62 protein-coding genes, 1 pseudogene and 2 riboswitches (1 of these 65 running past the window's edge) are annotated in these 56,902 nt (G+C 40.5%); of the genes and pseudogenes, 10 read left to right on the top strand and 53 right to left on the bottom strand.

What is annotated here, in order from left to right:
- Positions 1-244, bottom strand: the beginning of a protein-coding gene (folE, locus tag AC0KTX_RS08255; protein WP_474251737.1) for a GTP cyclohydrolase I FolE. 326 nt of this gene lie to the left of the window's left edge; the window shows 244 of its 570 coding nt (coding positions 1-244); it begins with the start codon at positions 242-244; its stop codon lies off the left edge, out of view.
- A gap of 235 nt (positions 245-479) precedes the next feature.
- Positions 480-854, bottom strand: a pseudogene (locus AC0KTX_RS08250) (ISLre2 family transposase); the annotation flags it as partial.
- Positions 855-1,155: 301 nt separating this feature from the next.
- Between AC0KTX_RS08250 and AC0KTX_RS08245 the strand changes: the two are divergent.
- Positions 1,156-1,422, top strand: coding sequence for a transposase (locus tag AC0KTX_RS08245; RefSeq protein ID WP_474251762.1), 267 nt, complete (start codon positions 1,156-1,158; stop codon positions 1,420-1,422).
- 172 nt (positions 1,423-1,594) lie between these two features.
- On the opposite strand, the gene AC0KTX_RS08240 is transcribed toward AC0KTX_RS08245, so the two are convergent.
- Together AC0KTX_RS08240 and AC0KTX_RS08235 are read right to left on the bottom strand one after the other, a co-directional pair.
- Positions 1,595-1,873, bottom strand: a complete 279-nt coding sequence (locus tag AC0KTX_RS08240) for an HU family DNA-binding protein (protein ID WP_474251736.1) — start codon at positions 1,871-1,873, stop codon at positions 1,595-1,597.
- Between the two features lie 306 nt (positions 1,874-2,179).
- The gene (locus AC0KTX_RS08235) at positions 2,180-2,743 is read right to left on the bottom strand and encodes a hypothetical protein (RefSeq protein WP_474251735.1); all 564 of its coding nucleotides are present in this window, start codon (positions 2,741-2,743) and stop codon (positions 2,180-2,182) included.
- Positions 2,744-3,033: 290 nt separating this feature from the next.
- Here AC0KTX_RS08235 and AC0KTX_RS08230 point away from each other — a divergent pair, with 290 nt between their 5' ends.
- From AC0KTX_RS08230 to AC0KTX_RS08220, 3 genes are all read left to right on the top strand, one after another.
- Positions 3,034-4,128, top strand: a complete 1,095-nt coding sequence (locus AC0KTX_RS08230) for a CotH kinase family protein (RefSeq protein ID WP_474251734.1) — start codon at positions 3,034-3,036, stop codon at positions 4,126-4,128.
- A 120-nt stretch (positions 4,129-4,248) separates the two neighbouring features.
- Positions 4,249-5,220, top strand: a complete 972-nt coding sequence (locus AC0KTX_RS08225; protein ID WP_474251733.1) for a hypothetical protein — start codon at positions 4,249-4,251, stop codon at positions 5,218-5,220.
- A 46-nt stretch (positions 5,221-5,266) separates the two neighbouring features.
- Positions 5,267-5,932 carry a DUF2642 domain-containing protein gene (locus tag AC0KTX_RS08220; protein WP_474251732.1) on the top strand — a complete coding sequence of 222 codons (666 nt, stop codon included), beginning with the start codon at positions 5,267-5,269 and terminating at the stop codon, positions 5,930-5,932.
- A gap of 36 nt (positions 5,933-5,968) precedes the next feature.
- On the opposite strand, the gene AC0KTX_RS08215 is transcribed toward AC0KTX_RS08220, so the two are convergent.
- From AC0KTX_RS08215 to prsW, 17 genes are all read right to left on the bottom strand, one after another.
- A complete protein-coding gene (locus AC0KTX_RS08215; protein WP_474251731.1) occupies positions 5,969-7,318 on the bottom strand; it encodes an arsenic transporter in 1,350 nt (449 codons plus the stop codon).
- Between the two features lie 220 nt (positions 7,319-7,538).
- A complete protein-coding gene (spoIVA, locus tag AC0KTX_RS08210) occupies positions 7,539-9,017 on the bottom strand; it encodes a stage IV sporulation protein A (RefSeq protein WP_474251730.1) in 1,479 nt (492 codons plus the stop codon).
- A 176-nt stretch (positions 9,018-9,193) separates the two neighbouring features.
- Positions 9,194-9,901: a hypothetical protein gene (locus tag AC0KTX_RS08205; RefSeq protein WP_474251729.1), complete on the bottom strand. Its 708-nt coding sequence runs from the start codon at positions 9,899-9,901 to the stop codon at positions 9,194-9,196.
- Between the two features lie 14 nt (positions 9,902-9,915).
- Complete coding sequence (locus tag AC0KTX_RS08200; RefSeq protein WP_474251728.1) at positions 9,916-10,116, bottom strand: DUF2768 domain-containing protein; 201 nt, start codon at positions 10,114-10,116, stop codon at positions 9,916-9,918.
- Positions 10,117-10,224: 108 nt separating this feature from the next.
- Entirely contained in the window at positions 10,225-11,268 is a 1,044-nt protein-coding gene (locus AC0KTX_RS08195) for an NAD(P)H-dependent glycerol-3-phosphate dehydrogenase (protein ID WP_474251727.1), read from the bottom strand.
- A gap of 29 nt (positions 11,269-11,297) precedes the next feature.
- Positions 11,298-12,608: a ribosome biogenesis GTPase Der gene (der, locus tag AC0KTX_RS08190; protein ID WP_474251726.1), complete on the bottom strand. Its 1,311-nt coding sequence runs from the start codon at positions 12,606-12,608 to the stop codon at positions 11,298-11,300.
- A gap of 173 nt (positions 12,609-12,781) precedes the next feature.
- Complete coding sequence (locus AC0KTX_RS08185) at positions 12,782-12,976, bottom strand: capping complex subunit for YIEGIA (protein WP_474251725.1); 195 nt, start codon at positions 12,974-12,976, stop codon at positions 12,782-12,784.
- The gene (locus AC0KTX_RS08180) at positions 12,973-13,869 is read right to left on the bottom strand and encodes a YIEGIA family protein (protein WP_474251724.1); all 897 of its coding nucleotides are present in this window, start codon (positions 13,867-13,869) and stop codon (positions 12,973-12,975) included. The genes AC0KTX_RS08185 and AC0KTX_RS08180 overlap by 4 nt, the downstream gene beginning before the upstream one ends.
- On the bottom strand, positions 13,862-14,461 hold the full coding sequence (locus AC0KTX_RS08175) for a YphA family membrane protein (RefSeq protein ID WP_474251723.1): 600 nt from the start codon (positions 14,459-14,461) through the stop codon (positions 13,862-13,864). The genes AC0KTX_RS08180 and AC0KTX_RS08175 overlap by 8 nt, the downstream gene beginning before the upstream one ends.
- Before the next feature lie 221 nt (positions 14,462-14,682).
- Positions 14,683-15,831: a 30S ribosomal protein S1 gene (rpsA, locus tag AC0KTX_RS08170; protein ID WP_474251722.1), complete on the bottom strand. Its 1,149-nt coding sequence runs from the start codon at positions 15,829-15,831 to the stop codon at positions 14,683-14,685.
- A 148-nt stretch (positions 15,832-15,979) separates the two neighbouring features.
- Positions 15,980-16,567: a lysophospholipid acyltransferase family protein gene (locus AC0KTX_RS08165; RefSeq protein ID WP_474251721.1), complete on the bottom strand. Its 588-nt coding sequence runs from the start codon at positions 16,565-16,567 to the stop codon at positions 15,980-15,982.
- 2 nt (positions 16,568-16,569) lie between these two features.
- Positions 16,570-17,241 carry a (d)CMP kinase gene (gene cmk, locus AC0KTX_RS08160; protein ID WP_474251761.1) on the bottom strand — a complete coding sequence of 224 codons (672 nt, stop codon included), beginning with the start codon at positions 17,239-17,241 and terminating at the stop codon, positions 16,570-16,572.
- A gap of 83 nt (positions 17,242-17,324) precedes the next feature.
- Positions 17,325-17,501, bottom strand: a complete 177-nt coding sequence (locus AC0KTX_RS08155) for a YpfB family protein (protein ID WP_474251720.1) — start codon at positions 17,499-17,501, stop codon at positions 17,325-17,327.
- Positions 17,502-17,554: 53 nt separating this feature from the next.
- Positions 17,555-18,202: a flagellar brake protein gene (locus AC0KTX_RS08150; protein WP_474251719.1), complete on the bottom strand. Its 648-nt coding sequence runs from the start codon at positions 18,200-18,202 to the stop codon at positions 17,555-17,557.
- A gap of 107 nt (positions 18,203-18,309) precedes the next feature.
- Positions 18,310-19,653, bottom strand: a complete 1,344-nt coding sequence (gene ypeB / locus AC0KTX_RS08145; RefSeq protein ID WP_474251718.1) for a germination protein YpeB — start codon at positions 19,651-19,653, stop codon at positions 18,310-18,312.
- Positions 19,654-19,667: 14 nt separating this feature from the next.
- Positions 19,668-20,660, bottom strand: a complete 993-nt coding sequence (sleB, locus tag AC0KTX_RS08140; protein ID WP_474251717.1) for a spore cortex-lytic enzyme — start codon at positions 20,658-20,660, stop codon at positions 19,668-19,670.
- A 93-nt stretch (positions 20,661-20,753) separates the two neighbouring features.
- Complete coding sequence (gene prsW / locus AC0KTX_RS08135) at positions 20,754-21,425, bottom strand: glutamic-type intramembrane protease PrsW (RefSeq protein WP_474251716.1); 672 nt, start codon at positions 21,423-21,425, stop codon at positions 20,754-20,756.
- A gap of 112 nt (positions 21,426-21,537) precedes the next feature.
- Between prsW and AC0KTX_RS08130 the strand changes: the two genes are divergently transcribed.
- The gene (locus AC0KTX_RS08130; protein ID WP_474251715.1) at positions 21,538-22,506 is read left to right on the top strand and encodes an asparaginase; all 969 of its coding nucleotides are present in this window, start codon (positions 21,538-21,540) and stop codon (positions 22,504-22,506) included.
- Positions 22,507-22,621: 115 nt separating this feature from the next.
- Here the strand turns inward: AC0KTX_RS08130 and AC0KTX_RS08125 are convergent, their stop codons facing one another.
- From AC0KTX_RS08125 to AC0KTX_RS08090, 8 genes are all read right to left on the bottom strand, one after another.
- The gene (locus AC0KTX_RS08125) at positions 22,622-23,590 is read right to left on the bottom strand and encodes a YpdA family putative bacillithiol disulfide reductase (RefSeq protein ID WP_474251714.1); all 969 of its coding nucleotides are present in this window, start codon (positions 23,588-23,590) and stop codon (positions 22,622-22,624) included.
- 81 nt (positions 23,591-23,671) lie between these two features.
- Positions 23,672-24,928: a Glu/Leu/Phe/Val family dehydrogenase gene (locus tag AC0KTX_RS08120; protein ID WP_474251713.1), complete on the bottom strand. Its 1,257-nt coding sequence runs from the start codon at positions 24,926-24,928 to the stop codon at positions 23,672-23,674.
- A gap of 172 nt (positions 24,929-25,100) precedes the next feature.
- Positions 25,101-25,682: a genetic competence negative regulator gene (locus AC0KTX_RS08115; protein ID WP_474251712.1), complete on the bottom strand. Its 582-nt coding sequence runs from the start codon at positions 25,680-25,682 to the stop codon at positions 25,101-25,103.
- A gap of 136 nt (positions 25,683-25,818) precedes the next feature.
- The gene (locus AC0KTX_RS08110) at positions 25,819-26,271 is read right to left on the bottom strand and encodes a DUF2663 family protein (protein WP_474251711.1); all 453 of its coding nucleotides are present in this window, start codon (positions 26,269-26,271) and stop codon (positions 25,819-25,821) included.
- Between the two features lie 82 nt (positions 26,272-26,353).
- Positions 26,354-27,010, bottom strand: a complete 657-nt coding sequence (locus AC0KTX_RS08105) for a LysM peptidoglycan-binding domain-containing protein (RefSeq protein WP_474251710.1) — start codon at positions 27,008-27,010, stop codon at positions 26,354-26,356.
- Entirely contained in the window at positions 27,007-27,645 is a 639-nt protein-coding gene (locus AC0KTX_RS08100) for a lysostaphin resistance A-like protein (protein ID WP_474251709.1), read from the bottom strand. The genes AC0KTX_RS08105 and AC0KTX_RS08100 overlap by 4 nt, the downstream gene beginning before the upstream one ends.
- Complete coding sequence (locus AC0KTX_RS08095) at positions 27,611-29,107, bottom strand: RecQ family ATP-dependent DNA helicase (protein WP_474251708.1); 1,497 nt, start codon at positions 29,105-29,107, stop codon at positions 27,611-27,613. Before AC0KTX_RS08095 ends, AC0KTX_RS08100 begins: the two co-directional genes overlap by 35 nt.
- Positions 29,104-30,180: a YpbB family protein gene (locus AC0KTX_RS08090; protein WP_474251707.1), complete on the bottom strand. Its 1,077-nt coding sequence runs from the start codon at positions 30,178-30,180 to the stop codon at positions 29,104-29,106. The genes AC0KTX_RS08095 and AC0KTX_RS08090 overlap by 4 nt, the downstream gene beginning before the upstream one ends.
- Positions 30,181-30,456: 276 nt before the next feature.
- Here AC0KTX_RS08090 and AC0KTX_RS08085 point away from each other — a divergent pair, with 276 nt between their 5' ends.
- Positions 30,457-30,705: a 4Fe-4S domain-containing protein gene (locus tag AC0KTX_RS08085; protein WP_474251706.1), complete on the top strand. Its 249-nt coding sequence runs from the start codon at positions 30,457-30,459 to the stop codon at positions 30,703-30,705.
- Between the two features lie 48 nt (positions 30,706-30,753).
- Here AC0KTX_RS08085 and AC0KTX_RS08080 read toward each other — a convergent pair whose 3' ends face one another.
- Positions 30,754-31,335 carry an ECF transporter S component gene (locus AC0KTX_RS08080; protein ID WP_474251760.1) on the bottom strand — a complete coding sequence of 194 codons (582 nt, stop codon included), beginning with the start codon at positions 31,333-31,335 and terminating at the stop codon, positions 30,754-30,756.
- Between the two features lie 147 nt (positions 31,336-31,482).
- Positions 31,483-31,630: riboswitch (FMN riboswitch) on the bottom strand.
- A gap of 129 nt (positions 31,631-31,759) precedes the next feature.
- On the opposite strand from AC0KTX_RS08080, the gene AC0KTX_RS08075 reads away from it, so the two are divergent.
- Together AC0KTX_RS08075 and serA are read left to right on the top strand one after the other, a co-directional pair.
- A complete protein-coding gene (locus AC0KTX_RS08075; protein ID WP_474251705.1) occupies positions 31,760-32,251 on the top strand; it encodes an inorganic diphosphatase in 492 nt (163 codons plus the stop codon).
- Between the two features lie 171 nt (positions 32,252-32,422).
- Positions 32,423-33,994 carry a phosphoglycerate dehydrogenase gene (gene serA, locus AC0KTX_RS08070; protein WP_474251704.1) on the top strand — a complete coding sequence of 524 codons (1,572 nt, stop codon included), beginning with the start codon at positions 32,423-32,425 and terminating at the stop codon, positions 33,992-33,994.
- On the opposite strand, the gene AC0KTX_RS08065 is transcribed toward serA, so the two are convergent.
- The 16 genes from AC0KTX_RS08065 to AC0KTX_RS07990 all read right to left on the bottom strand — a co-directional run bounded on the left by AC0KTX_RS08065 (position 33,985) and on the right by AC0KTX_RS07990 (position 49,326).
- Positions 33,985-34,119, bottom strand: a complete 135-nt coding sequence (locus AC0KTX_RS08065; RefSeq protein ID WP_474251703.1) for a hypothetical protein — start codon at positions 34,117-34,119, stop codon at positions 33,985-33,987. The genes serA and AC0KTX_RS08065 overlap by 10 nt on opposite strands.
- A 55-nt stretch (positions 34,120-34,174) precedes the next feature.
- Complete coding sequence (locus AC0KTX_RS08060; protein ID WP_474251702.1) at positions 34,175-35,284, bottom strand: hypothetical protein; 1,110 nt, start codon at positions 35,282-35,284, stop codon at positions 34,175-34,177.
- Positions 35,259-35,816 carry an RNA polymerase sigma factor SigX gene (gene sigX, locus AC0KTX_RS08055; RefSeq protein WP_474251701.1) on the bottom strand — a complete coding sequence of 186 codons (558 nt, stop codon included), beginning with the start codon at positions 35,814-35,816 and terminating at the stop codon, positions 35,259-35,261. The genes AC0KTX_RS08060 and sigX overlap by 26 nt, the downstream gene beginning before the upstream one ends.
- Positions 35,817-35,915: 99 nt before the next feature.
- On the bottom strand, positions 35,916-36,494 hold the full coding sequence (locus AC0KTX_RS08050) for a cob(I)yrinic acid a,c-diamide adenosyltransferase (protein ID WP_474251700.1): 579 nt from the start codon (positions 36,492-36,494) through the stop codon (positions 35,916-35,918).
- A gap of 51 nt (positions 36,495-36,545) precedes the next feature.
- Positions 36,546-38,315 carry an ATP-binding protein gene (locus tag AC0KTX_RS08045; RefSeq protein ID WP_474251699.1) on the bottom strand — a complete coding sequence of 590 codons (1,770 nt, stop codon included), beginning with the start codon at positions 38,313-38,315 and terminating at the stop codon, positions 36,546-36,548.
- Positions 38,312-39,034 (bottom strand): response regulator transcription factor, encoded by a 723-nt coding sequence (locus AC0KTX_RS08040; protein ID WP_474251698.1) that lies wholly within the window; start codon positions 39,032-39,034, stop codon positions 38,312-38,314. Before AC0KTX_RS08040 ends, AC0KTX_RS08045 begins: the two co-directional genes overlap by 4 nt.
- An 83-nt stretch (positions 39,035-39,117) precedes the next feature.
- Positions 39,118-40,293 carry a c-type cytochrome biogenesis protein CcsB gene (gene ccsB / locus AC0KTX_RS08035; RefSeq protein WP_474251697.1) on the bottom strand — a complete coding sequence of 392 codons (1,176 nt, stop codon included), beginning with the start codon at positions 40,291-40,293 and terminating at the stop codon, positions 39,118-39,120.
- Positions 40,294-40,320: 27 nt separating this feature from the next.
- Positions 40,321-41,949 (bottom strand): cytochrome c biogenesis protein ResB, encoded by a 1,629-nt coding sequence (resB, locus tag AC0KTX_RS08030; RefSeq protein WP_474251696.1) that lies wholly within the window; start codon positions 41,947-41,949, stop codon positions 40,321-40,323.
- An 18-nt stretch (positions 41,950-41,967) separates the two neighbouring features.
- The gene (resA, locus tag AC0KTX_RS08025) at positions 41,968-42,489 is read right to left on the bottom strand and encodes a thiol-disulfide oxidoreductase ResA (RefSeq protein WP_474251695.1); all 522 of its coding nucleotides are present in this window, start codon (positions 42,487-42,489) and stop codon (positions 41,968-41,970) included.
- A 108-nt stretch (positions 42,490-42,597) separates the two neighbouring features.
- The gene (locus AC0KTX_RS08020; RefSeq protein WP_474251694.1) at positions 42,598-43,335 is read right to left on the bottom strand and encodes a pseudouridine synthase; all 738 of its coding nucleotides are present in this window, start codon (positions 43,333-43,335) and stop codon (positions 42,598-42,600) included.
- Positions 43,336-43,520: 185 nt separating this feature from the next.
- Positions 43,521-45,251, bottom strand: coding sequence for an ABC transporter ATP-binding protein (locus tag AC0KTX_RS08015; RefSeq protein WP_474251693.1), 1,731 nt, complete (start codon positions 45,249-45,251; stop codon positions 43,521-43,523).
- Positions 45,252-45,452: 201 nt separating this feature from the next.
- A complete protein-coding gene (locus AC0KTX_RS08010) occupies positions 45,453-45,983 on the bottom strand; it encodes a spore maturation protein (RefSeq protein ID WP_474251692.1) in 531 nt (176 codons plus the stop codon).
- On the bottom strand, positions 45,983-46,576 hold the full coding sequence (locus tag AC0KTX_RS08005; protein WP_474251691.1) for a nucleoside recognition domain-containing protein: 594 nt from the start codon (positions 46,574-46,576) through the stop codon (positions 45,983-45,985). The genes AC0KTX_RS08010 and AC0KTX_RS08005 overlap by 1 nt, the downstream gene beginning before the upstream one ends.
- A complete protein-coding gene (locus tag AC0KTX_RS08000) occupies positions 46,573-47,703 on the bottom strand; it encodes a D-alanyl-D-alanine carboxypeptidase family protein (protein ID WP_474251690.1) in 1,131 nt (376 codons plus the stop codon). Before AC0KTX_RS08000 ends, AC0KTX_RS08005 begins: the two co-directional genes overlap by 4 nt.
- Before the next feature lie 293 nt (positions 47,704-47,996).
- The gene (gene scpB / locus AC0KTX_RS07995) at positions 47,997-48,572 is read right to left on the bottom strand and encodes an SMC-Scp complex subunit ScpB (protein WP_474251759.1); all 576 of its coding nucleotides are present in this window, start codon (positions 48,570-48,572) and stop codon (positions 47,997-47,999) included.
- Positions 48,559-49,326: a segregation/condensation protein A gene (locus AC0KTX_RS07990; protein WP_474251689.1), complete on the bottom strand. Its 768-nt coding sequence runs from the start codon at positions 49,324-49,326 to the stop codon at positions 48,559-48,561. Before AC0KTX_RS07990 ends, scpB begins: the two co-directional genes overlap by 14 nt.
- A gap of 175 nt (positions 49,327-49,501) precedes the next feature.
- Here AC0KTX_RS07990 and AC0KTX_RS07985 point away from each other — a divergent pair, with 175 nt between their 5' ends.
- A complete protein-coding gene (locus AC0KTX_RS07985; protein WP_474251688.1) occupies positions 49,502-50,026 on the top strand; it encodes a DUF309 domain-containing protein in 525 nt (174 codons plus the stop codon).
- On the opposite strand, the gene AC0KTX_RS07980 is transcribed toward AC0KTX_RS07985, so the two are convergent.
- The 6 genes from AC0KTX_RS07980 to AC0KTX_RS07955 form a co-directional block, all read right to left on the bottom strand.
- Positions 50,027-50,395, bottom strand: a complete 369-nt coding sequence (locus tag AC0KTX_RS07980) for a GNAT family N-acetyltransferase (protein ID WP_474251687.1) — start codon at positions 50,393-50,395, stop codon at positions 50,027-50,029.
- 121 nt (positions 50,396-50,516) lie between these two features.
- Positions 50,517-50,996: a 6,7-dimethyl-8-ribityllumazine synthase gene (ribH, locus tag AC0KTX_RS07975; protein WP_474251686.1), complete on the bottom strand. Its 480-nt coding sequence runs from the start codon at positions 50,994-50,996 to the stop codon at positions 50,517-50,519.
- Between the two features lie 17 nt (positions 50,997-51,013).
- Positions 51,014-52,207 (bottom strand): bifunctional 3,4-dihydroxy-2-butanone-4-phosphate synthase/GTP cyclohydrolase II, encoded by a 1,194-nt coding sequence (locus AC0KTX_RS07970; RefSeq protein WP_474251685.1) that lies wholly within the window; start codon positions 52,205-52,207, stop codon positions 51,014-51,016.
- An 11-nt stretch (positions 52,208-52,218) separates the two neighbouring features.
- Complete coding sequence (gene ribE / locus AC0KTX_RS07965; RefSeq protein WP_474251684.1) at positions 52,219-52,866, bottom strand: riboflavin synthase; 648 nt, start codon at positions 52,864-52,866, stop codon at positions 52,219-52,221.
- A gap of 14 nt (positions 52,867-52,880) precedes the next feature.
- Positions 52,881-53,960 (bottom strand): bifunctional diaminohydroxyphosphoribosylaminopyrimidine deaminase/5-amino-6-(5-phosphoribosylamino)uracil reductase RibD, encoded by a 1,080-nt coding sequence (ribD, locus tag AC0KTX_RS07960; protein WP_474251758.1) that lies wholly within the window; start codon positions 53,958-53,960, stop codon positions 52,881-52,883.
- Positions 53,961-54,102: 142 nt separating this feature from the next.
- A riboswitch (FMN riboswitch) is annotated at positions 54,103-54,251 on the bottom strand.
- Between the two features lie 283 nt (positions 54,252-54,534).
- A complete protein-coding gene (locus AC0KTX_RS07955) occupies positions 54,535-54,972 on the bottom strand; it encodes a peptidylprolyl isomerase (protein WP_474251683.1) in 438 nt (145 codons plus the stop codon).
- 172 nt (positions 54,973-55,144) lie between these two features.
- On the opposite strand from AC0KTX_RS07955, the gene AC0KTX_RS07950 reads away from it, so the two are divergent.
- Positions 55,145-56,017: a DUF1002 domain-containing protein gene (locus tag AC0KTX_RS07950; RefSeq protein WP_474251682.1), complete on the top strand. Its 873-nt coding sequence runs from the start codon at positions 55,145-55,147 to the stop codon at positions 56,015-56,017.
- Positions 56,018-56,140: 123 nt separating this feature from the next.
- Here the strand turns inward: AC0KTX_RS07950 and AC0KTX_RS07945 are convergent.
- The coding region (locus tag AC0KTX_RS07945; protein ID WP_474251681.1) for a diaminopimelate decarboxylase family protein at positions 56,141-56,902 on the bottom strand (762 nt) is incomplete at its 5' end.

Raw genomic sequence — 56,902 nt, 5'->3', positions numbered from 1 at the left:
GATGTTCGCACATTGAATAAAACGGTATATCCTTTACGAGAACAAGTTCTTCATGATCTTCACCGAAAACGGTTTGAAAATATTCTTTTGGATCTTGTCGCATTCCTGAAAAAACTTCTTCATACATTTTTGCGACACGTTTCGGAGTATCTACTAATCCTTCTCTGTTCGGGTCTTCCCCAATTGCCTCAAGAATCAATCGTACTGCATGCTCAATTTGTTTTTTATTTATTTCATTTGCCATAAATCGGTTCCTCCTATACAGACCAACACTTATTCCGATTTTAACACAAGTATTTCATGGAAAGCAAAAAATAAACGAATGACGTATGTGTCAAGTTTTTCTCGAGAGTGTGGTTAGCCCAAGGGTTTAGGCACTCTCTTTTTGTACGCTGTTTCTTGCTGCGGCGCTAACGCTTGGTTCCCTGTCAGTTCTCATCACGTTCTGACGAACCTGCCGAAAACAAGGTTAGGTGGATTTAACGAAAACTCTTCACTAACTGCCCAATGGCGGCAGAAAGGCGAATCGTATTGTTTTTCAAGCCAATGGAGGGACGAGCCTTTTCACGCAAAATCTGTGCCAGCTTGATGGCCTTCTTTCCTTCACGCTGCTTTCGGACACTGCGGTGTTGGTGTTTGAGATACACTTCTCGTAATGTGATATTGAGAATCCCTTGTTTCACCTTGACCATAGCCTCACCGCCTTCGGTACTCCAATGCATGCCACGCTTTTTCATGCGAAATGAAATATGGCGCTGATTGGATTCCATCTTTCCAAAGTTCCGCACATTCTTTGGAAGATGTTCGACCCGTTCCCACCAATCCAAAATACGCTCCCAATTGACCAAGAGATAGTATCCCACATATGGAGAAATTAGCGGCTTCTAACTTACCAAAACGTAAGAGAGTGATGGCGGATGCATGATATGGCAGTGAAGAAACTATGTATATGCGGTGGGGGATGGGAAAGATCCTCGGTTTGAGTTTCTGATTCCTTATGAGAGCTATGGAAAAGAACAAACACGTAAATACTAAAAAGGCCAAAAACTGGATCTATTGTGAAGGATGATTGTTTTATTTGCCCGAATGGAAGGAGAGGATCATTTATAAAATACCAGTACAAAAAGAATCCGTTGGCTATGAGCAAGCTTCAACATATACGAAGGTGAAGATTGTACAGATTGCCCATTGAAAACGCAACCGGCAAGTTCACTGGAATACGATTTTCGAAGAAATGAAAGCAAAGGCAAAAACGCCCTTGAATGCGAGGAGAAAGCTGCGATCTACTCTCAACGTAAAGTTGAAGCAGAAAGTGTGTTCGGTCACATCGAGCGCAATCGATGTTTCCGCAGATTTTCATTGCGGGGTCTCGACAAGGTAAACGTTGAGTTTGGAATTGTGGCTGTAGCCCACAACAACTGAAAAGTAGCCGGCATCCGACAGCTGCTTTCAGAGAAAATACGAAAAAACACAAAGGCAAGTGGAGAAAAACTGATCGTTTTTCCCCACTTGCTCATTTTTTGGGACTAATCAGACAGCCCCTTCTGTGAAGAAATGCAGCATATGTAGTGCTGTCCATTCCTTTACTCAATTTTTACTTTCCAGCTACTGCGTCTTTCAAAGCTTTGCCAGGCTTGAAAGCAGGCACTTTGCTCGCTGGTATTTCAATTTCTTCACCAGTTTGTGGATTACGTCCTTTTCGTGCAGCACGTTCACGAACTTCAAAGTTACCAAAACCGATGAGTTGAACTTTGTCACCTTTTTTCAAAGATTCTAAAATTGTATCAAAAACAGCATCAACAGCTTTTGTTGCGTCTTTTTTAGATAACTCGCTTGCTTCAGCAACAGCATTGATTAATTCTGTCTTGTTCATCATGTTTCACCTCCTCCCAAAAAATCTCAGCATAAATACAGTCTATATACATTTCTTCACAGTTTTCAAGAAGTCTATACATATTCGGATATGAAAATTGGTGACTAGCTTATCATAAATGAAAAAGGTGCTTCATTTCAATATTTTTCTTCAACTTTTAAGGTACCTCAAGCCTATTAAGAGAAGATTTTCTGTAAAAAGATTATCATAACAATAATGGCAGAATCAAGCACAATTCTATTAAATCGACCGATTTTCTTATATGGAATTTTACCGATGAAAAAAACAAAAAAGGGAGACCGCCAATTAGCCTTCCCCCAATAGATTAAAAACGGAGTTCCCACATGTTGCCGTCTTCAAAGCGGTAAATTTTTTTTCTGGATTTATGCTTTGTATCTTTTCGTTCTCTGCTTCTATGTCTGCTGCTTCTGCATGAATGCATGCTGCTTCTCCTTCTGTGCGTATCCTTTGTGCAATGACTTCTTTTCCCGCTTGATCTGCTTCTGCACGTACACTTGCTGCTTCTCTTTCTTCCGCTCCTTCTGTGCGTATCCTTTGTGCAATGGCTTCTTTTCCAGCTTGATCTGCTTCTGCACGTACACTTGCTGCTTCTTTTTCTTCCGCTCCTTTTGTGCGTATCCTTTGTGCAATGGCTTCTTTTCCAGCTTGATCTGCTTCTGCATGTATGCTTGCTGCTTCTTTTTCTTCCGCTCCTTTTGTGCGTATCCTTTGTGCAATGGCTTCTTTTTCCACTTGATCTGCTTCTGCACGTACACTTGCTGCTTCTTTTTCTTCCGCTCCTTTTGTGTGAATCCTTGCTATGGCTTCTTTTCCCGCTTGATCTGCTTCTGCATGAACGGCTGCCTCCATGATGTTTTCTTGAATCGCCTGTTTTTTTCTTGCCGGAGCTTCTTTTATTCTTGGATCTTCCCTTCCTTCCCTCAGGTTCTTGGAAATAAAAATGCATCAGTCCTTTTTGTTTCCCGCTATGAAACGCATCAGCAATTGCCTCTTTGGAAATCACAGTTATCTCCCCTTCTTTTTTTGTATAGCATACGTTTTTTTTTCTGGATTGCTTGGATTTTTTACCCAATAAAAAAATTGTTTATGTGCGGATGGTGGCAAGTTTTTTTCTCCTTCATACTAATAAAGTGAAAATGATGAAAAGAGGTGCAAAATCATTAGATATGGAAGAAATCTCTTTATTTATTCATCCGAAAGATCTGCTCTACTTGAAACAAAACAAGTGGGATGACAATGGAGTACCTGGGGTCATTCGCATGGATAAGAAAAAAATACAAGCAGATGTTATGTACCGAGGTTCACATACAAGAAAGGCAAAAAAAAAATCATATTTTATTCAATATGTTCGCCCTTCCACTTACAAGCATGAAAAGGAATTCCATCTAAATGCAGAATATTTTGACCCTTCCATGATCCGCAATAAACTGTCCTTTTATTTTTTTGAAAAAATCGGCGTACTCGCGCCTGAAGCCCGATATACTTTTCTTTCGATTAACGGTGTCCCACAAGGAATCTATTTGCGCCTTGAATCAGTAAATGATGATTTTTTGAAAAAAAGACAGCTGCCGAAAGGCGCTATCTTCTACGCAGTAGATGGCGACGCAAATTTTTCCTTGTACAGTGATTTGGATCAAACAGTGAAAAAAAGTTTAACACAAGGTTACGAATTAAAATACGGAAAAGAAGAACATTTTGATCGGCTCGAACAATTTATTTTTTTTATAAATACCGCAAGCCGCGCGCAATTTGCTCAGGAAATCAAACATTTTCTTGATGTAGAACAATATTTAAAATGGCTGGCCGGCGTCATCTGCACACAAAACTATGACGGTTTTGTCCACAATTACGCACTTTATTTAAATGAAAAGACGAACCTTTTTTCCATTTTGCCGTGGGATTATGACGCCACTTGGGGTATTGACGTTCACGGCGAAGCGATGGAGCACGATTACGTTCGAGTTGAAGGATTTAATACGTTGACGGCTAGGCTCATCGACATTCCCCGGTATAAAAAGCTGTACAAAGAGATCTTACAAGAAACCATCAGCCGTTATTTCACAGAAAACGAGTTAAAAGAAGTTGTATTTGCTTACTTCGAACAGGTTCGTCAATATATCAAGAAAGACCCCTTTTACCGATACCCTCTTAACCAATTTGAAGAAGAACCATCAAAAATTTTTGATTTTATCGCAAAAAGAAAAAAATTTATTGCTTTACATCTCGCTTTTTGAATCTGGGCGAATGATTGTTTTTTAGGAATTGGGTATATTTTCTGTCTCTTTCTCGATCCATGACACGTATAAATACACTATAAATGACCTGTATGGTTAAATGCTAGGGGAGGAAAAGTAATGGCTACGACAATCGAAAATTTTCACGTATACTTGAAATCTCTCGTCGGAAAAATGATTAAGGTAAATAGAGGAGGTCCTGAAAGCAAAAGCGGGCAATTGCTTGCCGTCAAATCCGATTTTTTAGTTCTTTATGTGACAGACACTGAAAGCGTCGTGTATTATCAACTGAAGCATATTCGCAGCATTACCGAAAACTCAAAAATACAGTCAAGACCGCACACGATGTTCAGCGACTTCATCGAAAACCTGCGGAAAGTAAATAGTTTCTACCGGTTAATGAAATTTTTTCAAAACGAGACCATTCAACTTAACCAGGGCGGACCAGAAGTTTTGAGCGGCAAACTGTTGGATGTGACAAACCATTATGCCGTTCTCTACAGTGGAGGGAAAGTCGTCTATGTCAATTTGGAACATATTAAAAGCTTTTCACCTAAAGAGGAAAGACAAACAAGCGATGAGAAAAAGGAAGATTCCGTTCGTTATGTAAAGGTGAATTCATTTGATGAAATCCTCAATTATTTTCTCCATCAATGGGTTTCAATAAACGGCGGGGGTCCGGAAGCGCTAGAAGGCGTTTTATCATACAACGGCAATGGTACATTTATTTTAATTAACAAGGAAGAGGTCATCCGCATCCAACCTTTTCATGTCAGAAGCATTTTTGGAGGAGCAAGAAAACAACAAGATCAGAAAAGCAGCTCCAAAACAGATAAGAAAACCGGTGAGAGAAAAGGGGAAGAAGATGAGGTCAGCGATGACGATGATCATCGAACAGACAAATATAAAGGCAGGTGCTCGGAACATAAAACAAGTTCGAAATTCACTGGGACTTCAAAGACAAGGAAAAGAGAACGTGACGTCAGCCCGAAATCCACCCGTTCTTCAAAATATCAAACAGATCATGATGTTAGATGGAAATCCCGTAACGAGGAAGTTGTCAAATCCGTTCACTACCGCTGGAAAGGTTAACCTCCTCTTTTTTGAAACAGCCGTTTAACAAAAGGAGGTGCTGCTATTGAGGTTTGCTAATTTACTAAAAGAGCAAGTAAAAACTGAATTAAGCGGAAAAAAAGAAATTACCGGCATTTTAATTGATGAAGGATTAGATGTGGTGGTCATTTACGACGGTTATAAATATTTTTATATTCCGCTCCTTCATATTCACAAATTAGAAAAGGATTTTGACGAAAAACACATTGCAAGCGACAAAAATGCTGCACAATTAATGTTTCTTGAAGAAGAAGCCATTTCCTATCGAAAAATTTTGCTGAATGCAAAAGGAACTTTCATCGAAATATATGTAACCGGAAATAAGTCGCTGCACGGCTATATTACTTCGGTATTAACAGATTATTTCGTTTTTTATTCTCCTGTTTTTAAAAATGTGTTTGTGTCTTTTCATCATTTAAAATGGCTGATTCCTTATCATAACATGAAAACGCCTTATTCATTAAACGAGCATGAATTGCCAGTCGTTCCCCCCGGTTTTTCCCTACAACGCACTTTTGAAGAACAATTAAGAAAGTTTATTGATAAACTGGTCGTTTTTGATCTTGGGGAAACAAACGAAAAAATCGGGGTTATCAAATCCATTCAGCATAATTTCGTTGAATTAGTAACAGCTGAAGGGCAAAAAGTATTTTTGAAAATTTCCCATATTAAAACAGTGCATGTCCCATAAGATTCATTTAAAAAATGGGGATTTTCACCCCATTTTTTAAATGAACAGGAACTGAATCCAAACATATAAAACGGTTAATGTGAAAAAAAGTGTCGGCGGAATCACAATCATTGTCACATTCACATACTTAGCCCAGCTGATTTTCACGCCATTTTCCTTCAAAATATGCATCCAAATCAAAGTGGCCAACGTTCCGATCGGCAATATGAGCGAGCCGATATCACTGCCGATAATGCTAGCTAAATAGGCTGTCTTTAACATCATATCGTTCAACCCGGCATTTGTCAGCACCATTGTCCCAATCATTAATGCAGGGTGGTTGTTAAAAACGTTTGACAACGCTGAGAGCACGCTGCCAGTCCAAAATATCGCGCTTGCCTCTTCTTCCATAAACGGTTTTAGCAGATCAACGAAAAAGGTGACGAAACCGATATTCTTCAAACTGTAAACGATAATATACATTGAAAAAGCAAACAGAAACACAAACCAAGGAGCTTTTATTAAAACATCGATCGGACTTAAGGAAAACTTTTTCCATCGAACGGTCAACAGCACGATTGATCCTAAAATGGCTACAAGCCATATTGGAATTTCGAAAAAAGACGCTAAAAAGAGGCTGATTCTCACTAAAATAACAAACAACAGCATTTTCAGCATAAACGCTGATTGTTTTTTTATTACATCTGCAGGCAATTTTGACTTTAAAGGATGATAATGTTGGATGAAAACATCTTCGTTTTTGGCTATTTTTTTAATATTCTTCGGAATATCTTTGTAAAAAAGCAGAAACAGCAAAATGACCATAAACAACAATCCAATAAATGCTGGGATAAACATCATGGCTGTTTGCTCATATAAATCCATTTCAATCATTTTTAGCGAAATTAAGTTGACGATATTGCTAACCCCGACTGCTGCACTTGACGCCGTTGCCACGAGCGCACCGCTTATAAGATAGGGAATTTTTTCATGATGTTTTAGATGAAGGTGATGAAGAAGAATAATTAAAATGGGGGTTGTAATTAAAATGCTTCCGTCATTATTAAACAAGATCGTCATTAAGAAGCACAGGAGATTTGTATACCAAAATAAACGAATGCCCGATCCGTTTGCCCGATATGCTAATTGATGCGCACACCATTGAAAAAAACGAAAGCTTTCCAAAACGATTGCCATGACGATTGTTGCAATGATCGTTAGAGAAGCTTCAGCAACTTTCGAAAAAATTTCTGTTAAATCCGCCAGACTTATTCCACCGATGAGCACAATGATCATCGCTCCGGCCGAAGCCGGTATTGCTTCATTGATATTTCGCGGCCGCCAAAAAATCATGATCATTGTCATGAAAAACACGAACAAAACCAAAGTTTCAAGGTTCCATTGCAAGTTATTCCCCTCTTCCTTTCCCTCTTTCCCCTTTCCGGCTTCTATCCCTCCTCACCACCTGTACTCTATAAATATGTGTCTAACAAAAAATATGCTATCCTCAAACGCCCCATTTTCTATTAAATCCGCAAAAATCTATCAACCAATATCTCGTGTCCAAACTTAAAATTGTCAAAAAAAAATAAAGGCCAAAAACGGTTGTTTTCGACCTTTCGCAATGTTACAAGATAATAGCTATTAATCCGCCGGAGCCCTCGTTTATGATTCTTTCTAACGTTTCTTTCAATTTATAGCGGGCATTTTCAGGCATTAAAGATAATTTGGCTTGTATTCCTTCCCTGACAATCGAGCTTAAGCTTCTGCCAAAAATATCGGAGTTCCAAATGGAAAGCGGATCTTCCTCAAAATCCTGCATTAAATAACGGACAAGCTCTTCGCTTTGCTTCTCGGTGCCGATGATGGGCGCAAACTCCGATTCCACATCCACTTTAATCATATGGATGGATGGCGCAACAGCTTTCAAACGGACGCCAAATCTGGAACCTTGCCGGATTATTTCCGGTTCATCCAAACTCATATCGGATAGCGAAGGTGCTGCGATTCCGTATCCGGTTTGCTTCACCATTTTTAATGCATCCGCCACCTGATCATATTCGGCCTTCGCATTAGCGAAGTTTTGCATAAGCTCTAACAGGTGGTCTTTTCCGCGGATTTCAACTCCGACAATTTCCTTTAAAATGTTGTCGTACAGCTCATCCGGAGCATATAAATCAATTTCGGCAATTCCTTGCCCCATCTGAATTCCTGCAAGGCCTGCCCTTTCAATATATTCGTATTCACCGAACTGCTGAACGACTTGATTGACATCACGCAATCGCTTGATGTCTTTGACCGTCTCCTTGACCGTTTCTTGATAGCTGATCCGAAGCCAGTGATCTTCCTTTAACACCATCACCCAGCTCGGCAAATTTACATTAACTTCTAATACCGGAAACTCGTAAAGCGCTTCTCTCATCACATTGATAACATCCGTTTCCCTCATGCTCTCCACACTAATGGCCAACACCGGTATGTCATATTTTTCATTTAATTCTTTCCTTAAAGCTTCTGTATCAGGATGGTGCGGATGAACGGAATTAATGATCATAATAAACGGTTTTCCGACTTCTTTCAGTTCGTTAATGACCCTTTCTTCCGCTTCCACATAGTCCTCCCTCGGAATCTCCCCTATGGAACCGTCCGTTGTGACAACGACACCGATTGTAGAATGATCTTGGATCACCTTTCTTGTGCCAATCTCCGCCGCCTCATGAAACGGTATCGGTTCTTCATACCAAGGCGTATTAATCATTCTCGGTCCATTTTCGTCTTCATATCCTTTTGCACCAGGCACCGTATATCCAACGCAATCAACCAATCGTATATTGACATCAAGTCCTTCATCAACATGGACTGTGACCGCTTGATTCGGGACAAATTTCGGTTCTGTCGTCATGATGGTTCTGCCTGCTGCGCTTTGAGGGAGTTCGTCTTGAGCGCGTGCTTTATCTGCTTCATTTTCAATGTTTGGGAGAACGACGAGTTCCATAAATTTTTTTATGAATGTGGATTTGCCTGTTCGAACTGCGCCAACAACACCTAGATAAATATCGCCGCCAGTTCGCTCTGCGATATCTTTGAAAATATCTACCTTTTCCAAGTGATCCCCTCCCGACTTTCGAGTCTTGGATAACTATCAATCAATTCACAATATCAACACAGTATATGTTTATGATGTTGTCCTATCCGGTTATGACAAAAAGTATGAAATTTTCTGCAAAAAAGAAAAGAACCTTTCTCTTAAACATTGTATTGCTTAAGAAAAAGGTTCATGACTTATTTTGTTAAAAAAACCGGTTCATTTTTTTCATTAATTGTATAAGGCAAAGAAAACGCAGGAACAAAGGGGGAATCTTGAACTAATAGTTTTCGAATATCTTCCCCTTGCTTCACATTTCCGGCCGATTTCTTTAGCGCTCGGTATAAATCAATGCGATAGTCTACATAAACTTCCCCATCAGTGCCGATGATAAGCGGGAGATTCTCTCCGGAATATGGGCTTGTCACATGGGGAGGGGCTTTTAATCCAAGCTTTTTATAATTTAAAGTAAAAACATTTTTGCCGACTTGTTCATCATAAGGTGGATATTTATGGGCGCTGATTCTCATTTTTAATTCCCGAATTGCTTCAGCCATTCTTAAATCAATCAATTTTACAGTCGGTTTTTTTTCGACATCGACTAATACATATAAATAAATCCCGCCATTTTCAAAAGCCGATCCCGGAGGTTCTGGCAAATATTCAGGAATTAATAGATTAAAATCAATCGGGTATTTTTCATAAATAGGCGTCGATTGATCCCGTGTTTTGATCGGAAGCAGCCCTCCGCTGTCCTCACGGTACTGATCAATGGCCTTTTGAACCGAGTCGATTTGCGCTTCATAAGGAATTTTGTTTTTTTGCAAACGATCTTCCGGATATAAACAGCCTGATAAAATGAAGAGAAACATGATGGGAATAAAAAATTTTATGTTTTTCATCATCCAACTTCCTTCTATTAATCACTGGTTGGTCCTGATAGCACAACAAAAAAGATAATGATTCCTGCTAAAATCATAAAAAAATACGCAATGGTTGTAAAGATCGCTTTTAAAAATCCTTTTAATTTATAACGGCTTAAATAGATTGAAAACACGGCAATAAACATAAAGACCATCGAGGCAATGGCGATCCACATTTTCATTAAACCTTCGGACATCGATGTTCACTCCTTCTCTTTCATCATCCATTTTAACACACGTTGCTATTTGCGGGAACGATTACAAGAAAAAAGCACTGAAGCAAATACTCGCGTACGCTTCAATGCTCACATTTGGCTGCGGTTTTCTAATATGTTAATAAGATCCTCCATTTCATGCTTTTTTTCTCTCGACATTAACGCTTCCACTGCTGCTTTCGGATCTTGGCCTTGAAACAGCACTTTGTAAAGAATAGCAGTGATCGGCATTTTGACTGAATATTTCTCTGAAAGCTGTTTGGCTGCTTTTGTTGTTCTGACTCCTTCTACAGCCATTCCCATGCTTTGAAGAACATCGTCTAGTTTTTTCCCTTTTCCAAGCATATGGCCCGCCCGCCAGTTGCGCGAGTGCACGCTCGTACAAGTTACAATTAAATCCCCTATTCCGGCAAGTCCAGAAAATGTCAATGGATTTGCCCCCATTTTGCATCCAAGTCGTGCGATTTCGGCAAGTCCTCTTGTGATCAAAGCTGCTTTCGCATTATCTCCATAGCCAAGCCCATCGCTGATTCCGGCCGCCAGCGCTATAATGTTTTTCAATGCGCCGCCGACCTCCACCCCAATTACATCGGGATTCGTATAAACGCGAAAATAATGGTTCATAAATACATTTTGGACAAACTGAGCTGCTTCCATGTTTTTGCTGGCGGAAGTGACGGTCGTCGGATGCCTTAACGACACTTCTTCTGCATGGCTCGGCCCTGAAAGGACAACAACATCTTGCAGGAGATGCTTTGGCATCTCCTCCTCAATAATTTCGGAGATTCGCATTAATGTGCCAGGTTCAATCCCTTTTGAAACATGAACGATCAGAACAGGTTCTTCTAAAGTTTCTTTCAATTGTCCAAGAACTTCGCGAACAGCTTTTGTCGGAACTGCTAAAACAATGACACGAACGTCTTTGACCGCTTCTTGAAGAGAATGATAGCCGTTCAAATTTTCGGGCAACATAATATTTGGCAAATACCGTTCATTCTGCTTCGTAAGGTTTATCGCATCGATATGCTCTTTTCTGTGGCCCCAAAGATGCACTTTATGGCCGTTATCGCTCAAGACGATCCCAAGCGCTGTCCCCCAGCTTCCTGCACCCAGTATCGCTACCTTCTCCAACATTTCCACTTCCTTTAAACTTTAAATTTATCTTATTTTCGTTTTCTTGGCAAAATTTTGATAGGAGTTCCTTCGAACCCAAATGCATCGCGGATCCGGTTTTCCAAAAAACGCTCATATGAAAAGTGAAGCAGTTCAGGATCATTGACAAAAATCACAAATGTCGGCGGTTTTACAGCTACTTGTGTTGCATAATAAATTTTCAGCCTCGTCCCGCGGTCAGTCGGCGTTGGATTCATTGCCACCGCATCCATAATCACATCATTCAACACGTTCGTCTTCACGCGCATCGCATGGTTCTCACTGACCAAAATAATTTTCGGCATCAACGTATGAAGCCGTTTTTTTGTTTTCGCTGACAAAAAAACGATGGGAGCATAGTCTAAAAACAAAAACTCGTCCCGTATGTTTTTTTCAAATTCCCTCATCGTTTTTTCATCTTTTTCGACTGCATCCCACTTATTGACGACAATTACAATCGCCTTGCCTGCTTCATGGGCGTAGCCGGCAATTCGTTTATCTTGTTCAATTATCCCTTCTTCCGCATTTAAAACGACCAGTACTACGTCCGAATTTTCAATCGCTTTCAACGCCCGCAAAACGCTGTATTTTTCGGTATTCTCGTAAACTTTTCCTTTTTTCCTGATGCCTGCCGTGTCGATGATGACAAATTCCTGCTTATTATAAGTAAATTTGGTATCAACTGCATCCCTTGTCGTACCGGCAACGTCACTTACAATAACTCGTTCCTCCCCTAAAATGGCATTGACAAGGGACGATTTTCCGACATTTGGCCTACCGATTAAAGAAAATTTAATGATGTTCTCATCATCATATTCCTCTGCCGGTTTCTTAAAATGCTTGCAAACCGCATCTAAAAGATCCCCTAAACCGAGACCGTGCGTTCCCGAGATCGGATACGGTTCGCCAAACCCGAGCGAATAAAATTCATAAATATTTTCCCGCATATCAGGGTTGTCGATTTTATTGACGGCAAGAACCACCGGTTTGTTTGAACGGTATAATATTTTGGCCACTTCTTCGTCGGCAGCTGTAACCCCTTCCTTACCGTTCGTCAAAAATATGATAACATCCGCCTCGTCAATAGCGATTTCCGCCTGGTGACGGATTTGGGCAAGAAACGGTTCATCGCCGATTTCAATTCCGCCAGTATCAATTAAATGGAATTGGTGATGTAACCACTCGCAAGATGCATAAATGCGGTCGCGAGTCACACCCGGCACATCTTCGACAATCGAAACTCGCTCGCCCACAATACGGTTAAAAATCGTCGATTTCCCAACATTTGGCCTACCGACAATTGCCACAACAGGTTTTGGCATATTGAAACTTCCTTTCTATCAAAAACTCATCCCAACTCCTTCATCATTTTTCAACGATAAAGGAGATGAACAAGCAAAAATATTCCACATTTTCTGTCCGGAGCAACCGATAAAATTTTTCGAGATTTTTTTCAACTTCCCTATTATATAGCAGTTTTTCAAACAGGACAACTTCATTCAAAATGTTTCACAATGATATACATGTCCTCACTAATCGAGTGGGCAATTCCATCTAATATGGCTTCTAAATTTTTGGCGATCAAATCCATCTCGTTTTGATGTTCACAAAGAAAAACGGGCGCTCCGCCGCCTTGCACCTTCGTTTTGTTCGTTGTAATGACCGCTAATATCGATTTTTCCAAAATCATCGTTTTTTCTCACCTTCCTTATTGGCCTTCGATTCAGTCGGCATACGAATGGCATTTTCCAGCGCCGGCACATTGCCAATCACCTTTACGGCAATGTCTTTATTTGGATATTGAGGAAGCACAAAAACACCTACTCTTCCGTCTTCAAGATCCCTTTTCGCCAACGGAACTAATGATGGTTCACCTGTATCCCGATAAACGCCGAGCGCCGTGGAAACATCATGGAGAATAGCTTGGCGCTGGCCAATATTAGCAATGGTTGTTCTTGCGTTAAATGTTTTTGGCTTCAAAATGAACCCCATGCCGTATTTTAAAACGAGTTCACGCTTTTCCGGAATACCGATGTTCATGATGTAAATATCATCGACATACAAGCCCGCCCCCTCAAAATGCGGTTTTGCATACTGAATCTCAACAATATCTTTTAATGTGCTTCCAGACATTAATATTCTTGCAACAATGAAACAAATAATTGTTACGACAAAAGCTGCCCAAAACCCGAAAATTAAATAGGTTAGAGTTACCGACAATGAAGTTAAAATCACCAAATAATTCCGACTCTCAAACGCAACGGCAATTCCTTCAATATATGTGCTGCCTCTTGGCACAAGCTCGTACCGATCAAGCTCCGTCAACGTATTTCTCTCCATATTGCGCACTTCGCGAAATTGCGATGCCGCCAGCGTTAAAAAGGTGATGGCCGTAAATTCTTTTTCCATAATAGCCGGTACTGCGATCGTGCCCAGCCCCGCAGCGATAAATCCTAAAGCAATGTGAATGATTTTCCCATGTAAATACGTGGGATATTGGCGATAATCCGTTCTGAGCATATATAGCCGCGCCAAAACACCGGTGACCATTCCGTATAAAATCGGGAATGTATATTCATTCATACTCGTGTTTCTCCTTTACGTTTTTTTTCACATAAAATTCCAGTGCTGCCGCAATGGATTTCATCAGAAACCACAACAACAAACAAAACAGCCCCATTGTTAAAAGATCAAGAAATGACGGATCGCCGATGATGACAGGACGATGGAAGGATGAAACGGTGAGGGAAAAGACGATTTCTCCGTAGCAGCAGCCGAGAATGAGATAAGATGCACCAACTGCCACTTCTTTGCTAAAGCAAACAGCTAGAAAGCAGCAAAGAAAAGACAAAATCATGGAGACATCGATGACAAACCATACCGGATCAATGAGATGAACCAATTTGACTCCTGCATAAGCAATAGCAATGATTAAAACGGCCATTGCCGAATAAAGGAGATGTTTTTTTTGACGCAGCAAACAAACCCCCAGCATGACAAATAGTAGAAACGCCAAACCAATTCGAAAAAATGGCAAATGAATAAAAACCGCGCTAACCGAAAGATCGGCCAATATAAAAAATGAAAGCAAAAAACGTTCATTCGTCTTTGGAAAAAAAAACGTCAAAATGAGCCAAAAGCTCCACATCAACCAATAATAAATGTAACCTTCCATTCTCATCCTCCTACTATTTTCATTATGGGAATTTTTTATAAGAATTAATCATTTGCTTGGCAGGCTTTTGAAAAATGAACAACAGCTGCAATCGAAATAACGGATGAAAATAAGATGAGGGGATTGCGGTTCATTTGCCCAATAAAAAAAGACAGCATCTTTTGCTGTCTCCTCATGAAAAAGGGGGGCTATTCCGGCAATTTTGCAACAAGCCCTCTTCTTTATTTTAATTTATTTAATTGATCGCCAATAACTTCCCCTAATTGAAAACCGCTTGATTCTTCCTTGGCACGATACTGCCATAAATCGTCGCTGCTCGATGAATTTTCGCTTTCTTCTAATTCCTTCATCGAAAGCGATATGCGTTTTTCTGCCTCATTGACATCCAAAACTTTGACTTGGACTTTCTGGCCTTCTTCCAATACTTCATGGGGGGTGCCGATATGTTTTTTAGAAATCTGTGAAATATGAACAAGCCCTTCTACTCCAGGGAAAATTTCAACAAAAGCACCGAATGTGACGAGACGCTTCACGGTTCCGCTCACAACATCTCCCGGTTTAATTTTTTCTGATATATTTTCCCATGGGCCAGGCAGCGTTTCCTTAATGGATAAAGAAACACGTTCATTGTCACGATCTACGGCCAACACTTTTACTTTGACTTTTTCTCCTTCTTGGAGAACGTCTGACGGTTTGTCGACATGGGCATGAGATAGCTGGGATATATGGACAAGGCCGTCAATGCCTCCGATATCGACAAAAGCCCCAAAGCTTGCCAGACGTTGAACTGTGCCTTCCAATACATCACCCGGTTGGATCGATTGCAAAACCTGTTGTTTTTTCTCTTCCTGTTCTTTTTCAATGACTGCACGATGAGACAAAATAACGCGGTTTTTCTCTTGATCGAGCTCAACGACCATCAATTTTAACGTTTTTCCTTTATAATCAGAAAAATCTTCCACATAATGCGCTTCAACCAATGAAGCAGGAATGAATCCGCGAACTCCTAAATCAACGACTAAGCCGCCTTTGACGACATCTTTCACTTCTGCTTCAAACACTTCTTTATTTGCAAATTTTTTCTCCAATTCCTCCCATGCTTTTTTGGCAGCCACTTTGCTCTTAGATAAAATGATTGCGTCTTCTTCCACTTTTATCACTTCAAGCTCAAGTTCATCATGTTCCTTTACGACATCTGAAGCTTTTTCAATATGAAGACTGGATAATTCGCTTATCGGAATGATGCCCATTTGTTTGCAGTTCACAATATCAACGATTACTTGCTTTTCCTCCACTTTTGTTACTGTCGCTTGAACAACATCGCCTACATCAGGCACAAAAACATCGCCTTGGTTCAAATCCTCTACCATACCATATACCTCCTTGGTCAAGCCATGACAACTCAACTAAAATATGTACCATTCTATCTAGAGGAAGCCATCCCTCGCTAAATAGAATGAAAAATATCTCTTTTCTATAAGTTCTAACAAAAAATTCCGTTTGTCAAGTTAAAACGTTTTATGACCGATATTTTTCAAGCAATTTTTCGATTTCTTCCATAATCAAATTCGTTGCTTCTTCAGCAGACCGCTTTTGCTTACGGTATTCCGTAAAATCGATCGGTGACCCGAAAACGATTTTCGTTCTTCGGAACGGCCTATAAGCGCCAATGACCGCGCAAGGCAACACTTTGCATTCGCTTCTCAGGGCAAAAAAACCTGCGCCTGCCAATCCTTTTCTCAGCTTTCCGGTCTTGTTTCTCGTTCCTTCAGGAAAAATGGCTAAAACTTCTCCTTCTTTCAATATTTTCAGCCCAGTCCTTAAAGCTTCACGATCGGAAAAGCCTCTTTTTACAGGAAACGCGCCAAGTATTCGGATCAGCCTGCTGAAAACCGGAATCTTGAACAGCTCTTCTTTTGCCATGAATCGAAGCTGCCTAGGCGCCATTATTCCAATCGCCGGAGGATCCAAGTTGTCGATATGATTGGAACAAAGGAGAACAGCTCCTTCCATTGGAAAATTCTCTTTCCCAATGGCTTTTATTCGGAATAAAGGTTTGAAAATGCAATAAACAATAAACCTCGCAAATTGATAAAATCGCCCCATTTTTACAGCCTTTCTTTTACTAAGTCTTTAATTTTTTCCACTACTTCTTTTATATTCAATGAAGTTGTATCGATTTCGATTGCATCGGGAGCCTTCACCAGCGGAGCTGTTGCTCTTGTCGAGTCGAGCTTATCCCTTTCTTCAATCTCTTCTTTTAACTTCTCCAAATCGGAAGGGAATCCTTTTTTTAAATTTTCTTCATGTCTTCTTTTCGCCCGTTCTTCGACGGAAGCCTTTAAAAATATTTTCAGTTCAGCGTTCGGCAGGACATGTGTGCCGATATCACGGCCGTCCATCACAACACCGCCGTTTCCGGCAAGCACCCGCTGCCTTCTAACCATTTCCTCCCGCACTTTCGGATGTTTGGAAACTGTCGATACATTGTTTGTCACCTCAATGGAGCGGATCGATGTTGTCACATCCTCGCCGTTTACAAGCACCTTTTGTCCTTCTCCGTCAGGCTTCAGTTCAATCGTTAGTTGGGACAAAAGTTCCGCCAGCGCTTCTTCATCTTCCAAAGATATGTTTCTTTCAAGCGCTTTTAACGTTAAGGCGCGATACATCGCTCCAGTATCAATGTAGATATAGGAAAAGTCTTTGGCAATTATTTTGGCAACCGTGCTTTTTCCAGCTGCAGCCGGGCCATCAATTGCAATTGAAATTTTTTTCACCATTATTCCTCCCGCAGCTTTTTCTAGATATGAAATGATGTTTCTTGCTTCATCTGAAGAGGAAAAGCAGGCCAAGCCTGCTTCCATTAACGTCCGAACGTTTCGGTCCATTCAGAAATCGTCCATTTGCCAACCCCTTCATATTGCACAACTTTTGACAGATAAGGTTTGACGGCAGAATGCTGAAGAAATATTTGCGCGAGAATCATGATTAAAAATTGCACCATAATAATTTTTATTAATATTCGTTCAAAGCGTTTCACCGAATGTCAGTCCTTAAGCTTTTTCTATTTAGTATGAATCAACCAAAAAGACCTTATTCAGGAAAAAATTGTTTCCTTCTTAAAAGCAACTGCTGTTCGTAGCAGAAACGGAGCAATTTTTGCCGAATCTTTTCATCGGCATCGACAAATTCGATTGAAACGCTTTTTCGATGTTTTTTTTCTTCTATTCGCAAAGGTCTGCCGGTTATTTTTAAATATTCTATACTATCGTCCGTATATGTCAGGACAAGATAAATAAGGATTTCTACATGAAGAGGAAGATCCTTGTTTTTGGGAATGATAATAGATAATCCTCCAGCACTAACATCGCCAGTAACGGCCGCAAATGGAGCAAATTCGTTTTTCAGCGGATGGATGGCGACATCTATGGATGTTTTAATCCTGACAAATTGCCTTCTTTGTGCTTCTTCGATGGTGTCCGGTTTTTTCAGCATAATCATCGGAACAACGTCCTTTTTCTTGCCAAGAACCTTCGTCCGAAATTTAAACCGCTTTTTTTCTTCGCTTAAATAAACAACATTCATTTCCGTATGGTCCGGCAAAAACACGGTTTTCCCCGTTTCATCATTTACGGGAAAATCAATCAATAAAATATCCCCTTCTTGATCTAAAAGCTTGCTTTTCAAAATTTGTCCATTTTCAACCAACTCAATAGTGAAAACGGTGCCTACTTTTATCAACTTTACCACTCTTTCAAAAGGTTAATAAAAATTTCCCCCTCCCCTATTTTATTAAAACATGGAATAAAAAAAAGGGAAAGCCTAAATTTAGGCGTTTCCCTTAATCTTTATATTTCTCTAAAAATTGGTTCGGCATTTTTTAATTTTTCCACTTTTTCTTCGGTTCCGTCCATGGCATTAATAAAAATACGATAAGTATCTTGATCGATTGTTCCTAAAAATTCGTAACATAGCACTTCTTCACCTGAATCGTTTTCAATAAGCGCCAAACGATCTTCTTTTACATCGACACTCGTATTGATCGCTTTTTTTGCTTGCTCTTTTGCAACTGCCGGTTTCGGGATGTTTCGCTTCCTGTGGGCCGATAAATAATCTCGGCCGGAATAACCGACGATTTCGCCATTATCCAAAGCAACTTTTAAACGAACGGCATCCGGATACAACCGAACTCCTTGATAATTGGAAACAAATGTAAAAACCCCAATGTTATCATATTGAGCACTTTCAAAAAGCTCGAGATCACGGAACCCCAGTTTGTTCAAAAACTTAACTGCTTTGTTGGAGGCATCGTTTAGGCTGATTTTTTGATCTTGAATATCCCTGTTGTGCAATAAATAGATTAAATGACCGCCTTTTTTCGCTATATCCATGTAAACATCGTGTTTGTTTCCTTTATCATGCATGGTGAAACTATAAAATCCAATATTAGATCCTTTTCCGTTCTCCGTCACATCCATTCGTTCGACGTTTCTTGGAGCAAAACGTTGCGCTATTTTTTGTGCTTCTTGTATGGTTACTTCCTTACCGGTTAAATGCTCGAACCCTTTCTTCGGTTTCTGCAATGCCGTAAAAGTCGTTCCGAAATCTGTTTCATCGTATCCTTCCACATTTTTTTCTACGGTTTTAAAGCCGTCAATAATCGTGTTGTCCATTTGTTTTTGGCCTGAAGCCAACGCCAGTTCGACATCCATCCAGCGCAAATTATTTTTTAAAATGAGATGTTGAACTTTCCTCAGTTCATTTTGAATACTTTCTGAGTTTTTATACAATTTTTGCAATGTCTCGTACTCATCTTTTGTCATTGGTTTGGCATTTAAATCTCTCACAGCTGTTTTATAGCTGAAATCACCGATATTCGATAAAAACTCTTCGGTTTTATTGAAAGGTAAAAGAGTTAACGGAAGTTGTCCGACATCATTATGCGCCTCTGACGCAATTCTCCATACATCCGCCAATGCCGGCGACAGCGACTTCCTTGAATTCATTGCGAGCGTTTCGCCAATTTTATCATGAAGCTGGTCAATTTGATAGGTTAGATCGTGGAAAGCACGTTGATAATTGTTTTCAGCATGAATTAATACAGCGTTTTTTTCCTGATGTTCTTTATATCCCCAATAACCTGTTCCAATGGCTGCGACAGCCAAGATTGCAATGATGATTCCGCGAAGCATTTCGATTCACCTCACTATTCACAGAAAATATGTTTGCCGATTTTCTTTATTTGCGGCCTTGACCAAATCCAAGGGTTTGTCGCTGTATTAGGATTGAAGTAATAGAGCGCCTCCTCTGTCGGATCCCATCCGTTAATGGCATCCAGAACCGCTTTTTTGGCGGTTTCATTCGGAGTCATCCATATTTGGCCGTCACTTACAGCCGTAAAAGCTCCTGGTTCAAAAATAACGCCAGCCACAGTATTTGGAAATGTAGGGCTGTTAAGGCGGTTTAAGATTACAGCCGCAACTGCTACTTGCCCAATGTATGGTTCACCGCGCGCTTCTCCGTAAACAGCATTTGCCAAAAGATTCAAATCATTTTGGGAAAAGCCTCCGGGCATATTCACTGCCATTGGCTGCATAGCGCCTTTTTGTGCGGTTCTTGTTTTCTGCGGTGCTTGTTGTTTCGGTCCTTGCCGTTTTTTAGGCTCTGGCTTTTGTGCAAATGGCTTGTTTGGCTGCTGACGCTGTTGCCATTGCGTTCCAACGTTTTGTTTTCCAATTGCTTTCTGCCTTGCTTCCGCTTGTTTTCTCCATTTTGCACGCTGTTCTTCGGAAGGTCCTGTTTGAATGCGAAGCGGGACACCGCCATAGTGAGTAAAGTCCCGTCCTTTGCGAATTTGCCTGTGTACAAACGATTGATAATATTTTGTCGTATCCAACAGTTTTTGTTTTGTTTCTGGGCCGACTAAACCATCCACCTCTTTGAGTCCGAAATTGTTTTGAAAGTTTCGAACAGCCCAGTAAGTGCTCCATCCATATACTCCGTCTATTTTTCCGTGATAATATCCGTTATATTGCAGCCTCGCTTGCAGTTCAATGACATCATCGCCGGTTGCGCCTCGTTGTATCACTTGTTCGCTGAAAGCATGAACATGGACATTGTCAATTGAAAGAAACAGGAATACAATAAATCCAAAAACGTTTGCGAGCAGAAGCTTCGCCTTGCTTTTCCTTTTCATCATCGTCCTCCTCCCAGTTGATTGTTACAAGTATTTTTTGTAATAAGCTGCATTTTATGCACAAAAAGAAAACCCGGCTTAAGGCCGGGAACACGTTTATCCTGAAAACGTTTCGAAGCTTTTTTTGTATATCATACGCGCCTTCTTTGCTTTATGCAGGCCGAACCACCATAAAAACACCATAAACGGCGTTACCCAAAACTTCCAATCTTCATTTGATAACAAAATATAGTTGTAAACGCCGTGCAAAAGAAAAGGGATGAAAATCGAAAAAAAGAGCCATTTCCACTTCACTTTACGATTGGAAAATTTGCATTTCCCTAAATAATAGCCCATGATGACCCCAAACAATGCATGGCTCGGCACGGGGAAAAGCGCACGCCCGAATGCAAACTGAACGCCGTTTGCAATTAAATATAAAATGTTTTCCAATGTTGCAAATCCGAGCGAAATGGAAACACCGTACACAATTCCGTCATAATGTTCATCAAAATGGAAATGAGTATATATTGTGACGTAAAAAATAAACCATTTAAAAAATTCCTCCAGCAAACTCGATCCAATAAACGCTTGCAATATAGGTGATGGAAAAACGTTTTCTGTTTCAAGAACATATTGAACAAACATGATCGGGAAAACGAGCAACGCTCCAAAAATAAATGATCGGATGACCAAATAAAGTGGTTCCATACCGTATTGATCTTTTAAATAAAAATAAGAAAGAATCGCAAGACCAGGCGCAATACCCGCTGCTATGATTACGAACATGACGATTGCCTCTTTTCCACAATATCTCATTTAAATGGTAACATGGATAAGAAAAATTGAAAATCTACTTCACAAAAATGTTGTTGAAAACAATGAAGGAGCTGGTAAGCCAATGAAGAAAATTCTGATTTTACACACCGGGGGAACGATTTCTATGCAGGAAGATGAAAAAACAGGTGCTGTTCAACTTCGCAACATTCATCCTCTCCGCGAATTCCCATTGGCGATCGAAGGGGTAGAAACGGTTGTGCAAGAATTGTTTCATTTACCGTCTCCACATATAACCTTGCATGAAATGCTTAAAATCAAAAATTCCATTGAAAGTGCGGCGAAAGAGGAAAAGATCGATGGAGTTGTGATTACACACGGTACTGATACGCTCGAGGAAACGGCTTATTTCTTAGATTTAACCATCAACCTTCCGATTCCGATCATTGTGACTGGTGCGATGCGTTCAAGCAATGAATTGGGATCTGACGGTCTATATAATGTGCTATCCGCGATAAAAGTTGCTTCATCTGATTTAGCAAAAGAACTAGGGGTATTGGTGGTGATGAACGATGAAATCCATACGGCCAAAAATGTCACAAAAACACATACAAGCAATGTCGCCACATTTCAAAGTCCGCAATACGGCCCGATAGGCATCGTGAACAAATCTTACGTTGCTTTCCATCACAAACCATTAAAGAGAGAACATTTTTCTGTTCACTCTATCACAAAACAAGTCCTCCTTTTCAAAGCGTATGCAGGGATGGATGGCAAGATGTTGGAAGCTGCGGAAAAAATAAACCCCGACGGGATTGTCATCGAAGCTTTAGGACAAGGAAATTTGCCCCCTGCTTTAATCCCAGGCATTAAATCATTTATTTCCAAAAATGTTCCAATTGTCATTGTCTCAAGATGCTTCAACGGGACTGTCCAAGATGTTTACGATTATGAAGGGGGAGGAAAACATTTAAAAGAGATCGGTGCGATTTTTTCGAACGGTTTAAACGGGCAAAAAGCGAGAATCAAGCTGCTGATTTGTTTAGAAAAAACGACAAAAATGCAAAAGATTGCCAAAATGTTTGAAAATTGATGTTTTATATATAAAAGTATCCCTTAAGACAGGACGCCGCCTTTTTTACAACAAATAAGGCCGGCAGCGATCCTGTTCAGGTCAAAAAAAAGGCCAGATGTACAGAAATCTGACCTTAAATCCGCTTCGCAATTTCATTCGCTATTAAACCGCCGTGGAACCGGCCGTTCTCAATAAAAATTTCGTTTGCGTCATTTCCAGCGGCTATAACTCCAGCAATAAAAATGCCCTTTATGTTTGTTTCCATCGTTTCTTCGTTAAAATGAGGCCTGCCCGTTTGTTCGTCGATTTCCACTCCCATTTTCTTTAAAAAATCATGATCCGGATGATAACCAGTCATTGCAAAGACAAAGTCGCACGGAATTGTTTTTTCTTCCGCTCCATTGACCACATATGTGAGATGATCCTCTTTTATCTCTTTCACAACCGAATGAAATTCCATTTTGACAAGCCCTTTTCTGACAAGGGAATCAAATTCCGGCAAAACCCACGGTTTAATACTAGGCGAATATTCGCCACCACGATATAAAACGGTCACCCTTGCACCGGCTTTATGAAGTTCTAAAGCTGCGTCGACGCTTGAGTTTTTTCCGCCAATCACAACAACATCTTTATCAAAAAAAGGATGGGCTTCTTTAAAATAATGAAAAACATGTGGAAGGTCTTCCCCCGGAACGTTCATATAATTCGGATTGTCATAATAGCCTGTGGCTATAATCACAAAGGCTGAGCGGTAAAGGTCTCTCGAAGTCGTAATGATAAATGTTCCGTCTTCTTTTTTTTCAACTTTCTCTACTTTTTCAAACGCATGAATGCGCAGGTTTTTTCGTTTGACCACTTCACGGTAATATGCGAGAGCTTGATTCCGCACGGGTTTTCGATTTTCAGTAATGAAAGGAACGCCGCCAATTTCAAGCTTATCCGCCGTACTGAAAAAAGTTTGGTGGGTTGGAAAGCGATAAATGGAATTCACAATATTTCCTTTTTCAATAATTAACGGATTCAACCCCACTTCTTTCAACTCAATCGCTGCAGACAGTCCGCACGGCCCTCCGCCGACAATTACTACTTTTTCTTCTTTCATGGATCATCACCCCTACTTTCGTTCCCAAACAAAGCAAATTCCCCTATTTATCATAGGGGAAATGTTTTACCGATGCAAATATTATACCCAGCCGCGATATCGGCAAGCTTCTGCCATTTTTCTTACTCCAACCATATAAGCCGCTAGACGCATATCCACACGTCTGTTTTGAGCTGTTTCATACACGGTGTTGAAAGCTTTGACCATCATTTTTTCCAGTTTTTCTTCCACTTCTTCTTCCGTCCAATAATAACCTTGATTATTTTGCACCCATTCAAAGTATGATACCGTAACACCGCCGGCACTTGCAAGCACGTCAGGAACGAGCAAAATCCCCCTGTCAGTCAAAATTTTCGTAGCTTCCATTGTTGTCGGTCCATTGGCTGCTTCTACGACAATTTGCGCACGAATATGATGGGCATTTTTTTCTGTAATTTGGTTTTCAATTGCCGCCGGGACAAGAATATCACAATCAAGCTCCAGCAATTCTTTGTTTGTGATGGTATCACTAAACAATTTCGTCACCGTACCGAAGCTGTCGCGTCTATCCAGTAAATAGTCAATATCAAGTCCGTCCGGATCATACAATCCGCCATAGGCGTCCGAAATGCCAATCACTTTCGCGCCGGCATCATGCATGAATTTGGCCAAATAGCTTCCTGCATTGCCAAACCCTTGAACGACCACGCGGGCGCCTTGCAAAGAGATTCCGCGCTTTTTCGCCGCTTCGCGAATGCAAATGGTCACACCTTTTGCCGTCGCTGATTCACGGCCGTGCGAGCCGCCCAGCACAAGCGGCTTGCCGGTAATAAACCCAGGCGAGTTAAATTCGTCAATGCGGCTGTATTCATCCATCATCCATGCCATAATTTGCGAATTGGTAAATACATCTGGTGCCGGAATATCTTTCGTCGGCCCGACAATTTGGCTAATGGCCCTTACATAGCCGCGGCTTAACCTTTCCAGTTCCCTAAATGACATGTCTCGGGGATCGCAGACGATGCCGCCTTTCCCGCCCCCATATGGTATATCAATAATCCCGCATTTGAGGCTCATCCAAATCGAAAGCGCTTTAACCTCATTTTCTGTTACATTAGGATGAAAACGAATTCCTCCTTTTGTCGGCCCAACAGCATCATTATGTTGAGCCCGGTAGCCTGTAAATATCTTTACAGAACCGTCATCCATGCGAACGGGAATTTTTACAGTCAACATACGAATTGGTTCTTTTAACAACTCATAGACTTCATCTGGATATCCAAGCTTTCCTAACGCCTTATGTATTACTGTTTGCGTAGCTTTTAGCATATCGTGATTTTCATTGCTTTCGGCTACCATATTAAGTAAACCTCCTACATGTTCTTTAAAAAAAGCAAGTTAATATCCGCCTTTCAAGACTTAGTATACACTTTCCAAAAATTAATGCAATCATTTATGTCAATCAAACTCCAAAAAAATTTGCCATCATCCTTATGAATAATAAAGAAAACAAGCGGTTTTAAACCGCTCGTTATTGAAAATAACGGTTTAGCTGCTCAATCGCATCTCCATCCATCAGCAATTTGCCATATTCATGAAGCCTGTAGATCGTCATATGTGTAGGAGATCCATATTCGGCCAAAATCGCGATCAACTGCTCCACTTCCATTTGTTCGCTTTCATTCAACAATAAGTAATAGCGATTTTGATAAACGTACAAAGTTCCGTTGGCAATGTGAAAACGGCGAAGAACTTTCGCAAGATTGAGGACGTCTTCGAAATCTGAAAATTCATACAGTACTTCTTGATGCTCATCGACTTTCACTTGCATCTCAATATATTCATCCGCAAATTCATCCTCGTTTAAATCATCATTCGTTTTCGTGACGATGATGACCATTCCTTGCGCTTTTAGAGAGTAGACTTCGACAGCTATGGAACCATTCGCATGGAAATCAAGTTCTTCACTCGCCTCATTGATCATTTCCCGAAAAAGCTGGTGAACTTTCAAACTGTTTTTCCATAAATCTTCTTTCGTCAACCCTCGATCAGCTAAATCGTCTAATGTTAAAAAAATCTTTATTTTATTATGGTCGAGACGCTCGAGCCGCATCCTCTTCCCTCCTGCCGTCTAACCGTCATACGATATTGTATGTGGCAATCGCAATATGGTTCGTTAGTTAGTAAACAGTTTACAATGAATAAGGAAGGAAGACAAGCCATTCATATCGGCAAAAAACGTCCATTTTTTATTTTGCCTTGTAATACAGATTTATATGATATTCTTTCTTCATGATCGCAAAAACTTTGTCGCGATGCTGCCATTCAACCGGATTCTTCCATAAATCTGTGCTTTTGTCAATAATTTCACATCTTAATTCATGGAATTCCTTTTCGGCCTTTTCTTCCTTTCTCTTCAAAAAAAGGCAAGTTGCGAAACTTCCGCCTAGCAACAAAACAGCCGGAACATTTCCGGGCTGAAAGAAATAAAATAAAAATAATGACGGATCCGCGCCATTCTTCGTGTGTACGATTAAATAAAAACAGGTCAAAAACAGCACCGCTTCAGTCACTGTTAACAATTGGAAAAAGATGAGCTTCTGTTTATATGTTTCATGTTTTCTTTTTCTTTCTACAAGTGACTGAAGCATTTGTTTTGTCGGCTGATCTGTAAATGGCAATTTTTCAATTTGCTGCTCCATTCGAGAAAATCCCCCATGGTTTTTGTACAAGTTATGCAGCAACAAGAGGAAATATGAGCCATCATCCAAAATCAATCTTGAATTAGTTGGCGTGTCGCTCATTGTCAAGAGGGATTTTCAAAACTTGACCAACATAAATTTCATTCCCTTGAAGATTATTCCATTTTCTAATAAGTTGTTCGCCTTCTCGAGTTTGGTAATATTTCATAGAAATTTTATACAGGGTCTCATTTGGCTGCACAACATGGGTGATGACCCGCCCGCTTTCGTCTGTCATCTCTCCTTCTGCCCCATCATCACGTTTGTTCTGAAGCGAGGTGTGATCTTCCTTTTGTTCGCTTTCACTTTTCGTCTCCTCTGGATCGTTTTTTTCTTCCCCTTCTTTATCCACATCATCTACCGAAGAATTCGGTTGGTCTGCGGGCTTCTCGGCATTTCCTTTATGATGTTCAATAATAACAGCGTCGTAATCAGAAGGATTCACTCCACCTGGGTGCAATCGCTTTTGCTCAAAATAATATGTCAATATAAGAACAACAATCGGAACTAATATAAATAGAAAGGTGAGAAAGCGCAAAAGCGGATATTTCATTTTTCTTTTTTGTTTCCGCCTTTTTTTGTGAACTTCGCTGCGTGAAGGATATGTTCCGGTTCTTTCTTTTATTTCATCCAATATTTTTTCCCTTAAACTATCCGCCTGATCCCGGTTATATTGAAAGGTCATCTTCTTTGTTGTCACTCCCATCCATCTGAACGATTATGAAATAATGAATAGCGGATTTCCAGCGCAGAGATGAAATCGATGAGAAAATGCGCCATTATGACTGCAAGCAAGTTTTCAGTAGCCTCAAACAGACATCCGAGCAAAAAACTGACAAACAGCACCATAATCAACAACAACCATTTGGATAGATAACGAAAATGCAGCAAGGCAAAAATAATGCTTGCCCAAAAAATACCTAATTCGGTTTGCAACAAGCCGCGAAACAGCAACTCTTCCGTAAAAGCTACTAAAAGAGTGATCGAAAAAATCGCAAACAAACTCCGGTTTTGAAACAGTTTTTCATTAATGCCGCCGTCATCGTACAACTGTTTATTGGCAAATTTCATAAGGATAAAATCAATGATAATGACAAAACATGCGGTCAATCCACCAAAAACAACGATTTCATAAACATCAAACTGCCAAAAACGCAAAAACTCCCCTCCATGGTCGAAAAAAATAAAGCTGAGTATTATAAAAGCTAGGAGGATCAACGATTGCGTGATCAACAGATTCCAAAGAAGCTCTTTCTCCGTCATTGTTTTAATGAGTTCTTCCTGCCTTCTAAACATGCCGTCACCCGCTTTGCCGGAATATTTTTTGTAGTTCATTCTTCCAATCCCAATAAATAATCGGCTTTTCAGCAATTTTCCTTTTCCTTGCAAAAATCTCTTTGTCCAACCCGCAATAATCACAGCAAACGGGAACCGGCTGAATTTCCGTTTCTTGAAAATAGCGCAATATACACTTCCTGCGGCATTCATTCGCATGAAGATAATCTTCCATTACCTTTAATTTCTTAAGTTTCAACTGAATTCGCTCATCAATTTTTTGCGACAAATACTGAAACAGCCGCTCGTCCTTCCAATCCAGATCATTTTTGTCCAGTTTATCGAATTGATGGACCAAAAATCTCCATTGCGTTTCCGTCAATCCCATCTGCAGCCGCTCTTTTTCATCAAGATCAAAGCCGTTTTTCCATCGTATATGTCGTACAACTTCGCCAATCAGCTTCTTATCTGGAAATTCTGAGTATATCATTTGCTTAGGGAACCATTCATCTCCGTCAGCATAGAGCGTGACGGCAATGCTTTGTTCACCATCTCTGCCCGCACGGCCAATTTCCTGGACATAAGATTCCATTTGCGAAGGAAAATGAAAATGAATGACAAACCTGACATCTTTTTTATTTATTCCCATGCCAAAGGCATTGGTAGCTGCAATCACAGAAAGATCGTTATGTAAAAACTGCTCTTGAATAAACATCCGATCTTCGTAATCCAATCCGCCGTGATAATAGGCAGCCGCTTGGATTCGGCTTCCGGAAATCCTCTTGGCGATCTCTTCCGCCCAAGCCCTTGTGGAACAATAGATGATGCCCGGGCCTTCCAACAGTTTCAACCATTCAAGCAGCTTCTTTAACTTTTCTTCTTGGCTGTTAAAGCGTTCAACAGCTAGTGCCACGTTTGGCCTGTCAATCGAGCGGATAAAATATTTGGCATTTTGCAAACTCAAACAGGTTTGAATATCATTCAATACTTCCTTTGTCGCTGTGGCGGTTAACGCTAAACAAGGAGGTGAACCAAGAAGCTCCCTTATCTCTCCAAGTTTCGAATAATCCGGGCGGAAGTCGTGCCCCCATTGGGAGATGCAGTGGGCTTCATCGACAACAAATAGGGAAATGTCAATTTTCGTCAATGACGTTAACACGGCTTTCGATTTGAACATTTCCGGCGAGAGATAAATAAATTTAAAATGGCTGAGCTGTTTAAGCGCTCTTGTTTTTTCATTTGGTGATAAAAAACTGTTGAGGGCAATCACCCGTTTTTCCCCGGACATTTTCAGCTGCTGCACTTGATCCTGCATTAAAGACAATAAAGGGGAGACAATGACGACAGCCCCGTCCAAAAAATAGCCAGGCAGCTGATAACATAACGATTTTCCCCCACCCGTCGGAAGCATGGCTAAAACATCGTTCCCATTGATTGCTTCTAAAATAATTTCCTTTTGTCCGGTTTTGAATTCGTGGTATCCAAATTTCTCCTTTAACACCGAGTACAGCTCTTCTGTCATGTCTGCCTCCTCATTGACGCCATTGCCAGCCGAATTTGAAAATAGGTGTATTCATTTTTTAAAAATTCTTTGACTGATTTCAATTTATTTGTTTTTAATTTTATGATCGTTTCCCTGATTTTTTGCAAATCCTCTTGTTTCATAAATTGTTCAAAGTGAAAATGAGGTACATTTAAGGCGATTTCAACGATATGATCTTCAATTGTATTCCTTTTCAATCGTCTGGCCAACGCTATCTCTTCTATGCTTAAGCCTTTTTTCAACAGATCAAACGTTTTTTCGGCTGAGGCGGTTAAAGGATAATGTTTTGACAACCCTTTTAAAAGTCCAGAAAGCACGTTAAATTGATTCGGATCATTCCTCAAATATTGCATCATTTGCAAAACGGCGCTTTGAAAAACAAGCCTTAAATAAAAAGAATCTTCGTCCAATGCAATAGCAAGTTGTTCAAAGGTCACCCCTTTTTTTTGATAACCGGGAAAGCGATTGAAGACAAGCAGCGCCTCTTTTTCTCCCATTTTTCCAAGCAACTGTTCAAGCTCAGCATAAGTCTCTTTTCCAAGCGTTTGCTTTGGCATATTCAACTGAAAAATATAGGATTTCACAAATTGTTTCAGCTTATCGCTATTGGTAATTGGTAAGAATTTTGAATTGTTATATACTAAATGAGAAATTGTTTGAACAAACAAAGAAAGCCGCAGCCAAAAGATGTAGCCAATTTCATTGTATATCTTTCCGTTTAATGCTGGTGGGATGGGTTTTTCAGCTAAAACTGTTTTAAGAAGCTGTTCTCCATTATCCGTTATTTGGTAAAATTCATCTGTTATTCGTTGTATCCAACTTTGGCTCTCAAGGCGATGAAGTATTTTTTCAAATGAAAGCTTTTGCAATTGCGGACAAATGCCAAAAAAGTTCGGCAAATCGAACAAAAAGCTGTCTTGAATCGTTTGCGATGATTTTTTCCCTTTCAATAAATGAAAGATTGCTGCTTTCGATCGTTCCAGCCTGAATTGTCGTAGACAATAAAGAACAATTGCTTCCAAATAATTAGCATTCATTCCATCACCTTGCATTTTTTGACATCATTCGTTTCTTTGTTTTATTTTATCAAATTTTCGTGGATATTAGGTGAAAATATGTCGTCTTTTCTTTGCAAGGTAATTCTATAGAAATAGTATGTTTTTTTCGCCGTTTTTTATTGAAATTGTTGATATTCCGTCTTACAATAAAGATATGGTATTCCGTTAACGGCATTCCACTTTTATTGCAAGGACTCCCATTGGATGGAAAATATACTGTTTCCGTCTTTCCAAGAATAAAATTTTTGATACATTACAGGAGGTTTCACAATGCCAAAATATACAATTGTCGACAAAGATACATGCATTGCCTGCGGGGCTTGCGGGGCTGCAGCTCCGGATATTTATGATTACGACGATGATGGAATTGCCTATGTAATATTAGATGATAACCAAGGAACTGTCGAAGTTCCTGAGGTATTAGAAGAAGATTTAATGGATGCCTATGAAGGATGCCCAACCGATTCAATTAAAATTGCGGATGAACCTTTTGACGGTGATCCATTAAAATTCGAATAAAACATAAACAAAAGCCCGCGGGACAAAATCTCGCGGGCTGTTTATGTTTTAAGCATTTTGCATGTGAAATTTATGATGAATCCATTCTTTCAGCCGATAGTAAATCATGAAAAAGACAACGCCAATCATAACCCCTTTGATTAAATTAAATGGCAGAATTCCGGCAATGATTAATTGTCTAACTTCGGCAATGGACATTTGCGGCATGTTTAAAAAGAACGTGTAAGCCGGCAAAATGAAAAAGTAATTTAAAAAACTCATCATGATCGCCATCGTCAATGTGCCGGCTGCAAAACCAGCCAACATCCCCTTCATTGAATAAAATTTGCGGAAAATAAAAGCAAACGGCAATATAAAAAAAATACCTGCCAAGAAATTAGCCAATTGATCAATCGGTATTCCCGCAGCGCTTCCTTGTATGACATAATGAAGCGTATTTTTGATCGCTTCAACGAATAACCCGGCAATTGGTCCCAACAAAACGGCCGCCAACATTGCCGGAATTTCGCTGAAATCAATTTTTAAAAAGGCCGGCAAGCCGGGAAGCGGAAAATTCAGCGACATCAGCAAATATGAGACGCCGCTCAGCATTCCGACAAAAACGAATTTGAACGCATTGGATTTAATCATTTTCCCTCTCTCCTTTTCCTGATCCATCTGTGAAAAGAAGGAAGGTTCCATTCCTGCTGCAAATAAAAAACCCTCTACCGAGTTGTAGAGGGAGAATTTGAGCAGGACAAATAAACGTTTCAATGCTGTTTTTTGAAACGTCAGAACCCTCATCTTCTCCCATCCAGACTATACTGTCGGCTCTGGATTCTCACCAGATCCACCGTAAAAGCATAACGCCAATACGGGTCACGGGCTTAAAAGCAAATGCTTTATCACCGCCGGTCGGGAATTTCACCCTGCCCCGAAGATGAATCATGTTTTTTACGTTCATTATATAAAAAAGCCGTTGAAAATGAAAGCTTTTTGTTTGTATCTTCAATTGCCAATATGTTAGACATCCTCTATAATAAAAAGGCATACATAAAAAAGGAGGATTTGATGAATGGCAAATAAAGTAGTCGAAGCATTTATCGAAATTCCGACGGGAAGCCAGAACAAATATGAATATGATAAAGAAAAAGGCGTCTTCAAGCTTGACCGCGTTCTTTATTCGCCAATGTTTTATCCGGCAGAGTACGGTTTTTTGGAAAACACGTTGGCGCTTGACGGCGATCCTCTTGACATTCTTGTTCTTGTCACAAATCCAACCTTCCCTGGATGTGTCATTAAAACCAGAGTTATCGGCTATTTAAACATGATCGACAGCGGTGAAGAAGATGCAAAATTGATCGGTGTTCCTGCTGATGATCCTCGTTTTGCTGACATTCAATCGATCGATGATGTGCCTCAGCATAAATTAAAAGAAATTGCCCATTTCTTTGAACGCTACAAAGATCTGGAAGGAAAAACAACTGAAATCGGAACTTGGGAAGGGCCAGAAGCGGCTTCAAAATTAATTGATGAATGCATCGCCCGCTATAATGAAAAAAATTGACGGGAAAAGAGAGCTGTTTCCTATGAAACAACTCTCTTTTTGCGTATCGTAAACGGTTTCAACTGTAAAGTTTTTGTCCTTGACAACATCGATAGATTCATTTATCGTTAAGATAAAATTGTTCGAACTTTTCATTTTATATTAATTTTTTCATTAGGGGGATCATTTGCAATGTTTCATGTTCTTGTTTCTGATTCAATTTCTAGCGACGGATTAGCTCCGCTCTTAAACGATGACAATATTCATGTCGTACAGAAAAAAATTAATGAAGTGGATGATTTAGAAAAATACGATGCCCTGCTTGTCCGCAGCGCAACAAAAGTAACAGAAGAAGTTTTTCAAAAAATGCCTAACTTAAAAATTGTGGCGCGGGCAGGGGTCGGCGTTGACAATATTGACATTGAAGCTGCCACTAAGCACGGTGTTGTCGTCATCAACGCACCAGATGGCAATACAATTTCTACAGCTGAACATACGTTTGCCATGATGGCATCACTCGTCAGACATATTCCGCAAGCTAACGTTTCGGTCAAATCTGGTGAATGGAACCGCTCCGCATTTCTCGGAACGGAGCTTTATGGAAAAAGCCTTGGAATCATCGGATTGGGCCGCATTGGCAGTGAAATCGCGAAAAGAGCAAAAGCTTTCGGTATGAACGTGCTGGTCTATGACCCATTTTTAACAAAAGACCGGGCAGAAAAAATGGGTGTAAACAGCTGCACTCTTGATCAAGTTTTAGAAAACGCTGATATTATTACAGTGCATACGCCGTTGACAAAAGAGACAAGAGGTTTACTTGGCAAAGAAAACATCGGAAAAACGAAAAAGGGTGTTTATTTGCTAAACTGTGCAAGAGGCGGAATTATTGACGAAGAAGCCTTAATTTATTATTTAGAAAAAGGTCATGTAAAAGGTGTAGCTCTTGACGTATTTGAAGTCGAGCCGCCTGTAAACAGAAAGCTGCTCGAATTTGATCAAGTCATTGTCACGCCGCACCTAGGTGCTTCGACAAAGGAAGCCCAATTAAATGTTGCTTCACAAGTGGCGGATGAAGTATTGAAATTTTTGCAAGGAAAACCAGTGTCCAATTCCATTAATTTGCCGACTTTAACAAAAGACATTTTTGAAAAAATCCAGCCTTATTATCGACTGGCGAAAAAACTTGGACAGCTTGCTTCCCAATACATGAAAGAACCTGTTCATCAAATCGGCATTGTTTACGAGGGAACGGTGGCAGAACTCGAAACATCGTTTATTACAAAAGCTTTTTTGGCAGGGTTTTTAGGCGAGCGAGTTGATTCGACAGTCAATGAAGTCAACGCAGGTTTAATCGCCAAGGAACACGGCATCAGCTTCAGCGAAAAAATAGCGTCAAACGGTTCCGGTTATTCAAATTGCATTACCGTTCAAGTGGAAGGAGACCACCGCACTTTCTCATCCAAGGCAACTCATATTCCGAATTACGGAGAACGAATTGTAGAATTGAACGGTTTTGACATTGATTTTCCTCCGGCTGGCGAAGTCATATATGTAGAACATGTCGACAAACCAGGAGTCATCGGCCGGGTGGGACGAGTTTTGGGAGATCATGATGTAAACATTGCGACAATGCAAGTTGGCCGCAAAAACATCGGCGGTGAAGCTATTATGATCTTAACTTGCGACAAGCCGATTAACGATTCACTGATTGAAGAGTTGGTCCAATTGGATGACATTGTGACGGCAAGAACCATTCATTTATAATATTTAAAGGTGCTGGGGGGTTCCGATCCCCCTGGATTGCCTGTTTTCATTCCTCCTAAAAATAAAAGGCCGACGAAAAGCCCCATAATGACAGCAATACACAATCTTCTGAAAAAATCCAGCACGTCAAAGCTCCTCCTTAATTTTTCTCACATTTTTGATTTTTATGATGGTCCGATTCTAATTATTACCGTCATTTGCCTTATTTTTTGGTTCTGCCACGAAATTAGGGGAAAATGGCACTTCCACCGGTTTTGTTATGTCGATGTTCCCAATTTTGTAGGCCGGAATTCCTTCAAACTTTACTCTTTTAAATCCAAATTCTTTCGCCGTCATCAGAATGGCTTCGATCGCAGCAAGCGTTTTGTCAGAATTGGATATTTTCTCGGTATTTTTTAACGTTACCGTCAATATTCCGCCCTTTCCATTCAGTTTTTCAATCTGAAATGCTCGGTCAATCGACGGCAATAATCCTTCCTCGCTTTCTCTTTGCATCGCAGCCACAGCATCGCCAATCGAGCGGTATTCTTTTTCAGATGGAACTAATAACCATTTGCGCCCCTCTTTCGGCATAAATAAAAAATAAGCTTTTTTCAACAGTTTTTTGATCGGTATTTCAGATGCCTTTTCTAAATTTCCGCCGCTGACTCTCGAAAATAAGTGCATCTTTTCGAAATTTTGCCAGCGAAACGTTTCTTTCAAAACGTTTGTCAAATTTTTTTCATTTTGAAAATATTCCTTGACGTTCGTTTGGCTGAGATCCACCGTAACTTCATTTCCGTTGTGCTGGCGAAAGTTTTCGTCTTGAAAGCGAAAAGCATCCAGGCCAAAATGCGCCAAATCCATTTGCTTTATGACATCATCAATCTGTTTTATGACAGGCTCTTGGCCGCTGCCTTTAAAACTGAGCGGAATCACATGCTGTTTGCTTTTATCTAATAGCCCGACCGTTATAATTTTTTCGCTTGTGGAATTCGGTACAATGGTGCGATTGGCATAAGTTTCCTTCATTCCATCTCTTTTCTCCTCTTTGCCAAGGTCGCTCATTTTCGAGTTGTCATTGGGAGGTTTATCTTCAATAGAATTGAAGCGTCCGAAGAAAAATAAAAAAATAGCCGCTGCCAGAGCTGCAGTACAAAAGAAGGAGACGAACAACGTTTGTTTCGCTTTTTTTCTTTTTTTCGTCAGAATTCCATCCCATATTTCCGCTGAACTGCGAGAATCTTTTATTTTTGGCAGGTCGCTGATCCATTTTTTAAGCTGCTCATCGTTCAACCGATAGTTTTTCATGGGTAGTATTGACCTCCTGTTCCCTCTTCACTTTTTCCAAATAGGCTCTCAGCGCTTTCAGTGCGCGGTGCTGAGTTGTTTTCACTTTGCTTTCAGTCCAGCCTAGCACTTCGGCTGTTTCGGAAACGGATAAATCTTTTAAAAAGCGCAAAATTAAAACAGATCTCTGATTCAAATTGCAATGCTGCAGCGCTTTATAGAGTAATTGAATATCCTCCTTTTGTTCGGCGATTTCCTCTGGAAGGGGATCTTTGTCCACAATGAGGACTTGTTCTAATTCCAATTTTTCCGAAATTCGTTGACGGAGAGTTTTTTGTTTTCTAAAATAATCAATTGCTACATGACGGGCGATGGAAAACAACCATGTTTTTTCACTGCTTCTGCCTTCAAAGTTCGAATACGATTTCAATACCTTTATGTAAACTTCCTGCATTAAATCTTCAGCAAGCTCACGATCTTTTACCATATAAAATAAAAATTGAAAAATATCTTGATGATATTTTTCGTATAATCTCTGAAAGGATTCATCCATGGTGTATCCTCCGTTCAATCAATTTGTCGCACCAATTCCTTGTTTTGTTACAGTAAAAAGAAAGGGCCAAGCAACGTTTGACCCTCTCATGTAAATCATTCATTTCTTTTTCTTTGTTTTAAATACAATCGCGCTGCGTTCATATTCAACATCTTTTGTTTTCAAACGGAAATTGACAACCCGTGCAGCGGCGAAAAAATAATCCGACAGGCGGTTCATATAAATCAATACTGGTTCATGTATGCTCATTTGTTTTCTTAAAGTGACAATGATCCGTTCCGCCCTTCTCGCTATCGTTCTTGCGACATGGAGAATACTTGCTGCCTGTGAGCCTCCGGGCAAAATAAATTTTTCTAGAGGAGGAGCTTCTTCAACATACTGATCAATTCGTTCCTCTAAGTGACGAACCATTTCCTCCGTTGTTTTAAACGGCTTCGTCCGCTTTTCGTATACAACCGAAAGGTCTGAACCCAAATCGAACAGTTCATGCTGAATTTTTTCAAGTTCTTTCTCAATATCACGAAACATGTCATCTTTTAAAAACGTCCTTGCAAAACCGACAAAAGAATTCAGTTCATCAATCGTTCCATAAGCTTCAATCCTCGGATCATCTTTATCGACGCGGGCGCCGATCATGCTCGTTTTGCCTTGATCACCCGTTCGTGTATATAAATTCATCTTGAGCGCCTCCAATCCGTTTCAGATGAAACAATAAAATTCAGCAAAATTTTATGATTTTTGCGGCAATATGAAACTGAAAGTCGTTCCAACGTTTAATTTGCTGTGCACTTGAATGACGCCGCAGTGGGCCTCGACAATGTTCTTGGCAATGGCTAGCCCCAAGCCAGTCCCCGCTCTGCCGCGGGTTCTCGCTTTGTCCGCTTTATAAAACCGTTCAAATACAAAGGGGAGATCTTCTTCGCTTATTCCTTTTCCCGAATCTTGGACATCGATTTTCAAATTGTTTTCTTTTGAAGCAACAAACACTTTGACAAAGCCGCCTGAATCCGTATGGCGTATCGCATTATCAATGAGATTGGTCAACACCTGCTCAATTCGGTCGGGATCGAAGAAAAAAGAATCGTTTTTGATTTGCATCTCAGACTCAAGTCGGATTTGTTTCTCTTTAGCTATCCCTTGAAATTTCCGAACGATTTTTTCAATAAACGGATGAATGGAAACTTTTTGTATATTTAAGGAAATATGTCCTGCCTCCATTCTTGCCATATCGAGCAAATCATTTACTAAGCGGCCCATTCTTAGCGATTCGTCATAAATGACTTGAGCAAATTCTTTTCGTTCTTGTTCGCTTGCTGCAATATCATCGAGCAATGCTTCACTGTACCCCTGAAGCATTGAAATGGGAGTTCGCAGCTCATGGGATACATTGGCGATAAAATCCTTTCTTAATTTATCTAATCGTCTTTCTTCCGTCATATCCCGCAAAACAATCACTGCACCACGAACTCTGTTTTGGTTATAGAGGGAGCTCATGATTACACCCCACGTCCTGCCTTGCAGTTTTATTTCGGTAATCTGTTCACGATCGGTTGTCGTCACTTGTTTGAAAAGTTCTTGAATGGCAGGAGGGAGTTCTTCCCCTTTTTTCACATCCATGCCGTTTTCGTAATACCATGCTTGCAAAAAGCGTTCAGCGGGAGGATTGGTGACTAAAATGGTTCCATCGATATTTAAAGTGATCACGCCATCTGCCATGCTGCTCAAAATGTTGGCAAGCTGTTCTTTTTCTTGGCGCAGCGCATTAATATGAAATTTCAATTGTCTTCCCATTTGGTTAAACGCTACGGCCAATTCGCCAATTTCATCGTTTGTCAGTTTCGGCACCTTTGTATCAAACTTTCCGTTTGCCAGTTCAATGGCGACTTCCCGCATTTTCCGAAGAGGATAAGTAATGCGGGTTGATAAAAAGAAAGCAAAAATGGTTGTCAATATGATTGCGATAAACGCCGCCATAAAAATATACTTTGTTGTTTGTTTCGTTGTTTCGTTTATGGCCGATAAAGATTGCACAACAAAAATACCGCCGGCATCGTATGGAACACCTACAATCATCATTTCGTTATCCATCTGGTTCCCTTTGTAGCCGCTAAGAGAACTTTTCACCAAGCTGATTTTTTTTTGATCTTCCAACACTTTGGCCAGTTCATTGCTCGTTAACAGTTCATCTAACGAAGGTTTCGTTCCGGTAGAATGGCCATTTTGCGCCTGCCAATACATTTTTCCGTTTTTCACAATGTAAACATTTGTCAGTTGATCGGAAAGTTCTGTTGCAATCGATCCGGCCAATTGCTGGTCCTGGTGGTTTTCCATTATGATCGCTGCTTTATTGGCAAGCTGATTCAACTCATGCTCTGCGTCCTTTATATGATAGTTTTCCATAAATTCCAGCAGCAAAATGGTTAAAATAAACAATACTGCCGTCACTAGCAATAAAATGGTGATCCAAAGCTTGCCGACAACGCTCCGCAAAAATCTCATTGACCAACAACCTCAAATTTGTAGCCTACTCCCCATACCGTAACAATCATTTTAGCTGCTTCCGGAGAAACTTTATTTAATTTTTCTCTGAGCCGTTTCACATGCGTATCCACTGTTCTTAAATCGCCGAAAAATTCATAATGCCAAACTTCTTTTAACAGCTTTTCCCGATCATACACTTTATCGGGCGTTTTTGCCAGGAAATAGAGCAATTCATATTCTTTAGGCGTTAAATTGACTTCTTTCCCATCCGCCGTCACTCTATGGGCATCATGATCAATCGTTAAATGCGGAAAAACAATGACATTTTTGGCAGTGGTGTCTGTTTTTAAATAGCTTGTTTGCGATGATCTTCTTAAAACGGCCTTGACTCGCAAGACGACTTCGCGCGGGCTGAACGGTTTTACGATATAATCATCTGCCCCGACTTCAAATCCTTGAACCCTGTTTGCTTCTTCTCCTTTTGCCGTCAGCATGATGACAGGAGTTGCTTTTTTTTCCCTCAGCTGTTTGCACACTTCCACTCCATCGATTCCGGGCATCATAATATCGAGAATGATAAGATCATAATCGTTGGCGAGCGCTTTCTCCAGCGCTTCATCTCCGTTATCGGCTTCATCGATTTGATAACTTTCCCTTTCCAAATACATTTTAAGCAGCCGGCGAATTCTTTCTTCATCATCAACGATTAAAATAGTGAACTCCTGTTTGTCGGACATAGCTTTCCCTCCTCAACGATTCATAAAAAGGCTGACTCAAGGATTGTGGATATTGCTTCATCTCATGAGTCAGCCAAAACACCTTATGCGTATGAATGCAAACCTGCAATGACTAAATTAACAAAAATTAAATTAAACATAATGATGGCAAAACCGATGACAGCCAGCCAAGCGGATTTTTCTCCATGCCATCCCCTTGACAGCCTCAAGTGGAGATATGCCGCATAAAAAAGCCAAGTGATAAGCGCCCATACTTCCTTCGGATCCCATCCCCAAAAACGCGTCCATGCTATTTGCGCCCAGATCATCGCGAAAATTAAGGCACCTAATGTGAAGACGGGAAAACCGATGGCAACGGAACGATAGCCGATTTCATCCACCACATCTAAATTTAAATTTTTCGTTAAAGGCTTTAGGGAAGCGGATATTCTTTTCTTCAAGACGAGACGGATGCAACCGTATAAAATGAGTCCAACAATCGTTGACCATAGAACGGTATTGACTTTTCTTGCCGAAAGAATAGCCGGCAGTTCCACAAATCCCCCCAGACGTCCTTCTGTTAAAAGCTCCCCTTCATGCGGCGAAACAAGCGCCGGCAGATGAAATTCCATTTCCGCCTCTTGTCCATTTTTATCAATCCATTTAAACACTGATTCGTAATTCATTGCGCGAAATGCAGTAGTCACAAGAACAAAAGCAAGCGTTGCAACTAATACAAACATCACTGTCTCAAGCCAAAACGTTTTTTTGCTAGGTTTGGATTGGTCAACGACTTTTATTAAATACAAAACACCCGCCACAAAGCTGATTGCCAAAATGGCTTGTCCTGCTGCAGCCGTTGTAACATGGATTTTCAGCCAATCGCTTTGAAGAGCAGGAATGAGAGGGCTGATTTCCGTCGGGAACATGCTGGCATAGGCGATCAGCAATAGTGCCACCGGCAGCGTAAACAAACCGAGTGCAGAAAGTTTATAGATAAAATAAATGATAATAAACGCTCCTACAAGCATCATACCAAAGAATGTGGTAAATTCAAACAAGTTGGAAACAGGCGCATGTCCAGCGGCAATCCATCTTGTAATAAAATAGCCTAACTGTGCCAAAAACCCGACAATCGTTATAGCAATGCCCATGCGCGCCCATTTATTATTTTTTCCGCTTTTGCTCCGTTTATCTCGGATCGAGCCGCCGAAAAAGAAAGTTCCGATCAAATATAAAATAAACGCTACATATAATAAATTGCTGCTAAGCTCAGCCACATCATTCCCTCCTGCCTTTTGAAGCTCTTATTTTTGCAATTGCTTTTGGTCAACCGGAATTTGTATGTCCGTTCCTTTCAAAATAAAAGCAAACTCATTCTTCAGACCGTACCAGTTTTTGTTTGTATGCCCGGCAACATAAATTTTGTTTCCATCAGCTTTCAGCCAAATGCGCCGATGCTGCCAATATAACCCTTGAATCAATCCGATCATAAAAATGGTTCCTCCTAAAGCAAGCACCCATAAAGTTGAATCTTTTCTGACAACAAGTCCAGATAAATTTTTTGTTTCAACCCCTGCAAACTTCATTTTATATTTATTATTGCCATTTGGCTCAATCGTTTGCTGAATAGCAACAAAACTCGTCTCACCTTTCGGTCTGTCAGGCGCAATCATTTTGAAAACAAATGCCGGATTGTTCGGCACCCTTGTCCGAGTTGACGGTTTCCCCTCATCATCAAAATAAAAATCAGGCAAATAGCTGGCAATTTGAACACTGTAGCCATTTCCAAGAACATAGTTCTCTTTTGGATTCAATAAATCAATTACCACTTGCCCATAGCTTTTTTCCGTTTTTTTATCGATTAAATTAAAAGTCATTTTATTTAATTCGTTCAGCTTATAATCCACTTGATAAATCGAATAGGATTCAAATTTCAGCGGCTCATTGACGCGGATGCTGAAATCTTTTTCCTTTTTCAGCTTTGGCTTTTCACCTGGAAGGCTGTCGCCTGCCTTTTTATAAAGGGTGACATCTGACTGGTAATTTTTTGCAACCGCTCCGTCACCGACACGCTCGATCGCTTCTTGGAAAACATCTTTTTCCTTTTCTTTTTTGTACGTTTCAAAAATAAACTGATGATTTTGCAAAAAATATTCACCGTTTGTACCAGGGATTTGTTTTGTTTCACCTTCCCTAAGCCACAGCACTTCATCCACATACATTCCCGGGATAAAACGGAGCATTGCTCCGAATAAAAAGATGATGAGCCCAATATGATTGACGTACGGCCCCCATCTGGAAAAACGATTTTTTTCAGCTAAAATGTTTCCGTTTTCTTCGCGAATCCGGTAACGCCGCATTTTCAGCTTTTGCTTTACAGCTTCGACGTTTTTTTCAATATCCTGTACGTTTGATTCGCTAAAAAGCCGCTGTCTTCTTAAAAACGATTCATGCCGGGATACCCCTTGTTTTTTTAACGCCCGATATAAAGGGATCACTCGATCTAGCGAACAAATCACCAGCGATATGCCGATGGAAGCGATCAACGTCATGTACCACCATGAACCGTATAAATGATGGAATCCTAAAATATAATATAGTTGGCCTAATATTCCATACTCATCTTTGTAAAATTGTTCAGGCGTCGTATTGGTCGGTATGTACATTTCCTGCGGAAAAATCGTTCCGATAGCGGAAGCGATTAAAGTGATCACAATCAGCCAAACTCCGACCTTAACCGAAGAAAAGAAGTTCCATATTTTATCGATGATTGTTTTTTTATGTGTTTGCGAACGTCTCGCGCTTCCGTCATAGCGCATATCCAAGAGTTTTCCCGCTCCGTTTTCTTCCTCCACTAATGTGCGGCCGCAATTCTCGCAAAGCACCGTCCCAAACGAATTGACATGGCCGCATTCACATTTAATGTTCTTCATAATGAAAACTCCTACTTTTTAAGGTTTGATCATTTCCATATAGTTAGAAACATCTCGTTCTGTCATCGGTCCTGTCAAAATTTTAACGACCTTTCCGTTTTTATCAATCAGAAACGTCGTCGGCAACGGATCAACCCCATATGCATTCAGCACTTGCAAATCTTTGTCAATGACAATCGGAAAATGGAGACCGTACTGCTCCGCAAATTTTTCCACGGCTAATTCAGACTCGCCGACATTAACGGCCAATACTTCTACTCCAAGTTTTTTGAAATGCTGATATTGCCTCTCTATGTAAGGCATCTCGCGTTCACACGGCTTGCACCAAGTGCCCCAAAAATTAAGAAATACCCCTTTTCCCCGATAGTCAGAAAATTGATGTTTCTTGCCTTCCAAATCGATTAATGCAAAATCCGGCGCTTTTGAACCAACCTTCACCTTTTCTTTGCTCATAAAAAAGTTGGAATACAATGTGTATCCTAATGCACCGATTAAAAGAACAAGAATGGTTGTTCGTATGATCAATCGACGCTTCTTCATAAGCAGCGCTCCCTTTGTTTTTCATTCGCTTGTTATTATATCATTGAATATCCACATCATTTAAAAAATAATTTTGACGGTTGTGTGACAGCACGAGCATTGTTGTATTTAAATTTTTGCATGTTGCCCGAATGTTGCAAGCGCCCGCAATTTTTTCACTTCATGCGGCGTTAGCTCCCGAAACCCTCCCGGTTGAAGGCCTCTTAAGTCTAAAAAGGCATAGCGCTCTCTTTTTAATTTCAACACAGGATAGCCGATTTTATCAAACATTCGCCTCACTTGCCGGTTCCTTCCCTCATGAATGGTCAATTCGATTATGCTCGTTTTTTGCTTTTTATTCAATGAAAGCATTTTGATTTTGGCGGGTTTTGTCATTCCGTCTTCGAGCATGACGCCTTGTTCCAGCTTTTTTAATTCCCTTCTTTCTGGAATGCCTTTGACTTTTGCAACATATACTTTATCGATTTCATATCTCGGATGCATGAGCAGGTTGGCAAACTCCCCATCATTCGTCATGATCAAAAGCCCTGATGTATCATAATCTAGTCTTCCAACCGGAAAAATCCTTTGCGGATATTCCGGAAAAAAATCCGTCACGACTTTTCTGTCTTTGTCATCTTTCACACTAGATATAACCCCGCGCGGTTTATAAAATAAAAGATAGACAGGTTCTTCCTTCTCAACCGGAAGGCCGTTCACTTCCACCCGGTCATCGTCTGTGACTTTTGTTCCTAGTTCAGTTACGACTTTCCCGTTCACCGTTACTTTTCCTTCCAGTATTAATTGCTCGGCTTTTCTCCTCGAAGCAATGCCCGCACGAGCTATCACTTTTTGCAAACGCTCCATTCTTTTCACCTCTCTAAAATATTACCGTCTTTCCACATGTTGTACAAGCTCAATGCATTTTATGTTTTGTTTAAAAAACATTTGAAAAATTGACAGACAAAACAGCAGGGTTTGCGCTCCCTGCTGTTTATAGCAGCAGATATGTCAAATAAATCGATTCAATCGACAACAATCGGCACAGGAATTTATGCTTCAACTCCCTGCTGATCGTATTGCAAGCGATGCAAATTAGCAAAAATCCCATTCTTTTTCAATAATTCATCATGCGTCCCTTCTTCAGCGATTCCATCTTTTGTGACAACGATAATGCGATCGGCATTTTGAATCGTCGCCAAGCGATGGGCAATAATAAGTGTTGTACGATCTTTGGCCAATTCATCCAGCGCTTCTTGGATGGAGCGTTCTGTTTGGGTATCGAGCGCAGACGTTGCTTCATCTAAAATGATGATCGGCGGATTTTTTAAAAACATTCTGGCAATGGCAATCCGCTGTTTTTGTCCCCCTGATAATTTCAAACCGCGTTCGCCAACTTCTGTGTCATAACCGTTTGGAAGAGATTCGATAAATTCCTCTAAATGCGCCCGTCTTGCTGCTTCCTGTATTTCTTCATCCGTAGCATCCAGCTTTCCATAGGCAATATTTTCCCTCAATGTGCCTGTAAAAAGAAAAACATCTTGCTGAACAATGCCAATTTGCGACCTGAGCGATTGTTTCGTCATGTTGCGAATATCGATTCCGTCTATTAATATTTTTCCGTCATCTACATCATAAAATCTCGGAATTAAAGAGCAAATCGTCGTTTTTCCCGCCCCGGACGGACCGACAAATGCAACGGTTTCACCTGCGCGGATATGGAAATTGATTCCTTGTAAGACAGGCTTCTGGTTATCATAACGAAAAGATACATTTTCAAATGCGATATGTCCGCGAAGATTTGACACTTCAACGGCATCCTCCGCATCTTGAATTTCCGGCGCTTGATCCATCAATTCAATAAACCGTTTAAATCCCGCCATCCCTTTCGGATAAAGCTCCATGATCGCGCTGATCTTATCAATCGGTTTAAATAGAACATTGACATAAAGAATAAAGGAAACGAGTTCTCCATAAGATAATTGCTGGCGATAGCAAAGCCATGCCCCATAAACCAAAACAACAAGAACAATAAACCTTGTCATGAAATATATTCCTGAATTGCTGAAGGCCATCACTTTATAACCGCCAAGCTTTGCTTTCCGAAAACGGCGGTTATTGATCGTAAACCTGTCCATTTCATATTTTTCATTGGCAAAAGACTGAACAACCCGAACGCCCGAAACACTGTCTTCGACACGAGCATTGACATCAGCGATATCGCTGTACATCCGCTTCCACGCCATATTCATTTTTACATTGCAAAAGGTAATCACCCATATTAAAAACGGAACGATGATCATCGTAACGAGAGCCAATTTTACATTAATGGAAAACATTATCCAAAAGGCTCCAATAAAGGTCATGACAGCTATAAAGGCATCTTCCGGCCCGTGATGAGCCAGTTCGCCGATATCAAACAAATCATTCGTAATTCTGCTCATAATATGGCCCGTTTTCGTATTATCAAAAAAACGAAAAGATTGATTTTGGACATGTTGGAACAGCTTCTGCCTCATATCTGTTTCAATGTTAATCCCAAGCTTATGCCCCCAATAGTTGACAATGTATTGCAAAAAAGTGCTGATCATATAGACAATCAATAATCCGAAGCCAACAAGCAAGACAACCGGCCAATTCCCACCTGGCAACAGCTTGTCAATAAACCACTGCACCGCCGCCGGAAAAGCCAGTTCCAACACCGCTACAATAACAGCGCTGGAAAAATCGATGATGAACAATTTTTTATGCGGTAAATAAAATGAAAAAAATCTGCGGATCATGAAGGAACCTCCGAAATGTTTATTGATCACATTATAAAATTGATAGTGCCTTTTAAGCAACGAATTTACATCACTCTCTTTTTTTTCAACATAGAAATCCCCGAATGTCCTTAAAAAGGCATCGGGGATTTATTTTTATAATGTTTTCATTTGCGAACCTATCTTCCTACAAATCTTTTAAAAAACGATCCTTCCTTTTTTTTAATTGAAAAGGATTGTCACAATGACTACCGAAAAGATGATGGCGGCAAAGTCCGCAAGCAGACCGACTTTAATGGCATCTCCCATCCGCTTGATGCCTACTGCACCGAAATAAACAGTAATGACATATAAAGTTGTATCCGTGCTTCCTTGCATGGTAGAGGCAATCCGGCCGATCAAGGAATCTGCCCCGTAAATGGAAATTAAATCGCTCATTATTCCTAAAGAAGCTGTTCCAGATATCGGCCGAATCAGCGCCAACGGAACGATTTCCGTAGGAACATGGATCGTTCGGAAAATCGGCTTTAACATGTCCATAAAAAAATCGAGGGCCCCTGATGCCCTAAACACAGAAACAGCTACAAGCATGCCGACAAGATAAGGAATGATGGAAAAAGAAATCTCAATTCCTTCTTTTCCTCCCTCAACAAACGCTTCATAGGTGGGAATTCTCTTAAAAGTGCCATATAACAATATGAAACCGATGATGAGCGGTATCAGCCAAATCGAAACTGCACTTATCAACGCCATCATTTTTCCTCTTTTCTTTTTCGAAGATTGTAAAAATAACGGTCAATGAAAATAGCAGCGATGGTTGCGCAAAAAGTTGACAGAATGGTCGGAGCGACAATATCAGTAGGATTATGCGCTCCATAGGTCATGCGGATGGCAATGACTGTTGTTGGAACAAGTGTTAACCCGGTTGTATTTAAAGCCAGAAACGTGATCATGCTGCGGGAAGCTTCATCTTTATTGCCATTCAGCTTTTTTAATTGCTCCATCGCTTTTATTCCAAGCGGAGTAGCTGCGTTTCCAAGTCCAAACATATTTGCCAGCAAATTGGAGAGCATGTAGCCCATAGCGGGATGTTCAGAAGGAACGTCCGGAAAAATTTTTCGCATCATTGGTTTAAACAAAACCCCCAATTTTTCCAAAAGACCGCTTTTTTCTGCTATATTCATCAAACCGAGCCAAAACACAAGCACACTTATAAAGCCGAAAGAAATGGTTACAGCTTCTTTTGCTCCGGAAAAAATGGCCTTGTTAACTTCATCCATCGTACCATTGAACATCGCAAACACAACGCCGACAAGCGTTAAAAAAACCCATATAAGATGAATCATGCCGATGCACCCGTCACTTTCCAAAATATGCTTTGAAAATTTTTCAGGAAACGGTTCGGTTTTTCGATTTGGCCGTTGTCAAAGTAAATCGGCACTTTTTCAATGATTTTGTCCTTGATCAAAACATTTAGCATCCCCACTTTTGCCGGGGCTTTTTGCGGGTGGTCGCGCCAATCTTCTTTCGGCTTTATGACAGACAACCTTAATGTGACTGAAGCCATTTCTTCTTTTGTCAATGGCAGCACAACATCCCGGTTTAAAAAAATATGGTTTTGATAAATGGAATTATGAATGTTATCTAAATAGCCTTCTTTTTTCACCATGACGTTTTCATACTTGCCGAAAGCATGATCATACATGGAGATATGGTCGTTCCAATCATCAGGCGCATTCAGAGTCACTGAGATTAAATGCAGGCCGTCCTTTGCCGCCGTCGACACTAATGTTCTTTTTGCTCTTTTCGTATAGCCTGTTTTCCCGCCCGTACAATATTCATACAAGTTTAAAAGCTTGTTTTTGTTTTTCCAATGAAAACCGCCTCTATGATATTCTTTTGTGCCGAATATTTTTTTAAACGTTTTGTTTTCCATCGCATATTTGGTCAACAGCGCCATATCATAGGCAGTTGAATAATGGTTTTCATGGTCATCCAAGCCGTGCGGGTTGGAAAATTCCGTATTGCTCATACCGATCAGCTCTGCTTTTTGATTCATCATGAAAACAAAACCTTCCACACTTCCCCCCACAAATTCAGCAATTGCAACAGCTGCGTCATTGCCCGATCGCAGCATGAGGCCGTAAACTAAATCTTTTAGTTTGACCTTTTGCTTTTCTTGCAAATAAATGGAGGATCCTTCCGTGTGCACGGCGCGGCTCGACACGGTCACATATTGATCCAATTTGCCCGATTCAATGGCCAAAATCGCCGTCATAATTTTGGTAATGCTGGCAATGCGCATTTTTTGATTCGCATTTTTATGAAAGAGAATCCTATTGCTGTTTTGATCCATGACAATCGCGCTTTCCGCACTGACTTCAATGTTTTCTTCAGCCTGTGAATTGGAATGATCGGAAAAAATGATCGTGAAAACGATGATGATTGCCATGATTTGATTCAACCATTTCATAGGATCGTTCACGTCCCTTTATTCTTTTTGTACAAGTTTATGCAAAGAATGAAGCGGTATGAATTGAATTTTTCTTTTTAATGTGAACACAGAACAACTAAAAAAAATAAAAGGCCATAGAATCCATGAATGAATGTCTATGGCCTTTTTGCTGTTATGGATGTCATCTTCCGGAAACGGTCGGTGTCTTTTCGTCCTCTCTGGGAAGTTGGGGCATTTGCAGTGAGACTAATTTTTCCAATCTTGGGCAAAACACTTTTTGTATGACAGCCACAATTTTGATGAGAACCTTTCTACAGCTGATTTAATTTTTCAAAGAAAAGATCTGCTTCTTCTTGAATATATTCTTCTTCTTCCACCTCTGTTAAGGGAGGAAGCTCCTCAAGTGTTTTTAAGCCGAAATATTCCAGAAATTCTTTCGTCGTCCCGTACAAGATTGCTCTTCCTGCACCTTCTGCTCTTCCCACTTCTTTGATGAGGCCTTTGGCTGTGAGGGTTTGAAGCGGTCTTTCCGATTTGACGCCGCGGATTTCTTCGATTTCAATGCGGGTAATGGGCTGTTTATAAGCAATGATCGCCAACGTTTCTAAGGCAGCTTGCGATAGCGTTTGGTTGGATGGGGATTCTACCAGTCTTTTTAAATACGGTGCATGTTCTTTTTTTGTTGTGAGCTGATAAACCCCGGCCACCTCTGCGAGATGAAGCCCCCGTTCCTTTTTCTTATACTCTTCCTTTAGTTCTTCAATAATTTCCATGACCGTTATTTCATCGATCTCCAAAACGGAAGTCAATTGATTGATGGAGAGGCCTTCATCGCCTGCTGCAAACAGCAGTCCTTCCAGAATGGATTTCCATTCAATAATCCCCAAGCTCATCCAGTTTTTCACTCCCGTAAATATAAATTTCAGCAAAATTGTTTTCCTGTATCACATGTACATATCGGTTTTTCATCAGCTGCAGCAGCGCCAAAAATGAGACGACCAGCATATCCTTTCGATTGGAAGGAAAAAATTCATGAAAAGCTTTTTTCTGTTTGCAAGCTTTTAATTCAAAAATCATTTCCTTCATCCGTTGTTCGATCGGAATTTCTTCTTTTGCCACCGTTCTTTCCAGCGGTTTTTCCATATTGCTTCTTCTCAACATTTTTCTGAAAGCTCTTATCATATCATAAACGGTTACATCCGAATTTGGTGGAAGCGGCGTTTTTTCAGGCATATAATCACTTAAATCGCTCGGAGGTTTTGTAAAAACTTGTGCCCGTTCATTTTCCAGCTCTTTCAGTTTTAAAGCAGCTTCTTTATATTTTTTGTATTCGATCAATCGAGAAACGAGTTCTTCCCTCGGGTCTGGTTCTTCTTCAACAACGGCCTCTTCATCATCAGGCCATTCCTTTTCCTGCCTCGGCAGCAGCATTTTGCTTTTAATCGACAATAAAGTGGCAGCCATGACGAGATATTCACTGGCAACATCCAGTTCAAGCTCCTGCATTGTATGGATGTACTCCAAATACTGCTCCGTAATCTCGCTCACGGGAATATCATATATATCAATTTCCAAACGTTGTATCAAATGCAACAGAAGATCAAGCGGACCTTCAAATGCATCAATTTTGACTAAATACATTGCCACACCATCACCTATTTGAATTAAAAGAGCTATTTTTTAGTATAGAACAATCAAACGATGGAATCCAATACATTTTTTATCTTCCGATTCAACAAAATCAATGCTTTCTTTTTCTTGTTCTTTCCAATACACTATAAGCATAAAGAAGATCGAAAGAAGGAGAAAAATCCATATGTATCCGAAGGAATATCTTGAATTTTTGTATCATTTTCATTGCGACCGCGATTATTTTGAATGTCATGAAGTTCTTGAACATCTTTGGAAATTGGATCCGAAAGAAGAAAGAAAACCCGGTTGGGTCGGACTAATTCAAGTTGCGGTAAGTTTTTATCACTATCGGCGGGAAAACTTCAGAGGAGCCTATCGGATGATGAAAAACGCCATCGGCATATTAAGAAAGGAAAAACAGTTTATCGAAACGATCGGATTGGACAGCGGAAAACTGTTAAACACACTTGAACATTCCTTTGAGGGCATTCAGCAAAAAAAGCCATACAAAAGCATTCAATTGCCAATTTCCGATCCTGCACTGCTGGAAATTTGCTTCAACACAGCAAGAGAACGAAAAAAAACATGGGGAGAAAAAAGCGACTTATCTAATCAATATTTAATCCATAAACATAAAAAAAGGGATCGCAGCAGCATCATTCTAGAGCGGAAGGCAAGCTTGAAGGAGAAAGAAAAAAGAAGAAGATGATCAATCCTCTTCTTTTTCCTGCTGTTCAGCTTGACATTTTTCAAAAAATGATTGAATGAGTTCATTTGGAATCACATGTTTACCTTTGTATAATTCTTTTACAGCCTGAACCATTTTTTTGCCGATTCCTTCATGGCGATGGGAAGGATTGACACAAAGATGGTGGATTTCGACCAAATCATCGCCCTTTAATTCAACGCCGATCACACCAATCATGTCTTCTTCTTTCCATAGAAAAAGCTGCCAATTGTCTTCATTTTCATACGTTTTGATGGTTTGCTGCAATTGCTTTAAATCTTTTTCGTTCGGCATGAATGAAAGCAAACCCATTGCAATTTTTTCAAATGCTTTCTTGTATCGAACTAACATGTTAGATCCCTCATTAATCAATGACTTTCAAAAATGAAAGCTGTTAGGATTAGGATTTATTATTTAAGATATATTGCTTTTTACATTATATACACTTTGCTGCGTTTTTTAAACCGTTTTATCAAAAAGATTCATCAAGGGACTTGATTAAATTGGCCATTTCAATAGCTGATACAGCGGCATCCCATCCTTTGTTCCCAGCCTTTGTTCCCGCCCGTTCAATCGCTTGTTCAATGTTTTCGGTTGTGAGAACCCCAAATATGACGGGAACTCCTGTTTTCACGGACGCAGCAGCAATCCCTTTGGCCGCTTCATTGCAGACATAATCGAAGTGCGGCGTCGAACCCCGAATGACTGTCCCAAGCGCAATCACTGCAGCATATTTTTGCGATGCGGCCATTTTTTCAGCAATAAGGGGAATTTCAAAGGCTCCCGGAACCCAAGCGACATCAATATCACTTGCCGAAACACCGTGGCGAACGAGGGCATCAACGGCGCCGTTCAACAGTTTGTTCGTAATAAATTCATTAAATCTGGATACAACGATTCCAATTTTTAACCCTTGTCCCGCTAAATGTCCTTCAAATTTGTTTACATTCATCCTTATACCCTCCTATTTTATAAATGCAATAAATGACCTAATTTTGTCTTTTTAGTTTTTAAATAGTTTTCGTTTTCTTTATTTGCCGGCATTTCAAGCGGCACCCGCTCTAAAATAGTGAAACCATATTCTTTGAGCCCTTCAATTTTTTTCGGGTTATTGGTCATAAGCCGAATATAATTCACACCCAAATCCTTCAGCATTTGAGCGGCAATTCCATAGTCTCTTAAATCGGCATCAAACCCTAGTTTTTCATTTGCTTCCACGGTGTCATAGCCCTGCTCCTGCAGCTTGTATGCTTTCAATTTATTGATTAAACCAATTCCCCTGCCTTCTTGGCGCAAATATAAAAGGATGCCGCTTCCTTCTTCTTCAATTTTCCGCAAGGCGGCGTGAAGCTGCTGACCGCAGTCGCATCGGTGTGAAGCAAATACATCTCCTGTTAAACATTCAGAATGAATTCTGACCAATACCGGGGTCTCCGGCTTTACCGTTCCTTTCACTAGCGCTACATGTTCTTTATGATCCAACTGGCTTGTGTAGCCGATCGCTTTAAAATGGCCATGAGCTGTCGGAAGTTCAATTTCCACTTCCTTATTCATCCATGTTTCATGTTTTTTTCGGTATTGGATTAAATCCTTTATGGTAATCATTTTTAAATGAAAAGTTTCAGCAATTTTTTTTAACTGCGGCACCCGGGCCATTGTCCCGTCTTCATTGATGATTTCACAAATCACCCCTGCCGGAGCACAGCCTGCAAGCTTTGCTAAATCTACTGCTGCTTCTGTATGTCCCGGTCTTTTGAAAACACCTTCATCCTTTGCAATGAGCGGAAAAACATGACCGGGTCTTTTAAAATCCGCCGGTTTTGCCTCCGGATCTATCAGCTCTTGAATGGTTTTAGCCCGTTCGTAAGCGCTGATGCCTGTTTTTGTCGACTTGTGGTCAACGCTGACGGTAAAAGCTGTTTTGTGTATATCAGTATTAAATTCTACCATTGGATGCAACTGCAATTTCCCGGCAAGATGTTTCGTCATCGGAACGCAAAGAAGGCCCCTTCCATGGGTAATCATGAAATTAATCATTTCTGGCGTTGCAAACTCGGCCAAACCGACAAAATCTCCTTCATTTTCCCGGTTTTCATCATCTACGATGATGACGACTTTTCCTTGTTTTAAATCCGCTATTGCATCATCTATTGAATGAAACATTTTTATCACCTCTAATCATTGAAAAAACCGTGCTTTTGCAAAAAATCTTTGGTAATCGCCGATTGCTCGTTTTTAAACGAGACAAATTTCTCCAAATATTTGCCGATCAAGTCGCATTCAATATTGACAACGTCTCCTGTTTCTTTTTCCCCAATGATCGTTTCCGAATACGTGTGAGGTATGATCGAGATCGTAAATGTATTGTCCGTCAAGCCAAAGATGGTTAAACTAGTTCCATCCACAGCGACGGAGCCTTTCAAAATCATGTAGCGGAGCAATTGTTTCGGCGCCTGAATGTCATAATAAACTGCGTTTTCCAATTTCTCCTTTTTGACAATCGTTCCGACACCGTCAACATGCCCTGAAACGATGTGACCGCCAAACCTGTCGCCGAGAGCCATCGCTCTTTCCAAGTTCACGTTTGAACCGGCTTTTAACGTATTTAATGTTGTAGCTGCCATCGTCTCCGGCATCACATCGACGGAAAAAAAATGTTTTTGATAATCCGTAACTGTTAAACAAACGCCGTTCACTGCAATGCTGTCTCCTATCTTTACATCTTGTAAAACGTTTTTCGCGTAAATTTCTAATTTCACCGCTTTGTTTGAACCTTTAATTGTTTTAATTCGGCCGATTTCTTCAATAATTCCAGTAAACATTTTTGTTCACCACCTTATTTCGGCGTAAAAACAATTTTCAAATCTTCCCCTATTTTGCTTACCGATTGCATTTGGAACTGATAAGCTTCCTCCATCTTGAAAACTTCCTTCCCGCTAACAGCCGAAAGGCCGCCTTGATCACCCAATATTTTCGGGGCAAAATAAACAATTAACTCATTCACTGCCCTCGCCTCTAAAAATGAAGCATGAACCATAGCTCCTCCTTCAACAAAAAGGGATGTAATGCCATGTTCGCCAAGCATTTTTAATATTGCGGGGATTTCCAGTTGATTCTGCAAAGGAAACACCTTTGCCCCCAGCTTCTCAATTTCCTCTTTTTTCTTGCACTTCCCATCTTGGCAAATCACCCATGTTTCAGCTTCCTGATCATTCAATACTTTTGCCTCCAACGGTATGCGAAGATGGGTGTCTAAAATAATTCTTTTCGGTGTTCTCTTCCGGTCCGAAAGTCTGCAGGTGAGGCTGGGATTATCTTTTATAATTGTATTGACGCCAACTAAAATGCCGTCATGCCGTTCTCTGTACCTGTGAACATCTTTTCTGGCCTCTTCACCAGTAATCCATTTGCTGTCGCCAGTTTTCGTTGCGATTTTCCCGTCAAGCGTCGCAGCATATTTTAACGTGACAAACGGAGTTTTTGTTTGGATAAAATGAAAGAAAACTTTGTTCAGTTGTTCCCCTTCATTTGCCAAAATCCCTACTTCCACTTCTACTCCAGCCGCTTGCAAAGCTTTCACGCCATTGCCGCTGACTAGAGGATTCGGATCTAAAGTGGCCACAACTACTTTTTGAATTCCTTTTTCAATGATGAGATTGCAGCAAGGCGGAGTTTTTCCATAGTGACTGCAAGGTTCCAGTGTAACATACAGTGTAGCACCTTTTGCTTTTTCCCCCGCCATATTCAAAGCATGGACTTCGGCATGCGCTTCCCCAGCTTTTAAATGCGCGCCAAAGCCAACGACTTCGCCATCTTTTACAACAACAGCTCCAACTAAAGGATTTGGGCTTGTTTGCGCAGTTCCCTGTTTCGCTAAATGAAGCGCCAATTCCATCCATTTTTCATCATGCAACAGCAGCACACCTCCTTTTTTCTTTCAATGAAAAAGCCCTAGGACATTCCCTAGGGCATGATAGATCACTATTATGAAAGAAGGCATGCTCAAATAAGAGTATAAATCCTGTTATTTTTCAACAGTTTATACTCTCCACCTTCCAGTGATCCTTCTCCCATCCAGACTATACTGTCGGCTCCGGATTCTCACCGGATCCACCGCAAAGGCCATCCGCCGATGCGGGTCACGGGCTTAAAAGGCAAATGCTTTTTCACCGCCGGTCGGGAATTTCACCCTGCCCCGAAGGATGTTTTATTCAATTGTGATTCAATTATCCCCCTCCAATTTTCTCCTGTCAAGGTATTTGATCGAAATCCTCCGGAGGGTTTTATATCAATGAAGATGAAACGGCTCTTCCTTTTTGGCGGGGAGCAAACGGCTCGAGCTATGCTTCCGATTCTGTTCCTGTTTATTTTTCGATGAAGAGCCAGTAGATCAATCCCCAAACAAGGCTTAACACGAGAAGGATAATAAAAAGCAGCCAGTTTTTTATCTTCATTTTCAGCCTCCCTTTCCCGATAGAAAGCGAGAATATTTATTCCTCATACACTTCGACTTTTTTCATGACATCGCCGTTTTTCATATTCAACACCGTTTCCATTCCGGATGTCACTTGTCCAAAGACAGTATGCACACCATCTAAATGAGGCTGCGGTTCGTGCACAATAAAAAATTGGCAAGAGCCTGTATCTCTCCCGGCATGAGCCATCGATATGGCTCCTGTAACATGTTTGTGAGGATTTCCATCGGTTTCACATTTAATGGTATATCCTGCATTTCCTGTGCCATTTCCATTCGGACAGCCACCTTGGCTGACAAATCCAGGGATAACCCGATGAAATGTCAAACCATCATAAAAACCGGAATTGGCTAATTTCTCAAAATTTTCCACTGTTTTAGGAGCTTCATTCGGAAAAAGCTCAAATTCAACTTTTTCCCCGTTCTCCATCAATATGTATCCTTTTTTGCCCATCAAAACCGTTCTCCTTCTTGTAAAAAGTTTCTCTCTATTTTATCATATCTTGAAAAGAAAAATCCAAAATGAAACGTTTTGCTGTTTGATTACGTCATATTAAAATGAACGTCTTTCATAAGTTTGAAAAAATCTTGAAATCATCTCTTCAATATTTTTAGGAGGTTAGGCAATGAAAAAATTTTTGTTCTCTATATTATTTTTCTTAAGCTTGGCGGTTCCTTCAACCGGATTTGCGGATTCCGCTGTTGGCGATGTCATCATTACATTAGGCAGCGACTTAACGGAACAGCAAAAACAAGATTTGCTGAAGGAAATGAATGCGCCTGAAAATCCGCAAATCGTGACGGTCACCAATGAAGAAGAGCATAAATATTTAGGGGATTACATCCCTAAAGCGCAAATTGGTTCAAAGGCGATTTCTTCTTCCAAAATACAAATTGAAAAAAGCGGTTCCGGATTGGAAGTTCAGACAAATAACATTAATTGGGTGACGGATGAAATGTATTTAAATGCCTTGATGACGGCAGGGGTGAAGGATGCAAACGTTTATGTCACCGCTCCTTTCGAAGTTTCCGGAACTGCAGCTTTAACAGGGCTTATGAAAGCTTATGAAGTGTCAACCGATCAAGCAATCCCGGAAGATGTGAAAAAAGTGGCGAATCAAGAATTGGTCGAAACCGCAAAGCTCGGGGATAAAATTGGAGAGGAAAACGCCTCGGCATTAATAGCAAAGGTTAAAGAACAACTTTCCGAAAACGGCGTTCCGAGTAATGATCAAGAGCTGAGGGAAATGATTGAAAATGCCGCAAAAGACTTAAATATCACACTTTCAGACGATGATATCAACCATTTAATGAATTTATTCAATAATATGATTAATGTAAACATTGACTGGGATCAAGTCGGCCAGCAGCTTGATCAAGCAAAAGAAAAAATTTCAAAATTTCTCGAATCGGAAGAAGGACAAAATTTTTTGCAGCAATTAAAAGACTTTTTTTCCTCTCTCATTGATTCAATCGCTTCGTTCTTCTCCGGCAAATAACCTTTCGGTGAAATGAGGCTAAAAAATAGAGGAAAATTCCCACAAAAGATCAAAAGACCACAGAATTCATGAATGAAGTTCTGTGGTCTTTTATCATATTGGGTTCTGATGAAAATTTTCGCCCTACCGTTGTCCAACTTCTGCTTTTAAAGGCAAATCCAGTCTGACTAAATCCTCATAGGTCTCCCTTTTGACAACAAGTTTAGCTTCGCCGTTTTCGACAAAAACAACAGCAGGTCTTGCGATCCGATTGTAATTATTCGCCATTGAATAACCGTAAGCTCCAGTGGCGAAAATGGCTAAAATATCTCCTGCCTCAACCTTTGGAAGAGGCAAATCCCAAACAAGCATATCGCCGCTCTCACAGCACTTTCCCGCAATGGAGACAACTTCCGAACACTCATCATTCATCCGGTTGGCTAATGCTCCTTCGTATTTCGCCTGATACAAAGCCGGTCGAATGTTATCGCTCATTCCGCCGTCCACCGCAGCATAATGGCGGACGTCGGGAACTTCCTTTTGCGAACCGATGGAGTATAAAGTGGTTCCTGCATCCCCGACAAGCGAGCGGCCCGGTTCTATCCATATTTCCGGAACCGGAATTCCAAGCCGCTTGGAATGTTCTATAACGACCTCGACCATTTTCTCCACATAAACATTCATCGGCAGCGGTTCATCCTCTTTCGTATAGCGGATGCCAAATCCGCCGCCTAAATTCACCACCTGCGGAACAAAATGATACTGATCTTTCCATACCGATATTTTTTCAAAAATCTTCCCAGCCGCCAAAACAAATCCTTCTGTATCAAAAATTTGCGAACCAATATGGCAATGAATCCCCAGCAAATGGAAAGAAGGATGATTCAGCACCCGCTCGATCGCTTT

This window comes from Aeribacillus sp. JST-2 (genome assembly GCF_056032925.1).
Note: the sequence above shows the minus strand (reverse complement) of the source record. Positions and strands in the feature narration are given on the sequence as shown.

Excerpts from the sequence above, each read along its gene's own strand:
- AC0KTX_RS08240 (WP_474251736.1), bottom strand. The coding sequence starts at position 1,873 with ATGAACAAGACAGAATTAATCAATGCTGTTGCTGAAGCAAGCGAGTTA.
- AC0KTX_RS08235 (WP_474251735.1), bottom strand. The coding sequence starts at position 2,743 with ATGGAGGCAGCCGTTCATGCAGAAGCAGATCAAGCGGGAAAAGAAGCC.
- AC0KTX_RS08230 (WP_474251734.1), top strand. The coding sequence starts at position 3,034 with ATGAAAAGAGGTGCAAAATCATTAGATATGGAAGAAATCTCTTTATTT.
- AC0KTX_RS08225 (WP_474251733.1), top strand. The coding sequence starts at position 4,249 with ATGGCTACGACAATCGAAAATTTTCACGTATACTTGAAATCTCTCGTC.
- AC0KTX_RS08205 (WP_474251729.1), bottom strand. The coding sequence starts at position 9,901 with ATGATGAAAAACATAAAATTTTTTATTCCCATCATGTTTCTCTTCATT.
- AC0KTX_RS08200 (WP_474251728.1), bottom strand. The coding sequence starts at position 10,116 with ATGTCCGAAGGTTTAATGAAAATGTGGATCGCCATTGCCTCGATGGTC.
- AC0KTX_RS08195 (WP_474251727.1), bottom strand. The coding sequence starts at position 11,268 with ATGTTGGAGAAGGTAGCGATACTGGGTGCAGGAAGCTGGGGGACAGCG.
- der (WP_474251726.1), bottom strand. The coding sequence starts at position 12,608 with ATGCCAAAACCTGTTGTGGCAATTGTCGGTAGGCCAAATGTTGGGAAA.
- AC0KTX_RS08185 (WP_474251725.1), bottom strand. The coding sequence starts at position 12,976 with ATGATTTTGGAAAAATCGATATTAGCGGTCATTACAACGAACAAAACG.
- AC0KTX_RS08180 (WP_474251724.1), bottom strand. The coding sequence starts at position 13,869 with ATGAATGAATATACATTCCCGATTTTATACGGAATGGTCACCGGTGTT.
- AC0KTX_RS08175 (WP_474251723.1), bottom strand. The coding sequence starts at position 14,461 with ATGGAAGGTTACATTTATTATTGGTTGATGTGGAGCTTTTGGCTCATT.
- rpsA (WP_474251722.1), bottom strand. The coding sequence starts at position 15,831 with ATGGTAGAGGATTTGAACCAAGGCGATGTTTTTGTGCCTGATGTAGGC.
- AC0KTX_RS08165 (WP_474251721.1), bottom strand. The coding sequence starts at position 16,567 with ATGGGGCGATTTTATCAATTTGCGAGGTTTATTGTTTATTGCATTTTC.
- cmk (WP_474251761.1), bottom strand. The coding sequence starts at position 17,241 with ATGGTGAAAAAAATTTCAATTGCAATTGATGGCCCGGCTGCAGCTGGA.
- ypeB (WP_474251718.1), bottom strand. The coding sequence starts at position 19,653 with ATGCTTCGCGGAATCATCATTGCAATCTTGGCTGTCGCAGCCATTGGA.
- sleB (WP_474251717.1), bottom strand. The coding sequence starts at position 20,660 with ATGATGAAAAGGAAAAGCAAGGCGAAGCTTCTGCTCGCAAACGTTTTT.
- prsW (WP_474251716.1), bottom strand. The coding sequence starts at position 21,425 with ATGTTCGTAATCATAGCAGCGGGTATTGCGCCTGGTCTTGCGATTCTT.
- AC0KTX_RS08130 (WP_474251715.1), top strand. The coding sequence starts at position 21,538 with ATGAAGAAAATTCTGATTTTACACACCGGGGGAACGATTTCTATGCAG.
- AC0KTX_RS08125 (WP_474251714.1), bottom strand. The coding sequence starts at position 23,590 with ATGAAAGAAGAAAAAGTAGTAATTGTCGGCGGAGGGCCGTGCGGACTG.
- AC0KTX_RS08120 (WP_474251713.1), bottom strand. The coding sequence starts at position 24,928 with ATGGTAGCCGAAAGCAATGAAAATCACGATATGCTAAAAGCTACGCAA.
- AC0KTX_RS08115 (WP_474251712.1), bottom strand. The coding sequence starts at position 25,682 with ATGCGGCTCGAGCGTCTCGACCATAATAAAATAAAGATTTTTTTAACA.
- AC0KTX_RS08110 (WP_474251711.1), bottom strand. The coding sequence starts at position 26,271 with ATGGAGCAGCAAATTGAAAAATTGCCATTTACAGATCAGCCGACAAAA.
- AC0KTX_RS08100 (WP_474251709.1), bottom strand. The coding sequence starts at position 27,645 with ATGAACTACAAAAAATATTCCGGCAAAGCGGGTGACGGCATGTTTAGA.
- AC0KTX_RS08095 (WP_474251708.1), bottom strand. The coding sequence starts at position 29,107 with ATGACAGAAGAGCTGTACTCGGTGTTAAAGGAGAAATTTGGATACCAC.
- AC0KTX_RS08090 (WP_474251707.1), bottom strand. The coding sequence starts at position 30,180 with ATGCAAGGTGATGGAATGAATGCTAATTATTTGGAAGCAATTGTTCTT.
- AC0KTX_RS08085 (WP_474251706.1), top strand. The coding sequence starts at position 30,457 with ATGCCAAAATATACAATTGTCGACAAAGATACATGCATTGCCTGCGGG.
- AC0KTX_RS08080 (WP_474251760.1), bottom strand. The coding sequence starts at position 31,335 with ATGATTAAATCCAATGCGTTCAAATTCGTTTTTGTCGGAATGCTGAGC.
- AC0KTX_RS08075 (WP_474251705.1), top strand. The coding sequence starts at position 31,760 with ATGGCAAATAAAGTAGTCGAAGCATTTATCGAAATTCCGACGGGAAGC.
- serA (WP_474251704.1), top strand. The coding sequence starts at position 32,423 with ATGTTTCATGTTCTTGTTTCTGATTCAATTTCTAGCGACGGATTAGCT.
- AC0KTX_RS08060 (WP_474251702.1), bottom strand. The coding sequence starts at position 35,284 with ATGAAAAACTATCGGTTGAACGATGAGCAGCTTAAAAAATGGATCAGC.
- sigX (WP_474251701.1), bottom strand. The coding sequence starts at position 35,816 with ATGGATGAATCCTTTCAGAGATTATACGAAAAATATCATCAAGATATT.
- AC0KTX_RS08050 (WP_474251700.1), bottom strand. The coding sequence starts at position 36,494 with ATGAATTTATATACACGAACGGGTGATCAAGGCAAAACGAGCATGATC.
- AC0KTX_RS08045 (WP_474251699.1), bottom strand. The coding sequence starts at position 38,315 with ATGAGATTTTTGCGGAGCGTTGTCGGCAAGCTTTGGATCACCATTTTA.
- AC0KTX_RS08040 (WP_474251698.1), bottom strand. The coding sequence starts at position 39,034 with ATGTCCGACAAACAGGAGTTCACTATTTTAATCGTTGATGATGAAGAA.
- resB (WP_474251696.1), bottom strand. The coding sequence starts at position 41,949 with ATGAAGAACATTAAATGTGAATGCGGCCATGTCAATTCGTTTGGGACG.
- resA (WP_474251695.1), bottom strand. The coding sequence starts at position 42,489 with ATGAAGAAGCGTCGATTGATCATACGAACAACCATTCTTGTTCTTTTA.
- AC0KTX_RS08020 (WP_474251694.1), bottom strand. The coding sequence starts at position 43,335 with ATGGAGCGTTTGCAAAAAGTGATAGCTCGTGCGGGCATTGCTTCGAGG.
- AC0KTX_RS08015 (WP_474251693.1), bottom strand. The coding sequence starts at position 45,251 with ATGATCCGCAGATTTTTTTCATTTTATTTACCGCATAAAAAATTGTTC.
- AC0KTX_RS08010 (WP_474251692.1), bottom strand. The coding sequence starts at position 45,983 with ATGGCGTTGATAAGTGCAGTTTCGATTTGGCTGATACCGCTCATCATC.
- AC0KTX_RS08005 (WP_474251691.1), bottom strand. The coding sequence starts at position 46,576 with ATGATTCATCTTATATGGGTTTTTTTAACGCTTGTCGGCGTTGTGTTT.
- AC0KTX_RS08000 (WP_474251690.1), bottom strand. The coding sequence starts at position 47,703 with ATGAAATGGTTGAATCAAATCATGGCAATCATCATCGTTTTCACGATC.
- AC0KTX_RS07990 (WP_474251689.1), bottom strand. The coding sequence starts at position 49,326 with ATGTATTTAGTCAAAATTGATGCATTTGAAGGTCCGCTTGATCTTCTG.
- AC0KTX_RS07985 (WP_474251688.1), top strand. The coding sequence starts at position 49,502 with ATGTATCCGAAGGAATATCTTGAATTTTTGTATCATTTTCATTGCGAC.
- AC0KTX_RS07980 (WP_474251687.1), bottom strand. The coding sequence starts at position 50,395 with ATGTTAGTTCGATACAAGAAAGCATTTGAAAAAATTGCAATGGGTTTG.
- ribH (WP_474251686.1), bottom strand. The coding sequence starts at position 50,996 with ATGAATGTAAACAAATTTGAAGGACATTTAGCGGGACAAGGGTTAAAA.
- AC0KTX_RS07970 (WP_474251685.1), bottom strand. The coding sequence starts at position 52,207 with ATGTTTCATTCAATAGATGATGCAATAGCGGATTTAAAACAAGGAAAA.
- ribE (WP_474251684.1), bottom strand. The coding sequence starts at position 52,866 with ATGTTTACTGGAATTATTGAAGAAATCGGCCGAATTAAAACAATTAAA.
- AC0KTX_RS07955 (WP_474251683.1), bottom strand. The coding sequence starts at position 54,972 with ATGGGCAAAAAAGGATACATATTGATGGAGAACGGGGAAAAAGTTGAA.
- AC0KTX_RS07950 (WP_474251682.1), top strand. The coding sequence starts at position 55,145 with ATGAAAAAATTTTTGTTCTCTATATTATTTTTCTTAAGCTTGGCGGTT.